This window comes from Amycolatopsis coloradensis (genome assembly GCF_037997115.1).
GTDB classification, from domain to species: Bacteria; Actinomycetota; Actinomycetes; order Mycobacteriales; family Pseudonocardiaceae; genus Amycolatopsis; species Amycolatopsis coloradensis_A.
On sequence record NZ_CP150484.1, the window covers coordinates 68265 to 125935 of the forward strand.

52 protein-coding genes and 1 pseudogene (1 of these 53 only partly in view) are annotated in these 57671 nt (G+C 68.8%); 40 read left to right on the top strand and 13 right to left on the bottom strand.

Annotation, left to right across the window (positions count from 1 at the left end; all coding sequences use genetic code 11):
• Positions 1–166: 166 nt before the first annotated feature.
• From LCL61_RS00195 to LCL61_RS00235, 9 genes are all read left to right on the top strand, one after another.
• Entirely contained in the window at positions 167–1408 is a 1242-nt protein-coding gene (locus LCL61_RS00195; RefSeq protein ID WP_340684949.1) for a cytochrome P450, read from the top strand.
• A 12-nt stretch (positions 1409–1420) separates the two neighbouring features.
• Positions 1421–2578, top strand: coding sequence for a glycosyltransferase (locus LCL61_RS00200; RefSeq protein ID WP_340684950.1), 1158 nt, complete (start codon positions 1421–1423; stop codon positions 2576–2578).
• Between the two features lie 32 nt (positions 2579–2610).
• Complete coding sequence (locus tag LCL61_RS00205; RefSeq protein ID WP_340684951.1) at positions 2611–3828, top strand: glycosyltransferase; 1218 nt, start codon at positions 2611–2613, stop codon at positions 3826–3828.
• Between the two features lie 16 nt (positions 3829–3844).
• Entirely contained in the window at positions 3845–5059 is a 1215-nt protein-coding gene (locus tag LCL61_RS00210; protein WP_340684952.1) for a glycosyltransferase, read from the top strand.
• Positions 5060–5127: 68 nt separating this feature from the next.
• The gene (locus tag LCL61_RS00215) at positions 5128–5907 is read left to right on the top strand and encodes a class I SAM-dependent methyltransferase (RefSeq protein WP_425342020.1); all 780 of its coding nucleotides are present in this window, start codon (positions 5128–5130) and stop codon (positions 5905–5907) included.
• 20 nt (positions 5908–5927) lie between these two features.
• Entirely contained in the window at positions 5928–7055 is a 1128-nt protein-coding gene (locus LCL61_RS00220; RefSeq protein WP_340684954.1) for a glycosyltransferase, read from the top strand.
• 158 nt (positions 7056–7213) lie between these two features.
• Complete coding sequence (locus LCL61_RS00225; RefSeq protein ID WP_340684955.1) at positions 7214–8035, top strand: PIG-L family deacetylase; 822 nt, start codon at positions 7214–7216, stop codon at positions 8033–8035.
• A 13-nt stretch (positions 8036–8048) separates the two neighbouring features.
• Entirely contained in the window at positions 8049–9845 is a 1797-nt protein-coding gene (locus LCL61_RS00230) for a glycosyltransferase family 39 protein (protein ID WP_340684956.1), read from the top strand.
• 63 nt (positions 9846–9908) lie between these two features.
• Complete coding sequence (locus LCL61_RS00235) at positions 9909–10949, top strand: methyltransferase (protein WP_340684957.1); 1041 nt, start codon at positions 9909–9911, stop codon at positions 10947–10949.
• Positions 10950–11190: 241 nt separating this feature from the next.
• On the opposite strand, the gene LCL61_RS00240 is transcribed toward LCL61_RS00235, so the two are convergent.
• Positions 11191–12477 (bottom strand): PLP-dependent aminotransferase family protein, encoded by a 1287-nt coding sequence (locus tag LCL61_RS00240; RefSeq protein WP_340684958.1) that lies wholly within the window; start codon positions 12475–12477, stop codon positions 11191–11193.
• Positions 12478–12648: 171 nt separating this feature from the next.
• Between LCL61_RS00240 and LCL61_RS00245 the strand changes: the two genes are divergently transcribed.
• The 15 genes from LCL61_RS00245 to LCL61_RS00315 all read left to right on the top strand — a co-directional run bounded on the left by LCL61_RS00245 (position 12649) and on the right by LCL61_RS00315 (position 30357).
• A complete protein-coding gene (locus LCL61_RS00245) occupies positions 12649–13479 on the top strand; it encodes an alpha/beta hydrolase (RefSeq protein ID WP_340684959.1) in 831 nt (276 codons plus the stop codon).
• Positions 13476–15212, top strand: coding sequence for an amino acid adenylation domain-containing protein (locus LCL61_RS00250; protein ID WP_340684960.1), 1737 nt, complete (start codon positions 13476–13478; stop codon positions 15210–15212). Before LCL61_RS00245 ends, LCL61_RS00250 begins: the two co-directional genes overlap by 4 nt.
• A 14-nt stretch (positions 15213–15226) precedes the next feature.
• Positions 15227–16417, top strand: coding sequence for a cytochrome P450 (locus LCL61_RS00255; protein ID WP_340684961.1), 1191 nt, complete (start codon positions 15227–15229; stop codon positions 16415–16417).
• A 102-nt stretch (positions 16418–16519) separates the two neighbouring features.
• Positions 16520–17581, top strand: a complete 1062-nt coding sequence (hppD, locus tag LCL61_RS00260; RefSeq protein WP_340684962.1) for a 4-hydroxyphenylpyruvate dioxygenase — start codon at positions 16520–16522, stop codon at positions 17579–17581.
• Entirely contained in the window at positions 17578–18651 is a 1074-nt protein-coding gene (locus tag LCL61_RS00265; protein ID WP_340684963.1) for an alpha-hydroxy acid oxidase, read from the top strand. The genes hppD and LCL61_RS00265 overlap by 4 nt, the downstream gene beginning before the upstream one ends.
• 357 nt (positions 18652–19008) lie before the next feature.
• Positions 19009–20418, top strand: coding sequence for an NDP-hexose 2,3-dehydratase family protein (locus tag LCL61_RS00270; protein ID WP_340684964.1), 1410 nt, complete (start codon positions 19009–19011; stop codon positions 20416–20418).
• 1 nt (position 20419) lies between these two features.
• Positions 20420–21385 carry an NAD-dependent epimerase/dehydratase family protein gene (locus LCL61_RS00275; protein WP_340684965.1) on the top strand — a complete coding sequence of 322 codons (966 nt, stop codon included), beginning with the start codon at positions 20420–20422 and terminating at the stop codon, positions 21383–21385.
• Positions 21382–22491 carry a DegT/DnrJ/EryC1/StrS family aminotransferase gene (locus LCL61_RS00280; RefSeq protein WP_340684966.1) on the top strand — a complete coding sequence of 370 codons (1110 nt, stop codon included), beginning with the start codon at positions 21382–21384 and terminating at the stop codon, positions 22489–22491. Before LCL61_RS00275 ends, LCL61_RS00280 begins: the two co-directional genes overlap by 4 nt.
• Positions 22492–22507: 16 nt before the next feature.
• Positions 22508–23125 carry a dTDP-4-dehydrorhamnose 3,5-epimerase gene (locus LCL61_RS00285; protein ID WP_340684967.1) on the top strand — a complete coding sequence of 206 codons (618 nt, stop codon included), beginning with the start codon at positions 22508–22510 and terminating at the stop codon, positions 23123–23125.
• A gap of 198 nt (positions 23126–23323) precedes the next feature.
• Positions 23324–25039, top strand: coding sequence for an ArnT family glycosyltransferase (locus LCL61_RS00290; protein ID WP_340684968.1), 1716 nt, complete (start codon positions 23324–23326; stop codon positions 25037–25039).
• 305 nt (positions 25040–25344) lie between these two features.
• Positions 25345–26445, top strand: a complete 1101-nt coding sequence (dpgA, locus tag LCL61_RS00295) for a 3,5-dihydroxyphenylacetyl-CoA synthase DpgA (RefSeq protein ID WP_340684969.1) — start codon at positions 25345–25347, stop codon at positions 26443–26445.
• A complete protein-coding gene (gene dpgB / locus LCL61_RS00300; protein WP_340684970.1) occupies positions 26439–27101 on the top strand; it encodes an enoyl-CoA-hydratase DpgB in 663 nt (220 codons plus the stop codon). Before dpgA ends, dpgB begins: the two co-directional genes overlap by 7 nt.
• Complete coding sequence (gene dpgC / locus LCL61_RS00305; RefSeq protein ID WP_340684971.1) at positions 27098–28315, top strand: (3,5-dihydroxyphenyl)acetyl-CoA 1,2-dioxygenase DpgC; 1218 nt, start codon at positions 27098–27100, stop codon at positions 28313–28315. The genes dpgB and dpgC overlap by 4 nt, the downstream gene beginning before the upstream one ends.
• Positions 28312–29109, top strand: coding sequence for an enoyl-CoA-hydratase DpgD (gene dpgD / locus LCL61_RS00310; RefSeq protein ID WP_340684972.1), 798 nt, complete (start codon positions 28312–28314; stop codon positions 29107–29109). Before dpgC ends, dpgD begins: the two co-directional genes overlap by 4 nt.
• A gap of 171 nt (positions 29110–29280) precedes the next feature.
• Complete coding sequence (locus LCL61_RS00315; protein WP_340684973.1) at positions 29281–30357, top strand: 3-deoxy-7-phosphoheptulonate synthase; 1077 nt, start codon at positions 29281–29283, stop codon at positions 30355–30357.
• Between the two features lie 60 nt (positions 30358–30417).
• Here the strand turns inward: LCL61_RS00315 and LCL61_RS00320 are convergent, their stop codons facing one another.
• Positions 30418–30819, bottom strand: a complete 402-nt coding sequence (locus tag LCL61_RS00320) for a helix-turn-helix domain-containing protein (RefSeq protein ID WP_340684974.1) — start codon at positions 30817–30819, stop codon at positions 30418–30420.
• A gap of 28 nt (positions 30820–30847) precedes the next feature.
• On the opposite strand from LCL61_RS00320, the gene LCL61_RS00325 reads away from it, so the two are divergent.
• Positions 30848–31411: a hypothetical protein gene (locus LCL61_RS00325; RefSeq protein WP_340684975.1), complete on the top strand. Its 564-nt coding sequence runs from the start codon at positions 30848–30850 to the stop codon at positions 31409–31411.
• Between the two features lie 503 nt (positions 31412–31914).
• On the opposite strand, the gene LCL61_RS00330 is transcribed toward LCL61_RS00325, so the two are convergent.
• On the bottom strand, positions 31915–32826 hold the full coding sequence (locus tag LCL61_RS00330; RefSeq protein ID WP_340684976.1) for an oxidoreductase: 912 nt from the start codon (positions 32824–32826) through the stop codon (positions 31915–31917).
• A gap of 86 nt (positions 32827–32912) precedes the next feature.
• Between LCL61_RS00330 and LCL61_RS00335 the strand changes: the two genes are divergently transcribed.
• The 3 genes from LCL61_RS00335 to LCL61_RS00345 all read left to right on the top strand — a co-directional run bounded on the left by LCL61_RS00335 (position 32913) and on the right by LCL61_RS00345 (position 35426).
• Entirely contained in the window at positions 32913–33590 is a 678-nt protein-coding gene (locus LCL61_RS00335) for a DNA-binding response regulator (protein WP_340684977.1), read from the top strand.
• Between the two features lie 275 nt (positions 33591–33865).
• Positions 33866–34180: a hypothetical protein gene (locus LCL61_RS00340; protein ID WP_034313468.1), complete on the top strand. Its 315-nt coding sequence runs from the start codon at positions 33866–33868 to the stop codon at positions 34178–34180.
• Positions 34181–34214: 34 nt separating this feature from the next.
• On the top strand, positions 34215–35426 hold the full coding sequence (locus LCL61_RS00345; RefSeq protein WP_340684978.1) for a peptidoglycan-binding protein: 1212 nt from the start codon (positions 34215–34217) through the stop codon (positions 35424–35426).
• Here the strand turns inward: LCL61_RS00345 and LCL61_RS00350 are convergent.
• Positions 35410–36498: a CsgG/HfaB family protein gene (locus LCL61_RS00350; protein WP_425342021.1), complete on the bottom strand. Its 1089-nt coding sequence runs from the start codon at positions 36496–36498 to the stop codon at positions 35410–35412. The genes LCL61_RS00345 and LCL61_RS00350 overlap by 17 nt on opposite strands.
• Positions 36499–36678: 180 nt before the next feature.
• Between LCL61_RS00350 and LCL61_RS00355 the strand changes: the two genes are divergently transcribed.
• Positions 36679–37089 carry a hypothetical protein gene (locus tag LCL61_RS00355; protein ID WP_340684980.1) on the top strand — a complete coding sequence of 137 codons (411 nt, stop codon included), beginning with the start codon at positions 36679–36681 and terminating at the stop codon, positions 37087–37089.
• A gap of 9 nt (positions 37090–37098) precedes the next feature.
• Here the strand turns inward: LCL61_RS00355 and LCL61_RS00360 are convergent, their stop codons facing one another.
• Positions 37099–38085, bottom strand: coding sequence for a glycosyltransferase (locus tag LCL61_RS00360; protein WP_340684981.1), 987 nt, complete (start codon positions 38083–38085; stop codon positions 37099–37101).
• 52 nt (positions 38086–38137) lie between these two features.
• The gene (locus LCL61_RS00365; RefSeq protein ID WP_340684982.1) at positions 38138–38764 is read right to left on the bottom strand and encodes a TetR/AcrR family transcriptional regulator; all 627 of its coding nucleotides are present in this window, start codon (positions 38762–38764) and stop codon (positions 38138–38140) included.
• 112 nt (positions 38765–38876) lie between these two features.
• Here LCL61_RS00365 and LCL61_RS00370 point away from each other — a divergent pair, with 112 nt between their 5' ends.
• The 3 genes and pseudogenes from LCL61_RS00370 to LCL61_RS00380 all read left to right on the top strand — a co-directional run.
• Positions 38877–40229, top strand: a complete 1353-nt coding sequence (locus LCL61_RS00370; RefSeq protein ID WP_340684983.1) for a flavin monoamine oxidase family protein — start codon at positions 38877–38879, stop codon at positions 40227–40229.
• Between the two features lie 54 nt (positions 40230–40283).
• Positions 40284–40880 carry a VOC family protein gene (locus tag LCL61_RS00375; protein ID WP_340688451.1) on the top strand — a complete coding sequence of 199 codons (597 nt, stop codon included), beginning with the start codon at positions 40284–40286 and terminating at the stop codon, positions 40878–40880.
• A gap of 94 nt (positions 40881–40974) precedes the next feature.
• Positions 40975–41622, top strand: a pseudogene (locus LCL61_RS00380) (ACT domain-containing protein); the annotation flags it as partial.
• Positions 41623–41644: 22 nt separating this feature from the next.
• Here LCL61_RS00380 and LCL61_RS00385 read toward each other — a convergent pair.
• Both LCL61_RS00385 and LCL61_RS00390 read right to left on the bottom strand, forming a co-directional pair.
• The gene (locus LCL61_RS00385) at positions 41645–41926 is read right to left on the bottom strand and encodes a hypothetical protein (RefSeq protein ID WP_340684984.1); all 282 of its coding nucleotides are present in this window, start codon (positions 41924–41926) and stop codon (positions 41645–41647) included.
• Positions 41927–41943: 17 nt separating this feature from the next.
• Positions 41944–42210, bottom strand: coding sequence for a hypothetical protein (locus LCL61_RS00390; RefSeq protein ID WP_340684985.1), 267 nt, complete (start codon positions 42208–42210; stop codon positions 41944–41946).
• A gap of 155 nt (positions 42211–42365) precedes the next feature.
• Here LCL61_RS00390 and LCL61_RS00395 point away from each other — a divergent pair, with 155 nt between their 5' ends.
• The 3 genes from LCL61_RS00395 to LCL61_RS00405 are packed head-to-tail and all read left to right on the top strand — an operon-like array spanning position 42366 to position 44358.
• Positions 42366–42788, top strand: coding sequence for an XRE family transcriptional regulator (locus LCL61_RS00395; protein ID WP_340684986.1), 423 nt, complete (start codon positions 42366–42368; stop codon positions 42786–42788).
• A 2-nt stretch (positions 42789–42790) separates the two neighbouring features.
• Positions 42791–43273, top strand: a complete 483-nt coding sequence (locus tag LCL61_RS00400) for an ImmA/IrrE family metallo-endopeptidase (RefSeq protein ID WP_340684987.1) — start codon at positions 42791–42793, stop codon at positions 43271–43273.
• The gene (locus LCL61_RS00405; protein ID WP_340684988.1) at positions 43270–44358 is read left to right on the top strand and encodes an MAB_1171c family putative transporter; all 1089 of its coding nucleotides are present in this window, start codon (positions 43270–43272) and stop codon (positions 44356–44358) included. Before LCL61_RS00400 ends, LCL61_RS00405 begins: the two co-directional genes overlap by 4 nt.
• Positions 44359–44361: 3 nt before the next feature.
• Here LCL61_RS00405 and LCL61_RS00410 read toward each other — a convergent pair whose 3' ends face one another.
• From LCL61_RS00410 to LCL61_RS00420, 3 genes are all read right to left on the bottom strand, one after another.
• Positions 44362–45063: a hypothetical protein gene (locus LCL61_RS00410; protein WP_340684989.1), complete on the bottom strand. Its 702-nt coding sequence runs from the start codon at positions 45061–45063 to the stop codon at positions 44362–44364.
• A 238-nt stretch (positions 45064–45301) separates the two neighbouring features.
• Entirely contained in the window at positions 45302–47023 is a 1722-nt protein-coding gene (locus tag LCL61_RS00415; RefSeq protein WP_340684990.1) for a tetratricopeptide repeat protein, read from the bottom strand.
• A complete protein-coding gene (locus LCL61_RS00420) occupies positions 47020–48192 on the bottom strand; it encodes an ATP-binding protein (RefSeq protein WP_340684991.1) in 1173 nt (390 codons plus the stop codon). The genes LCL61_RS00415 and LCL61_RS00420 overlap by 4 nt, the downstream gene beginning before the upstream one ends.
• A gap of 285 nt (positions 48193–48477) precedes the next feature.
• On the opposite strand from LCL61_RS00420, the gene LCL61_RS00425 reads away from it, so the two are divergent.
• Positions 48478–49542: a DUF5925 domain-containing protein gene (locus tag LCL61_RS00425; RefSeq protein ID WP_340684992.1), complete on the top strand. Its 1065-nt coding sequence runs from the start codon at positions 48478–48480 to the stop codon at positions 49540–49542.
• 150 nt (positions 49543–49692) lie between these two features.
• On the opposite strand, the gene LCL61_RS00430 is transcribed toward LCL61_RS00425, so the two are convergent.
• Positions 49693–49824 carry a hypothetical protein gene (locus LCL61_RS00430; protein ID WP_340684993.1) on the bottom strand — a complete coding sequence of 44 codons (132 nt, stop codon included), beginning with the start codon at positions 49822–49824 and terminating at the stop codon, positions 49693–49695.
• A gap of 110 nt (positions 49825–49934) precedes the next feature.
• Here LCL61_RS00430 and LCL61_RS00435 point away from each other — a divergent pair, with 110 nt between their 5' ends.
• Positions 49935–51056, top strand: a complete 1122-nt coding sequence (locus tag LCL61_RS00435) for a hypothetical protein (protein ID WP_340684994.1) — start codon at positions 49935–49937, stop codon at positions 51054–51056.
• A gap of 103 nt (positions 51057–51159) precedes the next feature.
• Here the strand turns inward: LCL61_RS00435 and LCL61_RS00440 are convergent, their stop codons facing one another.
• On the bottom strand, positions 51160–51621 hold the full coding sequence (locus LCL61_RS00440; protein ID WP_340684995.1) for a YciI family protein: 462 nt from the start codon (positions 51619–51621) through the stop codon (positions 51160–51162).
• Between the two features lie 449 nt (positions 51622–52070).
• On the opposite strand from LCL61_RS00440, the gene LCL61_RS00445 reads away from it, so the two are divergent.
• The 3 genes from LCL61_RS00445 to LCL61_RS00455 form a co-directional block, all read left to right on the top strand.
• Positions 52071–53000 carry a VCBS repeat-containing protein gene (locus tag LCL61_RS00445; protein WP_340684996.1) on the top strand — a complete coding sequence of 310 codons (930 nt, stop codon included), beginning with the start codon at positions 52071–52073 and terminating at the stop codon, positions 52998–53000.
• Positions 53001–54225: 1225 nt separating this feature from the next.
• Positions 54226–55947, top strand: a complete 1722-nt coding sequence (locus LCL61_RS00450) for a GAF domain-containing protein (protein WP_340684997.1) — start codon at positions 54226–54228, stop codon at positions 55945–55947.
• Between the two features lie 658 nt (positions 55948–56605).
• Positions 56606–57671 carry the 5' portion of an amidase gene (locus tag LCL61_RS00455; RefSeq protein ID WP_340684998.1) on the top strand. It continues 551 nt past the right edge of the window, so only the first 1066 of its 1617 coding nucleotides appear in the window; it begins with the start codon at positions 56606–56608; the stop codon falls past the right edge of the window.

The following is a 57671-nucleotide window of genomic DNA, read 5'->3' on the forward strand; positions in this document are numbered from 1 at the left end:
AAGTGACGTTCTAACGACACTTACCACTCACGACCACCTTGACCCATCGCCCACGCGCCCGACGTCCATGGCGGCGCTGGACGTCCCGCCCGATCGCGGATGAAGATTGCGGCGCGGCATACGGCCGGACCGCATTTCCTGGTCACCGAAGGAGCTTCCACTCGGTATGGAGCACGCAATCGACGAGGTCGCGCCGGCCGTGGAGCCGACGGCGAACTACATGATGAGGACGCACTGCGATCCGCACGAGGACATGTTCACGTTGCGGGAGAGGGGCCCGCTGGTCCGGATTCTCGGGGACGCGTCCACCCAGCTCGGCAAGGGCTACGTCTGGCAGGCGCTCGGCTACGACGTCGTGCGCAAGATCCTCGGCGACCACGAGAACTTCACGACGCGGCCCCGGCTCACCGAGGCGGAGGCGGAACGGACGACCAACGGCGAAGACGTGCCCATGGCGCCGCAGTTCGTCGGCCAGATCTCGACCTACGACCCGCCCGAGCACACGCGGTTGCGGCGGATGCTGACCCCGGAGTTCACCGTCCGGCGGATCCGGCGGCTGGAACCCGCGATCCAGGAACTCATCGACGAACGTCTCGACGAGGTCGAGGCCGAAGGCCCACCCGCTGACGTACAAGGACTTTTCGCCGACCCGGTGGGCGGCGGTGTCCTTTGTGAACTGCTCGGCATCCCGCGCGACGACCGCAACGAGTTCATCCGTCGCATCCGGCGCAACGTCGACCTCAGCCGGGGATTCAAGGCGAGGGCGGCCGACAGCGCGGCGTTCAACCGGTATCTGCTCGGTCTCATCACCCGTCAGCGCGAGGATCCCGACGACGGCTTCCTCGGCATGCTCGTACGTGAGCACGGGGACAACGTCACCGACGACGAGCTGAAGGGCCTGTGCACGGCGCTGCTCCTCGGTGGCGTCGAGACCGTCGCGGGAATGCTGGGGTTCGGCGTGCTCGCGCTCCTGGATCACCCCGACCAGAAGCAGATGCTCTTCGAAGGCCGTGAAGAGGCGGATCGCGTCGTCAACGAATTGCTGCGTTATCTCTCTCCCGTGCAGCAGCCGAATCCGCGGATGGCGCTCAGGGACGTCGTCGTCGGCGGACAGCTGATCAAGGCGGGGGATTACGTCCTCTGCTCGATCCTGATGGCCAACCGGGACGAAGCGCTGACGCCGAACCCGAACGTCCTCGACGCGAGGCGCCCTCCGGTTTCGGACGTCGGATTCGGGCACGGCATCCATTACTGCATCGGCGCCGCAGTGGCGAGGTCGGTGCTGCGCATGGCTTATCAGTCCCTGTGGCAGCGATTCCCCGGGCTGCGCCTGGCGGTGTCCAACGATGAGGTCACCCTCCGGAACGCGTTCATCGACTGCCCGGATCAGTTGCCGGTCGCCTGGTAGAAGGGAAGCGAAATGCGCGTGTTGTTGTGGGCGTGTGGATCACGCGGGGACGTCGAACCGCTGGTGGCGTTGGCCGCGCGGCTGAAGGAATCCGGCGCCCAGGTGCGGGTGTGCGCGCCGCCGGACAGCGCGGAGCGGCTGGCCGAGATCGACGTGCCGCTGGTACCGGTCGCCCGGCCGGACCGCGGGATGAACGACGACGGAGGCCGGGATCCCGAACTCGCCGCCGCCGGGATCGCCGACCAGTTCGACCAGATGCCCGCCGTCGCCGAAGGCTGCGACGTCGTGGTCGCGACCGGTCTGCTGTCCGGCGCCGTCGCCGTGCGGTCGGTGGCCGAGAAGCTCGGAATTCCTTACTACTACGTCGCTTTGTGCCCGATTCACCTGCCGAGCCACCTCGATGCGCCGCAGCGGGAGATGTACAACCAGGGTGCCGACGGCCTGTTCGGTGACGCGCTCAACGCCAAGCGGGCCGAGATCGGCCTGGCGCCGGTGAAGGACCTCTTCGACTACTGCTCCACCGAAAAGCCTTTGCTGGCAGCGGATCCGATCCTCGCGCCGCTGGAGCCGCGGCACGAGGCCGTGCAGACCGGCGCGTGGATCCTTCCCGACGAGCGGCCTCTTCCCACCGACCTGGAAGCGTTTCTCGCCGCCGGCCCGCCGCCGGTGTACGTCGGTTTCGGCAGCTCGTCCGGCACCGCCGACGCGGCGAAGGTGGCCATCGAGGCCATCCGCGCGAAGGGACACCGGGTGATCCTTTCCCGTGGCTGGGCCGGTTTGGATCTGCCCGAGGACGAGGACGACTGCTTCGCCGTCGACGAGGTGAACCTCCAGGAGCTGTTCCGGAGGGTCGCCGTCTCCATCCACCACGACGGCACGGGCACGACCCACATCGCCACCCGTGCGGGTTCCCCGCAGATCATCGTGCGGTCGATCGTCGGCCAGCAGTACTACTCCGACCGGGTCGCCGAGCTGGGGATCGGGGTCGCCCTCGAAGGGCCGGCCCCGACCTTCGAAGCCATGTCCGCCGCGCTCACCACGGCGCTGGCCCCGGAGACCAAGGCCAAGGCGACCGCCGTGGCCGACACGATCCGCGCCGACGGGACCACGGTCGCCGTGGACCTGCTGCGTGCCGCGGTCAGCCGGGAAAAGCCGTCGGTTCCCGCCTGAACCGGCCGGAATCGCAGAGAACGGGGAACTACGTGAAGCGCGTGTTGCTGGCGACGTCCGGAAGCCGAGGGGACGTCGAACCACTGGTGGCCTTGGCGGTGCGGCTGCGGGAGGCGGGCGCCGAGGTGCGGATGTGCGCGCCACCGGACTCCTCCGAGCGGCTGGCCGAGGTCGGTGTCCCGCTGGTGCCGGTCGGACAGTCGACCAGGACCGCGATCAAGGGGACCAAGCCGCCGTCTCCCGAGGACGGGCCGCGGCTTTCGGCCGAGGCGATGGCCGTCCAGTTCGCCGAGGTCCCGGCGGCCGCCGAGGGCTGTGACGTCGTGGTGACGACCGGGATGCTGGCCACCGCGGTCGCCGTCCGGTCGGTGGCGGAGAAGCTGGGCATCCCGTACTTCTACGGCTTCTACTGCCCGCGCTTCATCCCGTCGCCGCATTACGCGCCGCCACCTCCGCTCGGCGAACCTCCCGCGCCGGAAGGGGCCGACAACCGGGCGCTGTGGGAGCGCAACAGCCGGAGCGCGCTCAAACGCTTCGGCGAGCCGCTGAACAGCCAGCGGGTCGCGATCGGTCTGCCGCCGGTCGAGGACGTCTTCGGCTACGGCTTCACCGATCACCCCCTGTTGGCGGCCGACGCGTCCCTCGCCCCGCTCCAGCCGACGGATCTCGACGTCGTCCAGACCGGCGCTTGGACACTGCCCGACGAGCGGCCGCTTTCCCCGGAGCTGGAGGCGTTCCTCGCCGCCGGTCCGCCGCCGGTGTACGTCGGTTTCGGCAGCATGCGCGCCCCCGACGAGGCCGCCAAGGTCGCCATCGAGGCGGTGCGGGCCCACAGCCGCCGGGTGATCATTTCCCGTGGCTGGGCCGACCTCGCGCTGATCGACGACCGGAGCGACTGCTTCGCCGCGGGAGAGGGCAACCAGCAGCTCCTGTTCGGCCGGGTGGCCGCCGCCGTCCATCACGGCGGCGCGGGCACGACGACCACGGCCACCCGGGCGGGTGTCCCGCAGGTCGTGGTCCCGCAGATCGCGGACCAGCCGTACTTCGCCGGCCGGGTGGCCGAATTGGGCATCGGCGTGGCGCACGACGGCCCGACCCCGACCTTTGAATCCCTTTCGGCCGCGCTCGAGACGGCACTCGCCCCCGAAACCCGGGAACGGGCGACGGCCGTGGCGGGCACGGTCCGCACCGACGGGGCCGCCGTGGCCGCGAAATTCCTCCTCGACGCGGTCGACCGCGTTTCCGTCTGAACCCCTGGGAGACGAAATGCGTGTGTTGTTGTCGACGACCGGACTCCGTGGAGACGTCGAACCGGTGGTCGCGCTGGCGGTGCGGTTGCGGGAACTCGGCACCGAGGTGCGCGTGTGCGCGCCGCCGGACACCGGGGAACGGCTGGCCGAGTTCGCCGTTCCGTTCGTCCCGGTCGGTCAGTCGTTGCGCGCCATGATGGCGGGGATGACGGAAGGGCCGGAACCGAGGCGCCCCGCCGACGAGCTCGCCGAGCAGTTCGACGCGGTCCCGGCGGCCGCCGAGGGCTGTGACGTGGTGCTGGCGACCGGCGTCCTGTCCGCCGCCATCGGTGTGCGGTCGGTGGCCGAAAGCCTGGGCATCCCGTACTTCTACGCCGCCTACTGCCCGATCTATCTGCCGTCGCCGTACTACCCGCCGCCCCTGTCGCGGGGCGACGGACGGCCGCCCGAGGAGGCCATGGACGACAACCGGGCGCTGTGGGACTTCTACAACGATGTCTTCTCCCGGCGATACGCGGACGCGCTCAACGGCCGTCGCTCGGCGCTCGGCCTGCCGCCGGTGGAGAACCTCGTCGAGTACGGCTTCACCGAGCAGCCTTGGATGGCGGCGGATCCGGTGCTGGCCCCGCCCCGGCCCGAACTCGGCGCCGTGCAGACCGGCGCGTGGATCCTGCCCGATGAGCGCCCGCTTCCCGCCGGCCTGGAGGCCTTCCTGGCCGCCGGTCCGCCGCCGGTGTACGTCGGTTTCGGCAGCACGCCCGAAATCGCGGACACGGTGAAGCTGGCTGTGGAGGCGATCCGCGCGCAGGGGCACCGGGTGGTCCTCTCGCGGGGCTGGGCGGACATGGCCCTCCCCGACGACGGAGCCGACTGTTTCGCCGTCGGCGAGGTGAATCTCCAGGCGCTGTTCGGCCGCGTCGCCGCCGTCGTCCACCACGCCGGCGGAGGCACGACGACCGCGGCCGCGCGGGCGGGTATCCCGCAGGTCGTGCTGCCCCAGATCACCGACCAGCCGTACTTCGCCGAACAGGTGGCCGCGCTGGGCATCGGCGTGGCGTTCGAGGAGTTCGGCCCGGCCCCGACGTTCGATTCGCTGTCCGCCGCGCTCGCGACGGCGCTGTCCCCGGAGACCCGGGCGCGCGCCGCGGCCGTCGCGGGCTCGATCCGCACCGACGGGACGACCGTGGCCGCCGACCGGCTGCGCGCCGCGGTCGGCCGCGTTTCCGTCTGACCATCCCGAAATCGACCAGGGTGAGGAAAATGTCCGATCTGGCTGCAGAACCGCACGAGAACCGGCAGATGGCGCAGTGGTTCGGCGCCGACGCCGAACGGTACGACCGCGCCCGGCCCACCTATCCCGACGCACTGGTCGACCGGATCGTCTCGATGAGCCCCGGCAAGAACTTCGTCGACGTCGGCTGCGGCACCGGACTTTCCTCCCGCCCGTTCCAGGCGGCGGGCTGCACGGTGCTCGGCGTCGAGCCGGACGCGCGGATGGCGGAGGTCGCCCGCAGGCGGGGGCTGGACGTCGAGGTCGCCAAGTTCGAGGACTGGGACCCGGCGGGCCGCACCTTCGACGCGGTCACCTCGGGGACCGCCTGGCACTGGGTGGACCCGTTCGCGGGCGCGGCCAAGGTGGCGGAGGTGCTCGCCCCCCACGGGCTGATCGCGTTGTTCGACAACGGTTTCGAACTCCCGGAGGCCGTCATGGCGGCGCAGGGGGAGGCCTACCGGCACGCCATGCCGGACGTGAAGTTCGAGCCACCGTCCAAAGAGGACGAAGAGGAAGACGTCGAAGAGTACGTCGAGCGGATCTACGCCAAGCAGTACGTGAAGGCCGCCGAAGGCATCCTCCGGACCGGCGTGTTCAGCGACCCGGAGGAACTGCGCTTCGAGTGGTCGCGGGTCTGCACGCGTGACGAATGGCTGGACCAGATCCCGACGCAGGGCGGGCTCAACCACCTCGCGGAGGACGCGCGCGCCCGGTTCCTGGCGTATCTCGGCTCGGCCATCGACGAAATCGGTGGGTCGTTCACCATCAACTACGCCACGGTCGGCATCGCCGCGGTCCGGCGCTGAAGTACACCAGGGGATACGAAATGCGCGTGTTGTTTTGGTCGTACGGAACCCGCGGCGAGGTCGAACCGCTGGTGGCACTGGCATTGCGGTTGCGCGAGCAAGGTGACGAGGTGCGGATGTGCGCGCCTCCCGACTACACCGGACGGCTGGCCGAGGTCGGCGTGCCGCACGTCGTCGTCGGCAAGCCCGTGCTCGAAGAGGCGGGCAAGCTGGGCGGGCCGCCCGAATCGCCCGAGGCCGCGATCGCGGGGATCGCCGAGCAGTTCGACAAGATCCCGGCGGCCGCCGAAGGCTGTGACGCGGTGGTGGCGACCGGCCTGCTGTCGGGCGCGATCGGTGTCCGTTCGGTGGCCGAGAAGCTGGGTATCCCGTACTTCTACGTCGTTCCCTCGCCGGTGCTCGTGCCGTCGCCCGAACACCGGGGCATGTACAACAACGGCGCCGACGGGATGTTCGGCGGCGCGCTCAACGAGCTGCGTGCCGCGATCGGTCTCCCGCCGGTGAAGAACCTGTACGACTTCAGCACCACCGACAAGCCCTTCCTGGCGGCGGACCCGCTGCTGGCACCGGCGGACGGCGGTGTCCAGACCGGCGCTTGGGTCGAGCCCGACGATCGTCCGCTTTCCGTGGAGCTGGAGGCATTCCTCGCGGCCGGCACGCCGCCCGTGTACGTCGGTTTCGGCTGCTCGCCTGCCCCCGTCGACATCGCGAAGGTGGCCGTCGAGGCGATCCGCGCCCAGGGGCGCCGGGTGATCCTTTCCCACGGCTGGGCCGGTTTGACGCTGCCCGACGACGGCGCCGACTGCCTGGCCGTCGGCGAGGAGAACCTGCGCGCGCTGTTCGGCCGGGTGGCCGCCGCCGTCCATCACGGAGGCACCGGTACGACGCATGTGGCGGCGCTGGCGGGGGTCCCGCAGATCGTGGTCCCGCAGATCGCGGATCACCCGCATTTCGCCGCCAAGGTGGCCGAACGGGGCATCGGGGTGGCACACGACGGCCCGAACCCGACGGTCGATTCGCTTTCCGCCGCGCTCGTCACGGCGCTGGCCCCGGAAACGTCGGCGCGCGCGAAAACCGTCGCCGGCACGATCCGCACCGACGGGACGACGATGGCCGCGGAACTCGTGCGCGCCGCGGTTACGTGTTGAGCTCGTGAGTGGTGAGGACGGTTCCATTGATCACCGTCAGCCGTTCCGGGCGTGCCTCCAGCGCGNTCGGTTCCAACCGTCCTCACCACTCACGAGCCGCAGGCTCTGTCCAGGCTCACCAGTTGAAGCGCGACAAGGCGGTAACCAAAATCGGCACCATGCTTCCAGGCCCCGGCGCGACCCGGCTGCTGGCGATATCCCCCCATTTGGACGACGCGGTCCTTTCTCTCGGCGCGAGCCTCGCCCAAGCGGCGCGGGACGGCGCGGAGGTACTCGTCAACACGGTCTTCGCCGGAACGGCTCCGCCTCCCTATTCCGCGGCGGCGGAGCGAATGCACGCGGTCTGGGGTCTTTCCCCGGAGGACGACGCGCCGCTTCATCGCCGGAACGAGGACATCGCCGCGCTCGCCCACTTGGGGCTGGCGTACCGGCACGGCCGGTTCCTCGACTCAATCTACCGGAGGCTGCCGGACGGCCGGTGGCTCACGGATCACGTGGAGGGCGGGCAAAAGCTCGCGGTGGCCCAGGATTCACCGGCCGATGACGGTCTCGTCGATGAGATCAGGGAAGACATCGAGGCGATCGTCGCGGAGTTCGAGCCGACGCTGATCGTCACGTGCGCGGCCGTCGTCGACCATCCCGACAACCTGGCCACCCGTGAGGCCGCCTTGTCCGCCGCGCGCGCGAAGAACGTTCCGATACGGCTGTGGGAAGACCTTCCCTATTCGATGTTCAAACCGGGAACGATCGAACTCCCCGCCGGTTTCCGGCTCGGCACTTCCGAATTCGAGTCCGCCACCACGGAGACTTGGAAACGGAAACAAGAAGCGGTCGAGTGCTATTCTTCCCAGCTGACGATGCTCAACGGCAGGAACAAGAATCTGTTCGCAAGGCTGGACGAGCACGCGCGGAAGAACTCGCCGCGGGGCGGATTCGGCGAAACCACCTGGCCCGTTCTCCTCGACGACAACAACGGTTAAGCGAGGTACCGGAGTGTCCGCAACACTCACCCATCTGCCGTCACCGTCATTGGACCCCGCGCCCGAGGGGGTGCGCGGCCGCTGGGCGTTCTGGCGCTCACCCGCCGATCAGCCGCGGTGGGCCCGGCCGGCGCTGCTGGGCATCGCCTTCGTGGCCTTGGTGCTCTACGCCTGGAACCTGCCGAGGGTCGACTTCGCGCCGCTGTACTCGGACACGGCCAAGAGCATGTCCGAGAGCTGGAAGGCGTTCTTCTACGGCACCGTCGACCCGGGGGCGACGTACACGCTCGACAAACTCGCCGGATCGTTCGCGCCGCAGGCCATCTCGGCCAAGATCTTCGGCTACCACGAATGGTCGCTGGCGCTGCCGCAGGTGATCGAGGGCGTGATCTCGGTACTGGTGCTGTACCGGGTCGTGCGGCGCTGGGCGGGCGTGGTGCCCGGCCTGCTCGCCGCGGGCATCTTCACCCTCACCCCCGTCCTCGCGTCCATGTTCGGGCACAGCATGCAGGACGGCCTGCTCACCCTGTGCCTGGTGCTGGCCGTCGACGCCTATCAGCGCGCCGTTCTCGAGGCGCGGCTCCGGTCGCTGGTCTGGGCCGGTGTCTGGGTCGGTATCGGCTTCCAGGCGAAAATGGTGCAGGCGTGGATGATCCTGCCCGCGCTGGCGATCGGCTACCTGTTGACCGCCCCGGTCGAGCTGCGCCGCCGGGCGAAGCACCTGGCGCTCGCCGGTGTGGTGACGCTGGCGGTGTCGCTGTCGTGGATCGCGCTCTACACCTTCACTCCGGACAGCTCGCGGCCGCATATCAGCGGCACCACGAACAACAGCGCGTTCGCCATGGTGTTCGGCTACAACGGTCTCGGCCGCGTCGGCATCCACCTGCCCGGCGCCGAGGACCCCAACGGCCGCGGTGGCCTTCCGTCGCTCGGCCCGGGTGGTCCCGGTGGCGGACCTGGCGACTTCCCTGGTGGTCCCGGTGGTCCCCAGGGTGGTCCGGGTGACGGCCCCGGCGGGCCGGAGGGTGGTCCCGGGGATCCGCAAGGCCCCGGCGGTGGCCAGGGGCTGGACGAGAACGGGAACTTCGGGACCAAGCACCAGGACGAACAGAACGGGGACTTCGGCCCGAAGGCCGAAGGCGGCCAGCCTCTCGGTCCTGGCGGTCCGCAGCCGGACGAGTCCAAAATGGAGACACGGGCGGATCCGATGGGGGCGACCAAACTGCTCGACGGTCACCTCGGCGTCGCGATCGCCTGGTTGTTCCCGCTCGCTTTGTTGTCCCTGCTGTGCGGGCTCTGGTGGTGGCGCCGCGCCGAGCGCACCGATCCGGTGCGCGGCGGGCTGGTGATGTGGGGCGTCTGGCTGGTGACCTTCCTCTTCGTGTTCAGCGCGAGCGCCGTCGCGCACACCGCGTACGTGGCCTCTCTCGCCCCTGCGATCGCGGCGCTTTCCGCGCTCGGCGTCGTCACCTTCTGGCGGGCGTACCACAACGGTGGCAGGCAGGGCTGGATCCTTCCGATCGCCATCGCGGCGGAGCTGGCTTGGGGCGCCTGGCTGTGGTCCCATTACCCGAACTTCCTGCCGTGGGCGAAATGGGGCACGCTCGTGATCGGGGTGGCCGCCCTCGTCGTACTGATCGTGGCCCGAATGCGTGGGAACGCGTCGAAATCCTTGGTCACCGCCGCTCTCGTCCTCGGTGTCGCGGCGATGATCGCCGCGCCCGCCACCTATGCCTTCTCCGTACTCCATCCCGATTACTCCGGCAGCTCTTTCGACGCCAATGCCGGACCGGCGTCCGGCTCCTTCTGAGGCGGGCCGGTGTCGTTCTCAACGTCTGCGGAAGTCTCCGCCGGCCGGAAAGGAAATCTGCCGATGCAGGAATCGCTCGACTCCACCGAGGTTCACCGTCGTTTCCAGCTGATCGCCAACGGTCCCGCCCTGTTCAACGCGGTGGTGTCCGGTATCGAGCTGGACATCTTCGACTTCCTGGAAGAGCGCGGCGGCGCCGACGCGGCGGCACTCGGTGAGTTCACCGGGCTGGAGCCGCACAAGCTCCGGGTGCTGATGCTCGCCCTGACCACCACGGGCCTGATCGAGAAGCGGGGCGTCGACTATGTGAACCACCCGGTCGCTACCGAACTGCTCGCCACGAGCGGACCGGAGAGCTGGCAGCACATCCTGCTCAGCTGGAAGACCATCTACTACCCGGCGTTCGCCCGGATGACCTCCGCGCTGCGCGCCGGCACCAACGAGGCCCTCGACGCCCTCGACGGCCCGGGGGACACGCTGTACGCGCGGCTCGGCAACGACCCGGAGAAGGCGCGGATCTTCTACACGGCGATGTCGGCGTTCTCGCTGCAGACGATGCCGGGGCTGCTGGAGCACATCGACGTGAAGTCGTCGCGGCACCTGCTCGACGTCGGCGGCGGCGACGGCACCACGGCGGCGGCCCTGCTGAAGGCCAACCCCGGCCTCAAGGCCACGCTGCTCGACCTGCCGAGCAGCGTGGAGCTGGCCGAACAGCGCGTGCCCGCCGAGGTCACCGACAGGCTCACCCTGCACCCGGCCGACCTGCTGACCGACGCGTTCCCCGACGGCCCCGACCACGCCCTGTTCAGTCATGTGCTCGACACCTTCACGGCCGAGCAGTCCGTCATGCTGCTGGCCAAGGCCTACGAGGTGCTGCCGTCCGGCGGGAAGATCTCGATCTACGGCTTCGCGGCCGCGGACGACGAGACCGGCGGGCCGCTTTCCGCGCGGCTTTCTTTGTACCTCAACATCCTCGCCACTGGACGCGGGATGGCCTGGCCGCAGGCCGAGGCCTCGGCGTGGCTCAAGTCGGTGGGTTGCGTCGACGTCCGCTCGGTGGAACTGCCGTTCGAGCACGCGCTGGTGACCGGTACTAAGCCGTGACCGGGTAAGGGCGGCGGTGTGGGGGCATAGGGACACGCAACCTGGCCCCCGATCGGGGTCCCCTGCGCGCCATGGCAGCTCATTTCGAAGTACGTGAAGGCCCCCTTCACTGCGCTAGACGCAATGAAGGGGGCCTTCACGTACTTCTGAGGCCGGTCGCAACACCCGCCGCCTCCCCGAAAAGCAAGAAAGGCCCCCATCCCGAACCGAGGGATGGGGGCCTTCACCTACCAGCGCGACCTCAGGGAAGCCGCGGCCTGATGAGCGCGGCGAGCCGCGCGACGCCTTCTTCGATCAGTTCCGGAGTGAGCAGGCTGATCGACAACCGGAGCTGGTGGAATCCGCCCTTGCCACCGTAGAAGTGGTGCATCGGGGTGAACAGCACGCCGTGGTCGCGAGCGGCGATTTCCAGCAGTTCGTCGTCGACGACGAACGGGACCGTGACGGTGACGAAGAATCCTCCGGTCGGGGTGTTCCAGCTGACGCCGGCGCACGATCCGAGCCTGCGGTCGAGTTCGCCCAGCGTCAGCTGCAGATTGCGCTGGTAGATGGCGATTTCCCGCGCGTTGGCCTTGGTGAGGCTGAAGTCGTTGAGCAGCAGTTTCCCGGCGATCACGGCTTGGGCGATCGGCGAGGTGTTCACCGTGAGCATGCCCTTGAGCTTCGAAAGCTGATCGGCGTACAGGCCGCCGTCGGCCATCCGCTGATCCGCCACCGCGAAGCCGACGCGGGCGCCGGGCATGCCGGTCTTGGCGAAGGAACCGATGTAGACCACGGAGCCCGACCGGTCGAGGGACTTCAACGACGGCAGCCGCTCGGACCCGAAAAGCCCGTACGCGTTGTCCTCCAGGAGCAGGATCCCGTTCTGCTCGGCGACGTCGAGGAGACGGTGGCGCGAAGGCAGATCCATGCTGGTGCCGGTGGGATTGGCGAAGTTGGGGGTCACGTAGCAGGCCCGCACCCGCTTGCCCTGCTCGTCGGCGCGCTTCAGCTGGAGGACGAGGTCGTCCGGGTCGATGCCGTTTTCGGTCGAGCGCACCGGCCATACCGGGGTGTCGGTGAGCAGCGCGGCCCCGGTCAGCCCGACGTAGGTGGGGGCGGGCGCGAGCAGCACGTCCCGGTCGCCCGCGCGCAGGGTACGCAGGACCAGGAACATGGCCTCCTGCGCGCCGACGGTGACGACGACGGATTCCGGGGCGGCGTCGATGTTCTCGTCTTCGGCGATGTTCCTGGCGATGAGATCGGCGATGACGCCCTTGGTGGTGCCGTATTGGAAGAGCGTGCGGGTCACCCCCGCCTCGTCCAGTTTTCGATCTTCGCGCAGATGCGCGCAATAGGCGTCGATGTACTCATGAATGAGGCGGATGTCGAAGAACTCTTCGTACGGCCGTCCTGCCGCCATGGAAATGGCCACAGGGTATTCGTCGATCAGTTCGTTGAGCAGATTCATCGACGAGATGGCCGGATCGGTGAGCGATCCATGCAGCGTTTCCACGTTCAAGTGAGTGGACAGACCGTTTGAATCCATGAATACTAGGATTTCCATACGCCGTTGAGGTGTCAAGAACGGGCCGTGGACGCCATTTCCGGAGAATGTCCATCGCCGAATCCTCCAGACACTCGATCCCCGAAGGTACGGTCGTATCCGCGTCCCACCATCTCATCGCGGCGCAGCAGTCATTTTCCCTCAAGGAGCATCATGCTGATGACAACCGAGAACGGGATCCGGTTGTCCTACAACGACTGTGGTGACGGCCCGCCGGTCCTTCTGCTGACCGGCACCGGTGCGCCGAGTTCGGTGTGGGACCTGCATCAGGTTCCCGCGCTCCGTGCCGCCGGTTTCCGGGTGATCACCATGGACAACCGCGGGATCCCGCCGAGCGACGACGGCGCGGGCGGATTCACGATCGCGGACCTCGTCGACGACGTGGCCTCCCTGATCGAGTACCTCGACGCGGTGCCCTGCCGGGTGATCGGCACGTCGATGGGCTCGTACATCGCGCAGGAACTCGCGCTCGCCCAACCGGAACTGCTGGATTCGGTCGTGCTGATGGCCGCCTGTGGCAAGAGCAGTCTCGTCCAGCGGGAGCTCGCCGAGGGCGAGGCGAAGCTGATCGAGCAGGGCATCGAGTTGCCGCCGGGTTTCCTCGCCGCCGTCCGTGCCATGCACAACCTGGGGCCCGCGACCCTCGCCGACGACGACGTCGCGGCCGACTGGCTCGACCTGTTCGCGGCGTCTGGTGCTTGGGGGCCCGGTGTCCGGGCGCAGCTGTTGGTGAGCGCGCTGCCGGACCGCCTCGACGCCTACAAGGCGATCAAGGTGCCCTGTCACGTCATCTCGTTCGAGCACGATCTCGTGGCGCCCCCGGCCGGCGGACTGGAGCTGGCCTCCGCGATCCCCGGCGCGACGTACCGCACGATTCCCGAGTGCGGGCATTTCGGTTACCTGGAGAACCCGGAAGCGGTGAACCGCGAGCTGATCCGGTTCCTCCGCGCCGGATCGCGCGAGACACTGGGAGAGACCGTATGACCGTCCTTTCGGCGGCCACGACACCCGATCTGTTCGAAGCGACCGCGGCCGTGCTGCCGGATCGGCAGGCGGTGGCGATGGACACCACCACCCTCACCTACGCCGAGCTGAACGGGGAGGCCAATCGGCTCGCCCGGCGGCTCGTCGCGCACGGTGCCGGCCCGGAGCGGCTTGTCGCGCTGGCGATGCCGAGGTCGATCGAGTTCGTCATCGCGATCCTGGCCGTGCACAAGGCCGGCGCCGCGTACGTGCCGGTCGACCCGGACTATCCGGAGGACCGCAAGCGGCAGATGCTGGACGACGCGGCGGCGCACTGCCTGCTGTGCCTGCCGGGGCAGGACGTGGCCGGCGCCCCAGTCGTCCTGAGCGTCGAACGGGAACCCGGACTGTCCGAGCCGAACCTGGACGACCAGGACCGCCTCGGCCCGTTGCGCCCGGACCACCCGGCGTACGTCATCTACACCTCCGGTTCGACGGGGCGGCCCAAGGGCGTGCTGGTCACGCACCGCGGGATCCCGAACCTGGCCGACGACTACGTGCGCCGTCAGGAACTGGGGCCCGAGAGCAGGTTGCTGGCCTTCGCCTCGCCCAGTTTCGACGCCGCGGTCGCCGAGTTCTGGCCGATCTGGCAGGCGGGTGGCTGCCTGGTGCTGGCTTCCGCGCCGGACCTGGTCCCCGGCGAGCCGCTTTCCCGGCTGGTGCGCGACCAGCGCATCACCCATGTCACGTTGCCGCCGTCCGCGCTGGCGCCGCTGGAGGAGTCGGGCGGCCTGCCCGCCGGGCTGACCCTCCTGGTCGCCGGCGAGGCGTGCCCGGCCCCGGTCGCGAAACGCTGGGCGGTGGACCGCGTGATGATCAACGCCTACGGCCCCACCGAGACCACGGTCGCGGTCACCGCGAGCGAGCCGTTGACCGGTGAGGAGACGCCGCCGATCGGCAGGCCGATCACCGGTGTCCGCACCTACGTCCTGGACGACCGGCTGTGCCCCGTCGAGGACGGGGACGTCGGCGAGCTGTACACGGTGGGCCCCGGCCTGGCCCGCGGTTACCTCCGAAGAGCGGCCGCCACGGCGGAACGGTTCCTGCCGGATCCCTTCGGTGAGCCGGGCGGGCGCATGTACCGCACCGGGGACCGGGTCCGCACGCGTCCGGACGGCCAGTACGTCTTCGTCGGCCGGGTCGACGACCAGTTGAAGGTGCGTGGCCACCGGATCGAACCGGGCGAGGTCGAGGCCGCGCTGCTGGCGGTGGACGGGGTGGCCCAGGCGGTGGTGACCGAGCACGAGAACAGGCTCGTCGCCTATGTGGTCGGCGCCGGTGGCGAGCGCGTCCCCGCCGAGCGGCTCCTGACGCCGCTTCGCGCGCGACTGCCCGGATATCTGGTGCCCGACGTGATCGTCGGCTTGCCGAGCCTGCCGGTCTCGCCCAACGGCAAGATCGACCGGGTCGCCCTGCCCACTCCCGAAGAGGAGCACGCCGGGCGCGCGGCGGCGGGACGGGAACCGCTCACCCCGACGGAGATCATCCTGGTCGAGCTGTTCGCCGAAGTGCTCGGCGTCAGCAGTGTCGGCGTGGACGACAGCTTCTTCGAGATCGGCGGCCACTCGCTGCTCGCCACCCGGCTCGTGAGCCGGATCCGGGAACGCCTGAAGATCCGGCTGAGGGTGCAGGCGTTCTTCGACTCGCCGACAGTGGCCCGGCTGGCCAAGGTGCTCGACGGCGCACACACCTGACCTGGAGACCATTCATGCAGACGACGACAGCCGTCGACCTCGGAAATCCCGACCTCTACACGACTTTGGACCGGCACGACCGGTGGCGTGAATACGCGGCGGAAGACGCGATGGTGTGGAGCGAGCCGGGCAGCTCACCCGGCGGGTTCTGGTCCGTGTTCTCGCATCGGGCGTGCGCCGCGGTGCTCGGGCCGTCGGCGCCGTTCACCTCCGAATACGGGATGATGATCGGCTTCGACCGCGACCACCCCGACAACTCGGGTGGCCAGATGATGGTGGTCTCCGAACAGGACCAGCACCGGAAATTGCGCAAGCTGGTCGGGCCGCTGCTTTCGAGGGCGGCGGCGCGCAAGCTCTCGGAGCGGGTGCGGGCCGAGGTGACCGGCGTCCTGGACCGGGTGCTCGACGGCGACGTGTGCGACGTGGCGGCGGCGATCGGCCCGCGGATCCCCGCCGCCGTCGTCTGCGAAATCCTCGGTGTGCCCGCCGAGGACCAGGACATGCTCATCGACCTGACCAACCACGCGTTCGGCGGCGAAGACGAGCTGTTCGACGGGATGACCCCGCGTCAGGCGCATACCGAGATCCTCGTCTATTTCGACGAGCTGATCTCCGCGCGCCGCGCGAGCCCCGGTGAAGACCTCGTCAGCACCCTGCTTTCCGACGACGAGCTGTCGATCGACGACGTCTTGCTCAACTGCGACAACGTGTTGATCGGCGGCAACGAGACGACACGGCACGCGATCACCGGCGCGGTACACGCTTTCGCCACCGTGCCGGGGCTCCTGGCGCAGGTGCGGGCCGGGGACGTGGACGTCGACACCGTCGTGGACGAGGTCTTGCGCTGGTCTTCGCCCGCGATGCACGTCCTGCGCGTGACGACCGGGGAGGTCGCCATCAACGGCCGTGACCTCGGACCGGGTACGCCGGTGGTGGCGTGGCTGCCCGCGGCGAACCGGGATCCCGCCGTGTTCGACGACCCCGACACATTCCGGCCGGGGCGGAAACCCAATCGGCACATCGCTTTCGGGCACGGTATGCACCACTGTCTCGGGTCCGCGCTCGCGCGGATCGAGCTGGCGGTCGTGCTGCGGGAGGTCGCCGAGCGAGTGTCGCGAGTGGAGCTGACGAAGGAGCCGTCCTGGCTGCGGGCGGTCGTCGTGCAGGGCTATCGGGAACTCCCGGTGCGGTTCACCGGACACTGACAGTCCTATTTGGACTGAGCTGTCAAGCGGACACCATTGATGCGGATTTGGCTTCGCGTCATCCTGTTCCTGAGGATCACATCTATTCCACGGAGGAATGTCTTGTCTTCTCACGAAAGCACGCAGAATTTCGAGATCGACTATGTGGAAATGTACGTGGCCGACCTCGAGGCCGCCGCGTCCGGCTGGATGGACAAGTACGACTTCTCCGTCGCCGCCACGGATCGGTCGGAGGACCACCGGAGCGTGACGCTGCGGCACGCCGCGATCGCACTGGTTCTCACCGAGCCGCTGTCCGACCGGCACCCGGGGGCGACCTACCTGCAGACCCACGGTGAAGGCGTGGCGGACATCGCGCTGCGCACTCCCGACGTGGCGGCGGCCTTCGAGACCGCGGTGAAGGCGGGCGCGCAGCCCATCCGCGAGCCGGAGAAGCGCGCGGACTCGGTCGTCACGGCCACCGTCAGCGGTTTCGGCGATGTGGTGCACACCCTGATCCAGAGCGACGACACCGAGGAATCGCCGGAAGCCTTCCGTGGCAAGGGCGGCGTGGACCTGAACGAGATCGACCACTTCGCGGTCTGCCTGAACGCGGGCGACCTCGCCTCCACGGTGGCGTTCTACGAGCGCGCCCTCGGGTTCAAACAGATCTTCGAAGAGCACATCGTGGTCGGTGCCCAGGCGATGAACTCCACCGTCGTGCAGAGCACGTCGGGTGCGGTCACCCTCACCCTGATCGAGCCCGACAAGACCGCCGACCCCGGCCAGATCGACGACTTCATCAAGGAGCACCACGGCTCCGGCGTCCAGCACATCGCGTTCACCAGCCCCGACGCGGTCCGCGCGGTCAAGGAGCTTTCCGCGCGTGGCGTGGAGTTCCTGAAGACCCCGGACGCCTACTACGACCTGCTCGGCGAGCGGATCGAGCTGGAGACGCACTCGCTGGACGACCTGCGCGAGACGAAGCTGCTCGCCGACGAGGACCACGGCGGCCAGCTGTTCCAGATCTTCACCGCCTCCACCCACCCGCGCAAGACGATCTTCTTCGAGATCATCGAACGTCAGGGCGCGGGCACGTTCGGCAGCTCCAACATCAAGGCCCTGTACGAAGCCGTGGAGCTGGAGCGCACCGGGCAGAGCAAGCTCGGCCCCGCCCAGCGATGACCCACCTCTGCCTGGACGACCTCGAACGTGCCGCCCGGGCGGTCCTCCCCGGCGAGATCTGGGATTTCCTCGCCGGGGGCAGCGGGGCCGAGTCTTCGCTGGAGGCCAATCGCACCGCACTGGAGCGGATCTTCGTGATCCCCCGGATGCTGCGCGAGCTCTCCGGCGGCACCACCGAGGCCGAGGTTCTCGGCCGGCGCGCCGCGCTCCCCGTGGCGGTCGCGCCGGTCGCGTACCAGCGGTTGTTCCATCCCGAAGGCGAACTCGCGGCGGCACGGGCGGCGCGGGACGCCGGCGTGCCGTACACCATCTGCACGCTCAGCAGTGTGCCGCTGGAGGAGGTCGCGGCCGTCGGTGGACGGCCGTGGTTCCAGCTTTACTGGCTGCGCGACGAAAAACGGTCACTGGAGCTCGTGCGCCGCGCGGAGGACGCCGGCTGCGAGGCGATCGTGTTCACCGTCGACGTGCCGTGGATGGGACGGCGGCTGCGGGACATGCGGAACGGCTTCGCGTTGCCGGAATCGGTGACGGCGGCCAACTTCGACGCCGGTGCGGCCGCGCATCGCCGTACCGAAGGGCTTTCGGCCGTCGCCGACCACACCGCGCGTGAATTCGCCCCGGCCACTTGGGACTCCGTCGAGGCCGTCCGTGCGCACACGGACCTTCCGGTGGTGCTCAAGGGGATCCTCGCGGTCGAGGACGCCGTGCGGGCCGTCGACGCGGGTGCCGCCGGGATCGTGGTGTCCAACCACGGAGGCCGTCAGTTGGACGGCGCCGTACCGGGGATCGCGATGCTGGGCGAGATCGCGGACGCGGTCTCCGGTGGCTGCGAACTACTGCTGGACGGCGGGATCCGGAACGGTGGGGACGTGCTCAAGGTGATCGCCCTCGGCGCGTCCGGTGTCCTGGTCGGACGGCCGTTCATGTGGGGGCTGGCCGCGGACGGCCAGGAGGGCGTCCGGCAGGTGCTCGACCTGCTCGCCGTCGAACTCCGGAACGCGATGGGCCTGGCCGGCTGCGATTCGGTGGCCGCGGTCCGGCGGTTGAGCACTCGGTACAGGGGGTTGTGAGTGGCGATTCGGGTTCTAACGAGAGGTGAGGCAACGTGTCATGTCCCGAGAGCCTCGAGCGGCCCCGGCGGTACAAGCGATCGACGCGGTTACGACTGTCCATAAGGGACTTGACATCGGCCTTCGGTGCCCGATTTGAGAACCTTGCGCATTCTCGTGCCCCCGAGTAAAGCGCCCAAACCGGACATGGCGTGAGGTCTTGATGTCCTTTATGGACGATCGGCGTGCACCGCGAAGACACTGCCTTGGCGGTCGGCAGGGAACGGCCTGCGTGGCAGGGCTCGCGCCACGACACGTTCGCCCTGCTCCTCGATGACCCGAATCGCCACTCACGACCGCCTACGAAAGGTGAGGTCCATGCTGCCCCTTCTCGCACCCGTGACGGTGCGCCCTCGCGCCGACCGCGACCACGCCGACCGCATCGCGTTGTCGGCCGCGACGACCGACGGCGTCCACATGCCGACCAAGGACGTCCGCCTGTGGATCGACGAACGCCGTGAGGCCAACATCTTCCACGTCGAACGCATTCCGTTCGCCGAGCTCGACCAGTGGCGGTTCGAGGACGTGACCGGGAACCTCGTCCACAGCAGCGGACGGTTCTTCGCCATCGAGGGGCTGCACGTGGTCGAGGCCGACGGCCCCCACGGCGACGGCCCGTACCGCGAATGGCGGCAGCCGGTCATCAAACAGCCCGAGGTGGGGATTCTCGGCATCCTGGCCAAGGAGTTCGGCGGCGTCCTGCATTTCCTCATGCAGGCCAAGATGGAGCCGGGGAACCCGAACCTGGTGCAGCTCTCGCCGACCGTGCAGGCCACCCGCAGCAACTACACCAAGGCGCACGGCGGCACGAACGTCAAACTGATCGAGTACTTCGCCCCGCCCGACCCGGAACGGATCATCGTCGACGTCCTCCAGGCCGAGCAGGGCTCGTGGTTCTTCCGCAAGTCCAATCGCAACATGATCGTCGAGACCGTCGACGACGTGCCGATGTGGGACGATTTCTGCTGGCTCACCCTCGGCCAGATCGCGGAGCTGATGCACGAAGACGAGACGATCAACATGAACGCCAGGAGCGTCTTGTCCTGTCTGCCGTACCACGACGAGACTCCCGGCGCGCTGCTGTCCGACGTCCAGCTCCTGTCCTGGTTCACGAACGAGCGTTCGCGCCACGACGTGCGCGCGCGGCGCATCCCGCTCACGGACGTATGCGGCTGGAAGCAGGGTGTCGAAGCGATCGAGCACGAGGACGGCCGGTACTTCAAGGTCCTCGCGGTCGCGGTGAAAGGCAGCAACCGCGAGAAGATCAGCTGGACCCAGCCGCTGCTGGAATCCGTCGGCACGGGTGTGGTCGCGTTCCTCGTCCGCGAGATCGACGGTGTGCCGCACGTGCTGGTCCACGCCCGCGCCGACGGCGGGTTCCTGGACACCGTCGAACTGGCGCCGACCGTCCAGTGCACGCCCCGGAACTACGCGCATCTGCCCGCGGAGAGCCGTCCGCCCTTCCTGGACTTCGTGCTGAACGCGCCGCGATGGCGGATCCGTTACGAGGCCATGCATTCCGAGGAGGGCGGCCGCTTCCTCAACGTCCGGGCCCGGTATCTCGCCATCGAGGCGGACGACACCGTCGAGGCCCCGCCCGGCTACGCCTGGGTCACCCCCGGCCAGCTCACCGCGCTCACCCGGCACGGGCACTACGTCAACGTCGAAGCCCGCACCCTCCTCGCCTGTATCAACGCCGCGTCAGCACAGCCGCAACGAGAGGCATGAAATGAAGCAGATCACCGTCCTCGGGGCGTCGGGCTTCGTCGGCTCGGCCGTCACGCGCGCGCTGGCGCGGCAACCGATCCGGTTGCGAGCGGTGTCGCGCAGGCGGCTCACGCCGCCCGAAGGCCAGGCCGAGACGACCGTCGTCGCCGCCGATCTCACCGACCGCGCCGCGCTGGCCGAAGCGATCGCGGGTTCGGACGCGATCGTGTACCTGCTCCTCGCGGACGGCGGCTGGCGGGTCGCCGAGACCGAAGAGGCCGAACGCGTGAACCTGGGCGTGATGCGGGATCTCGTGGACGTGGTCGGCGGAAAGCCGCTCGTGGTCTACGGCGGTGCCGCGTCGCAGGTCGGTGTCCCGCCCCGCGAGCCGATCGACGGGAGCGAGACCGACGAGCCAGGGACCCCGTACGACCGGCAGAAGCTGGCGGCGGAACAGGTCCTCAAGAAGGCCACGGCCGACGGCCGGGTGCGCGGGATCAGCCTGCGGCTGCCCACGGTGTTCGGCGAGACGATGACCGAGGGAGCGAACCAGGACCGCGGTGTCGTGTCCGCGATGGCGCGGCGCGCGCTCGACGGGCAGGACCTCACCATCTGGGGCGACGGCACCGTGCGCCGCGACCTGGTCCACGTCGAGGACATCGCGGCCGCGTTCACCGCGGCACTGGCCGCCCCGGACGCGCTGGTCGGCGGCCATTGGCTGCTCGGCGTCGGCCGGGGAGACCAGCTGGCCGACGTCTTCCGGCTCGTGGCGAAGGAAACGGCCGAGCACACCGGACGAGGCCCGGTCGACGTGGTCTGTGTCGAACCTCCGTCGCACGCGCCGTCGACGGATCTTCGCAGCGTCACCATCGATTCCACGCCGTTCCGGGCGGTCACCGGCTGGCGTCCGGAGATCTCACTGCCCGAAGGAGTGCGTCGCACCGTCGCCGCGCTGACCAACCCAGTTCACGGAAAGGCTCGCACATGACCACGCGCGTATGGGACTACCTCGCCGAATACGAGACCGAACGCGGCGACCTGCTGGACGCGGTCGAGACGGTGTTCAACTCGGGGCAGCTCGTGCTCGGCGCGAGCCTTCGCGGGTTCGAATCGGAATTCGCCGCGTACCACGGCGTCGGGCACTGCGTCGGCCTCGACAACGGGACGAACGCGATCAAGCTCGGCCTGCAGGCGCTGGGCGTCGGTCCGGGCGACGAGGTGATCACGGTGTCGAACACCGCCGCCCCGACCGTCGTCGCCATCGACGGCACGGGCGCGACCCCCGTCTTCGTCGACGTCCGCGAGGACGACTTCCTGATGGACACCGGCCAGGTCGAGGCCGCGATCACCGAACGCACCAAATGCCTGATGCCCGTGCACCTGTACGGCCAGTGCGTGGACATGGCGCCGCTGACGGCACTCGCCGAGAAGCACGGACTGGCCCTTTTGGAGGATTGTGCCCAGGCGCACGGCGCCCGGCAGAACGGCACGATCGCGGGCTCGACCGGCGACGCGGCCGCGTTCTCCTTCTATCCCACCAAGGTGCTCGGCGCGTACGGCGACGGCGGCGCGACCCTCGCCTCCGACGAGACCGTGGCCGCGAAGCTGCGCCGCTTGCGGTACTACGGCATGGAGGAGCGCTACTACACGGTCGAGACCCCTGCCCACAACAGCCGGTTGGACGAGGTCCAGGCCGAGATCCTGCGGCGCAAGCTCAAGCGGCTCGACGCCTACACGGCGGGCCGCCGGGCCGTCGCCCAGCGCTATGTCGACGCCCTCGGCGACACCGAGCTGAAGCTGCCGAAGACCGTCCCCGGCAACGAGCACGTCTACTACGTGTACGTCGTGCGGCACCCGCGGCGCGACGAGATCCTCGAACGCCTCAAGACGTACGACATCCACCTGAACATCAGCTACCCGTGGCCGGTGCACACCATGACCGGGTTCGCCCACCTCGGTTACGAGAAGGGTTCGCTCCCGGTCACCGAGAAGCTGGCGGGCGAGATCTTCTCGCTGCCGATGTACCCCGCGCTCTCGCCCGACCTCCAGGACAAGGTCATCCACGCGGTCCGCGAAGTTCTGTCCACCCTCTGACCACAGGAGCAAAACCGTGCAAGCACGCAAACTCGCCGTCGAAGGCGCGCTCGAGTTCACCCCGCGGGTCTTCCCCGACGACCGGGGCCTGTTCGTTTCGCCGTACCAAGAAGAGGCGTTCATCGAGGCGCACGGCGGCCCGCTCTTCCCGGTGGCGCAGACGAACCACAGCAGGTCGAAACGCGGTGTGGTGCGGGGTATCCACTACACCGTGACCCCGCCGGGCACCGCGAAGTACGTCTACTGCCCCCGCGGCAAGGCCTTGGACATCGTGGTCGACATCCGGGTCGGCTCGCCGACGTTCGGCAAATGGGACGCGGTCCTGATGGACCAGGAGAACTTCCGGACGATGTATTTCCCGGTCGGTGTCGGCCACGCCTTCGTGGCGCTCGAAGACGACACCGTGATGTCGTACATGATCTCCTCGCCCTACGTGGCGGAGAACGAACTCGCCCTCTCGCCCCTGGACCCCGCGCTCGGCCTGCCGATCGACACCGACGTCGTGCCGATCCTGTCCGAACGGGACACGGCGGCCCTCACGCTCGCCGAGGCGGAGGGGCAGGGAATGCTGCCCGACTACAACGCCAGCCTGGAAATCGAACGGCGACTGTCGGTTCTTCCGCTCTCCGTCTGACTTTCTCTTCCATTCAGCGCCCAGCCGACGAGGGCCATCACGGACCCGACTCGGTGCCGCCGAAACGGCGGCGCCGACCGTGATGGCCCTCGAAGGCGCGGGCGCCCGACCGGGTAATCGATATCCAGGGCGGTCCGGGCGCACCGGTCCGCCGGGGGAAGGACGCCGAACTTGACGACCGATGGCCTTCAGCCGTCAATGGACACTCCGGACCGGAAAGAACCGTTCATCGCCTGGGCGCGACGCCACCAGCGCTGGTTGCTGGCTGCCGCCGTGATCGCCCTGCTCGGCCAGATGGCGTTCGCGATGATCACGACCGCCGTGGAACAGTCCCCGACCATCGATGAGCCGGTCTACGTCGGCACCGCGGTGGTCTACCTCGAAGAGCACAGCCTGCGGTACAACCCCGAGCATCCACCGATGGGCAAGCTCATCATCGCGACCGGGGTGGCCCTCACCGATCCGAAGGTCGCCCCCGGCTTCACCGGCCACGAGTGGGAACTCGGCAAGCACGTCGTCTACGAGGCGGGCAACGACCCGGAACGGCTGATGCTGTTCGCGCGGCTGCCGGTGATCCTGCTGACGTTGCTGTTCGGACTGGTCGTCTTCGCGTTCGCGTCCGATCTGGCCGGCCGCGCCGGCGGGCTGCTGGCGCTCACCCTGTTCACCTTCTCACCCGACGTCATCGCGCACGGATCGCTCGCGACGCTCGACGTGCCGGTGGCCGGTTTCCTGCTGACGTCGGTGTGGCTGGTGTGGCGCGCCCGGCGCCGCCCCGGTCTCTACCTTCCGCTCGCCGGGCTCGCCCTCGGCGCGGCCACGGCCACGAAAGTGCTTTCCCTGGTGGCGGTTCCGGTGCTGATCCCGCTGGCCGTGCTGTCCGTCTGGCACGCCCGCCGTGCCCGCGGACTCGACCTGAAGACCCCGGCGCTGCTGATCGGGCGCGGCCTGCTGGCGGCCGCCGGGATGGCGCTGATCGCGATCGCCATCGTGTGGGCCTCCTACCTCGTCGTGGATCCGCGGCTGCGCTGGGAGACGCCGGAGGGAATGCAACCGCTGCACGGAATGCGCACCCTCGTCGACTGGCTGCCGTTCCCACAGCCGTTGAAGGACGGGATGCGGTTCCAGTTCGAACTCGAAGACCACGTGTGGCACAACTTCCTGTTCGGCAGGCACTACACGGGATCGCTCTGGTACTACGGTCCCGCCGCGTTGCTGGTGAAGACGCCGCTGGGCGCGCTGGCGATCTGGCCGGCGGGCGCCGCCGTGCTGCTGTCGGTCCGGCGGCTGCGCCCGGCCGCGCCGTACGTGCTCCTCCCGACGGCCCTGCTGATGGCCACGGCCATGGTCATCGTCCGCGACAACGGCGTGCGGTACCTGGCCTTCGCGCCGATGTTCCTGGCCGTCGCGGCGGCCGCGGTGGTCGTCGTCCGCGGACGGTGGGTGAAGGCGGCCGCGGTACTCGTGGTGGCCTTCGCCGCGGTCAGTTCGCTGATGACGTTCCCGTACTACCTCCCGTACTCCAACGAGGCGTTCGGCGGCCCGGAGAACACCCATCGGTACCTGCTGGATTCGAACGTCGACTGGGGGCAGGACCTGGGCCGCCTGGCGGACCGCCTGAAGAAGGACTACGCGGGTGAGCGCACCTGGCTCGTCTACCAGGGGAGCGGTTTGCCGTCCCACTACGGCATCGACGCCGCCGACCCGCTCACGGTCCCCGCGGACCAGGTGCACGGGGTGCTCGCCGTGTCGGATTCCGCGGTCCTGGGCGCCTTCGACGACCCCATGGGCGGGGGCGGCACCGGCGGAGGTGGCCAGACGGGCGGCGCGACCGGTGATCTGGCGGCGCTGATCGCCGGCAGCACGCCGGTCGAGAGAGTGGGCCACTCGATGACGATCTACCGGCGCCCGTGAGTGCTTGGTCTCGCCGTCCCGTTCCGTGAAGGCCTCCTTCCCTACCCTGAAGGTAGGCAAGGAGGCCTTCACGGCCGGGCAACGCCGAAATATCGCGCGGCCGGTCTACTTGAGACAGTCGCCACCGCATGTCTCGAATCGCGAGCCTGTACCGATTTCCGGCCTTGGACGCGTTGACCATCGAGATCCGCGAAGCCTAATTTCGGAATTGTCCACTGAGATCCGCGAAAGGTGAGACCAATGCCCGCTGCGCAGGTCAAGCAGCTGCTTCGGAGCAAGCTCAGAACATGGGGGTGGATGTACCGATGACTGCCATCATCGAACCGGCCGAGGACCTTTCCGTCCTCACCGGACTCACCGAGATCACCCGGTTCGCCGGCGTGGGGACCGCGGTCTCCTCGGCGTCCTACTCGCAAGCCGAACTTCTCGAGATCCTCGGCATCGAGGACCCCAAGATCCGCTCGGTCTTCCTGAACAGCGCCATCGAGCGGCGTTTCCTCACCCTGCCGCCGGAGGAGCCCGGCGGCGCACGCGCGGCCGAGCCGCAGGGCGATCTGCTCGACAAGCACAAGAAGATCGCCGTCGACATGGGCTGCCGCGCGCTCGAAGCCTGCCTGAAGTCGGCGGGAGCGACGCTTTCGGACCTGCGTCACCTCTGCTGTGTCACCTCGACCGGATTCCTGACCCCCGGCCTCAGCGCGCTGATCATCCGCGAGCTGGGCATCGACCCGCACTGCAGCCGGTCGGACATCGTGGGCATGGGCTGCAACGCCGGTCTCAACGCGCTCAACGTGGTCGCGGGCTGGTCCGCGGCGCACCCTGGCGAACTCGGCGTCGTCCTGTGCAGCGAAGCGTGCTCCGCCGCCTACGCCCTGGACGGCACGATGCGGACCGCGGTGGTCAACAGTCTTTTCGGCGACGGATCCGCGGCGCTCGCGCTCATTTCCGGCGACGGGCGCGTGCCGGGTCCGCGCGTCCTGAAATTCGCCAGCTACATCATCACCGACGCGGTCGACGCGATGCGCTACGACTGGGACCGTGACCAGGACCGGTTCAGTTTCTTCCTCGACCCGCAGATTCCCTACGTGGTCGGGGCGCACGCCGAAATCGTCATCGACCGGCTCCTGTCCGGGACGGGTCTGCGCCGCAGCGACATCGGCCACTGGCTGGTGCATTCCGGTGGGAAGAAGGTGATCGACGCGGTCGTCGTCAACCTCGGCCTGAGCCGGTACGACGTCCGCCACACCACCGGTGTGCTCCGCGACTACGGGAACCTCTCCAGCGGCTCCTTCCTCTTCTCCTACGAGCGGCTCGCCGACGAAGACGTCGCCCGCCCGGGGGACTACGGCGTGCTCATGACCATGGGGCCTGGCTCCACAATCGAAATGGCGCTTATTCAATGGTGACGCGTAACGAAAACAAGGGCGACCTGGTGCTGCGTTTCGACGGCTCCCGTCCGCTGTCCGCCGCGGCCGTCGAGGAGATCGCCGCGCTCTGCGACCGTGCCGAGGACCAGCGTGAACCGGGACCGGTGACCGTCCACGTCACGGGCGCCCCGCCCGCTGATTGGGCGAAGGGACTCGAGGTCGGCTTGGTGTCCAAATGGGAGCGGGCGGTGCGCCGCTTCGAACGCCTCGGCAGGCTCACGGCCGTGGTGGCGTCGGGCGAATGCGCCGGTATGGCACTGGATCTCCTGCTCGCCGCCGACGTCCGGATCGCCGAGCCGGGCACCACGTTGCGGCTCGCCTGGGCGGGTGGCGGCACCTGGCCGGGGATGACCGTGTACCGGCTCACCAAGCAGGCGGGCGCGGCGGGCATCCGGCGGGCCGTGCTGCTCGGCACGCCGATCGGGACGGACCGGGCACTCGCCCTCAACCTGATCGACGAGGTGTCCGGCGAACCGGCCGCCACACTGTCCTCTTTGGACGGTAGCCTGGACGGCGCCGAGGCGGCGATCCGGCGCCAGCTGATCTTCGAAGCGGGCTCGACCACCTTCGAGGAGGCACTCGGTTCCCACCTGGCCGCGGCGGATCGCGCCCTGCGGCGGGAAGCCAAGTCGTGACGACGGACAGCGTGCCAGGGCTCGATCTCCGGGCCCTGGCGGGGGAGGCCCATCGGGTCGACGACGAGATCCGGGCGGCGCGCACGGCCTTCGTCGAGGCGCACGCCGAAGAGATCTACGCCGAACTCACCGACGGCCGGACCCGGTACCTGCGCATCGACGAACTCGTCCGGGCCGCCGCGCTCGCCTTCCCCGGTCTGGTGCCCTCGGAGCAGCAGATGGCGGCCGAGCGTTCGCGTCCGCAGGTGGAGAAGGAAGGACGCGAGATCGACCAGGGCATCTTCCTGCGTGGGATCCTGCGCGCGCCGAAGGCCGGCCCGCATCTGCTCGACGCCATGCTCCGGCCCACCGCCAGGGCACAGCGGCTGCTGCCCGAGTTCCTCGAGACCGGTGTCGTGGAGATGGAGGCCGTCCGGCTGGAACGCCGTGACGGCGTCGCGCACCTGACCCTGTGCCGCGACGACTGCCTGAACGCCGAGGACGCCCAGCAGGTCGACGACATGGAGACGGCGGTCGATCTGACGCTGCTCGATCCGTCCGTCCGGGCAGGACTGTTGCGGGGCGGGGTGATGAGCCATCCCCGGTACCTGGGGCGCCGGGTGTTCTGCGCGGGGATCAACCTCAAGAAGCTCAGCGCCGGCGAGATCCCGCTCGTCGATTTCCTCCTGCGGCGGGAAACGGGCTACATCCAGAAGATCTTCCGCGGCCTGCTGACGGACGATTCCTGGCACTCCAGGTTCACCGGCAAGCCCTGGATGGCGGCCGTCGATTCCTTCGCCATCGGCGGCGGGACCCAGCTGCTGCTGGTCTTCGACCACGTGCTGGCGGCGTCCGACGCGTACCTCAGCCTTCCGGCGGCGAAGGAGGGGATCATCCCCGGGGTGTCCAACTTCCGGCTTTCCCGCATCGCCGGGCCTCGCGTGGCCCGGCAGGTGATCCTCAGCGGCCGCAAGCTCCGGGCGGACGAGCCGGACGCCCGGTCGATCGTCGACGAGGTCGTCGCGCCGGAGAAGATGGACGCGGCGATCGACGGCGCGCTGGCCCGGCTCGACGGGGAGGCCGTGGCCGCCAACCGGCGCATGCTGAACCTTGCCGAGGAACCACCTGAGGAATTTCGCCGGTACATCGCGGAATTCGCACTGCAGCAGGCTTTGCGCATCTACGGCGCGGACGTGATCGGCAAGGTGGACGGATTCGCGGTGGGCTCGCGATGAGCGAAAGCCGGGTGCGGTACGAAAAGAAGGACCACGTCGCGTACGTGACGCTGAACCGGCCCGAAGTGCTGAACGCGATGGACCGGCTGATGCACGCGGAACTCGCCGGCATCTGGGACGACGTCGAAGCCGACGAAGACGTCCGGGTGGTGGTCCTGACCGGTGCGGGAGATCGCGCGTTCTCGGTCGGGCAGGACCTCAAGGAACGCGCGCGGCTGACCGAGGAAGGCGTCGAGGCTTCGACGTTCGGCAGCAGCGGTCAGCCGGGGCATCCCCGGCTGACCGACCGGTTCACCCTGTCCAAACCGGTGGTCGGCCGGGTGCACGGCTACGCACTGGGCGGTGGCTTCGAACTGGCGCTCGCGTGCGACATCGTCATCGCCTCCGACGAGGCGGTCTTCGCGTTGCCGGAGGTCCGGCTCGGCCTGATCGCCGGGGCGGGTGGCGTGTTCCGGTTGCCGCGGCAGCTGCCGCTGAAGGTGGCGATGGGCTATCTGCTGACCGGGCGCAGAATGGACGCGGCTATGGCCCTTCACCATGGGCTGGTCAACGAAGTCGTGCCGTTTTCCGAATTGGACCGATGCGTCGCCGAATGGACCGACAGTCTGGTGCGCGCCGCTCCGCTTTCGGTCCGCGCGATCAAGGAGGCCGCGCTGCGCTCGCTCGACCTTCCGCTCGAGGAAGCGTTCAAAACCTCGTATCCGTGGGAAGAACGGCGACGGACCAGTGTGGACGCGAGCGAAGGCGCCCGTGCCTTCGCCGAGAAACGGGATCCGATCTGGACCGGTCGCTGAATTCGGGTTGGACCATTGTTCCGCGTGGCGAATGGTGGAAGATTCCGGGGTGGAAGAGTTCTCGCTCGAATAATGCCGGGCTTGCTTCTTCGTTCACCCGAGACCGCCGTCCGGGCCGGAAATCCCGGCTTTCCTCCCACCCGGTACCGGCAGAAATCCTGGATATCTGTGATGACAACCCTCGCCACGGTCGAACTCGACAACCAGCGCATCGACCGGATGGTCCCGCTGGTCACGCCCGCCCTGCTGCACCACGAGCTGCCGCTCGGCGCCAACGCGGCCGACACGGTGCGGCAGGGCAGGGAAAACGTCCTGCGCGTCCTCGACGGCACGGACGACCGGCTGCTCGTGATCGCCGGTCCCTGCTCCATCCACGATCCCGCGGCGGCACTCGAATACGCCGACCGACTCGCCGCCCTCGCCGGCCGGTTCGCCGACGATCTCCTGGTCGTCATGCGCGTGTACTTCGAAAAGCCCCGTACGGTCGGCGGCTGGAAAGGGCTCATCAACGACCCGCACCTCGACGGCACCGGCGATGTCAACCGCGGTCTGCGCATCGCCAGGGATCTGCTCCTCGAACTCGCCGAGGGCGGTCTGCCCGCCGCGTGCGAATGGCTGGACACCACCATCCCGGCGTACCTCGCCGACACCGTCTCGTGGGGCGCGATCGGCGCCCGCACGGTGGAAAGCCAGAACCACCGCATGCTGGCCAGCGGGCTGTCCATGCCGGTCGGCTTCAAGAACCGCCGCGACGGCGATGTCACCGTCGCCGTCGACGCCATCCGTGCCGCCGAAGCGCGCCACGTCGTCCCCGGCGTCGACCCCAGTGGCCTGCCGGCGATCCTGCACACGGTCGGCAATCCGGACTGCCATCTCGTGCTGCGCGGCGGAAACAGCACGCCCAACCACAACCCGGCGTCCGTCCGCGCGGCACTCACCACCCTGCAGAACGCGGGACTGCCCCGGCGCGTGGTGATCGACGCCAGTCACGACAACAGCCGCAAGGACCATCTGCGGCAGGCCATCGTCGCCGGCCAGATCGCCGAACAGGTCAAGAACGGTCAGCGCGGCATCGTCGGCGTCATGCTCGAATCCAACCTCAAGGCGGGCCGCCAGGACCTCCACCCCGACCGGCCGCTCACCTACGGCCAGTCCATCACGGACGCCTGCATCGACATCGCGGCCACCCAGGAGGTGCTCCAGACCCTCGCGACGGCGACCGCCGCCCGCCGATCCGGAGTGCGGTGACCGGGCCTCTCGCGTGTTCGCCGCCTGATCACGCGAGTTCGCCGTTCAATCACGCGTGCGCTATCCGATCGACTCGGCGCAGCTCATCGCCGGGTTCGGCGCGGCGTCGCCCCGGGTGCGCTCGAGATGCGTCTCGCCCCAGACCCTGACCTCCTCGACCACCGGCAGGACCGTGGCCCCGTAAGGCGTGAGCCGGTAGATGACGCGCGCCGGGACGGGCCCGGTCACCACGCGTTCGACCAGCCCGTCGGCCTCGAGTTCGCGCAACTGCTCGGCCAGCACCTTGGGCGTGATGGGGGCGCCCCGGCGGCGGAGGCCGGCGAAATGGGACTCGCCGTGGGCCAGCCAGTACACCAGGGTCAGCTTCCATTTCCCGCCGATCGCGGCGAACGCCGCGGCCATCGGGCAGCCGGGCAGCGGGTTGGGACGCGGAAGGTTACCCGCAGGTGCCTTCTTGTCCATGGTCGTCCTCCGCTCGGATAGTCGGACCATGACCGTGCCATACAAACGAATCCTCACAGTGGGCCTTTCGGCCCTGATGCTGATCGCCACGGCCGCGTCGGGCGCCGCTTCGGCTTCGCCCGATGGGCAACGCGCGTTCGACTGGGAGATCGGCACCTGGCGCTCCACGGTGCGGGTGCTCGCCGAGCCGCTTTCGGAGTCCGCCGACCAATGGCTCCTCTTCGCGGGCACCAGCACCGTCCGCCCACTCATGGACCGGCGGGCGAACGTCCTCGAATTCGAGGTCTCGGGCCCGAACGGGCGCATCGACGCGCTCAACCTGCGGTTGTACGAACCGCAGGCGGGGCGGTGGAGCCTGACCTTCGTCAACATGCGCGACGGTCTGCTCACCCCCTCGGTCCACGGCGGGTTCCGCGACGGTGTCGGCGAGTTCCACGGCGACGACCAGCTCGGCGGCCGTCCGATCAAGGTGCGCTTCCTCGTCTTCCGGCAAGGCCCGGACGAGGCGCGTTTCGAGCAGGCGTTCTCGGCCGACGGCGGGACGACCTGGGAGACGAACTGGGTCGCCGTGGATCACCGGATACGCCGGTGAGCGTCCGTGTTGGGGATTTCGCGTGTCTGGACGGACGACACGCGTGGTGCTTCTGGTGCGGCCGTGGCGACCTGGAGGTAGTGAAGGCCTCCTTCACTACCTCCAGGGGCAGGGTCCCGGCGAAGTCGGCTATCCGCTGGCTAAGCGGGTCACAGTGGTCGGATACCTTCTCGACTGTCCACAAGGGACACCGCTTCCGCTCAAAGTGTCCAGTTTGAGCGCTTTGTGCAGATTCAGACTGGGGTCGCGACTGGTAAGGGTCGTTAGAACCCTCTTTGCCACTCACGACCCCTTTTGTAAAACCGACATATAGTCATCAAACGGACATTCTCTCGTCGTCCGGCGTCCTTTGTGGACATCTCCGTGCGGAGGTCCAGTTCGAATCACCAAGAGCGACACCGGCCAGCGTTCAGGTGACTTTGCCGGGACCCTGACCTTCAGGGTCCCGGCAAGGAGGCCTTCGCGGACCGGGCAAAGCCCACGACCGCGAAAGCCCACCCGCGCTAGCTCCCGACGGAGCCGCCGCCGACACCGTCGAGCAGCGCCAGTTCCTCCTCGCTCAACCGGATGCCGCCCGCCGCGACGTTCTCCTCCAGATGCCTGGGGTCACCGGTCCCGGGGATGGCGAGAACGTGCGCGCCGCGGTGCAGCGTCCAGGCGAGCCGGATCTGCGCCGGGGTCGCGTCGTGTGCCGCGGCGACTTTCGCGACCTCGGCCTGCCCCGGAACGGTGTCGGGAGTGGCGGCGCCGGGAAGCGAAGTGGTGACGGCGAAGAAGGGCACGAACGCGATGCCGTGCTCGCCGCACAGGTCCAGGAGTGCGTCGTCCTCCCGGTCTGCCAGGCCGTAGCGGTTCTGCACGCAGACCACCGGAGCGATCGACAGGGCCTCCGTCAGCTGGTCCGCCACGACGTTGGAGACACCCAGATGGCGGATCAAGCCGGCCTCGCGCAGCTCCGCCAGCGCGCCGAAGTGTTCGGCCACCGAGCCGGGCTCCTTGCCCATCGCGGCGCCCCAGCGCAGATTGACGACGTCGAGGTGGTCGAGACCGAGCTGCCGGATGTTCTCTTCGACCTGACCGCGGAGCTGATCCGGGCGTGCGAAAGAGAATTCGCCGTCGCGGGAGCGGCCCGCGCCGACCTTCGTGGTGATCACGAGGTTCTCGGAATAGGGCTGGAGCGCCGTGCTGATCAACTCGTTCGCCGAGCGCGTGGGCGTGAAGTAGAACGAAGCGGTGTCGATGTGGTCGACGCCGAGTTCGATCGCACGGCGCAGGACGGCGATCGCGGACTCACGGCTCTTGGGCTTTTCGTCCCACGGCATCCCGGTCAACCGCATCGCGCCGAGGCCGAGCCGGTTGACGGTCAGGTCGCCGAGCCGCCAGGTACCGGCGGCGTTGTCGTGAAAATTCGTCATGACCACCAGCATCGCGACGGGTCCGTCCGTAGTCAGGAAATGGCAACAAGCTGCCACCCGGTCGCGGGTGGGGCAGTATCGATGCCATGCGGACGAGCGACGGGCTCACCAGGGCGGGCGATGCGGTCACCGTCGTGCGCGGCGAAGAGGAGCTGTTCCGCCGGATCGGGCACCTGTTCTCGACCGTGACCGACCTGGCGTGCGCCGCCAACGACCTCGCGACCTGGGTGGCCGAGCGCAGATCGGACGAACTCACCGCGGCCGCCGAGCGCCGGGCCGGCGAGATCTGGGTGCGCAAGATCTACCGGGCCGGACTGCTGCTCGACCCGGGAACCGCGCAGGAGCTCGCGAGGATCCGCGACCGGTTCGGAGCCCAGATCCGGATTTCGACCGAGGACGTCAACGAGACGATCGTGATGGACGGCAGGCTTGTCATCCTGGCAGGCGACCGCGTCGCCGGGCAGCGCGGCTACAGCGTCATCACCCAGCCCGAAACCGTGCAGGGCGTGATTTCGCTGTTCGAGGCGACCTGGCGAGCGGCGACCGATCTCGACGTCTTCGACGCGCAGGTGTCCGAGATCCGGAGGCTCGCGCCCGCGGTGCTGGATCTGCTCGGCAGCGGCGTCAAGGACGAAGCCGCCGCCCGGAGCCTCGGCCTCGGCGTGCGCACCTATCGGCGACGGGTGGCCGAGCTGATGGCGGCGCTGGGTGCCGAGTCCCGTTTCCAGGCCGGCGTCCGGGCCCGCGAACTGGGTCTGGTCTAGCCCACCCGACCGGGTGAGAATCGGCTACGGAAAGTAGCTCTTGGAGCCCGGTGTCCCGCTGTCCACAGGCGCCGAGAGGGTAGGATCTTGCCGCCGAGGAAGCCGGTGAAATCTTCCGGGAACCAATGCGCGGCCGGATGCGTCGGTGTACACGAACGGCGTCATCGCGTTTCGGGAAACGGTGCGCACGCGTGGGTGTGAACTCATAGGGTGCGCGGTAGAGCAGTGTGGGTCAGGCAAGCGCGCGCGCAGGCGCCGGACTGGAGGGATCATTCATGACTCGCCGATTCGATCCAGAGCAGATCGCCGCGTTGGCCAAGAAGGTCGGCGGGCTCAAGGACGGCTACAGCGGCGCGGGCAAGGACCTGGGCGACGGCGATCCCGGTGGCGCGTTCGGCGACCTGAAGAACGCGGCCAGCACGGGGACCACGATGAAGGGTTTCCACCGCGGTGTGAACGCCGAACTGGCGGCCGCCGCGAAGCTCGTCGACGCCGCGTCGAACGCGTTGGCCAACGCCGCCCAGCGGATGCGGAACGACGAAGCCGCGGGTGTCGACACCCTCCGCGGCGGCGCCCGCGAGCGGGACTGATCGGACTGAAGACGGGAACCAGGGGGATTTACCGATGACCACCGCGGAGCGGAATCCGAGCACGCTCGACGACCCGTCGCACGACCGCCCGAAGTCGTTGGACGCCATCGACAAACACGCCCAGCAGGCGCAGAAGCTCAATTCGAGCGCGGTCAACGACCAGGCGAGGAAGGTCGGCGGCGCGGCGACGAGGGCGAACGATCTCGGCGACGACCTCAAGGTCTTCCGCGACGACGTCCTGCGTAACTGGGAGGGCAAGGACGCCGACGCCGTCGCCGAACACCTCGAAAAGCTCGGCAAGGCCAGCTACAAGGTGAGCGACAAGGCCGAGGCCGCCAAGAACATCCTCCAGCGGGTGTCCGAGATTCTCGACGAGGTCAAGAAGAAGGTCGCACAGCTCGCCCAGGAAGCTAACGACAAGGACGCGGACAACCGCAAGCTGATCGACGCGGCCCGCCGCCGGAAGAACAGCTCGAAGGACGACAACGAGATCGCCGCCGCCGCGACGGACATCGAGCGGCTCCGGCAGCTCAACGAAAAAGACTCGAACGGCAAGAAGGACGAGATCGAGAAAGCGCTGGACGACGCCGAGAAGCAGATCGACGATCTCCTCAAGCCACTCGGCCTGGAGATCGAAGGCGGTTTCATCGAGCTCATCCCCGCCGACGACGGCCAGACCACGGCGTCGAGCGTCAACGCGAAGCCCGTCAACTCCAACCTGAGCAGCACACCCAGCTACGGCGGGGGAGACGGCGGCGGTGGTGGCGGAGGCGGCGGCGGTGGCGGCGGCCCCGCCGGGGTGCCGGGCGACGGCAGGCCCGCCAAGCCGATCGACGCGCGGGGCGACAACCCGGCGAAGATCGCCGAGCAGTTCCTCGGCCGCAACGCCGGCGACCTCAAGGGCAGCGGCGAGCTGCCCGCCATGCAGTCGTGGGTGCCCAACAACGTCAACTGCGCGAACTTCGTTTCCGGCTGTCTCGAGGCGGCGGGCCTGATCGACAAGGGGCAGGCCAGTGCCTCGGTCGCGGGCCTGACGGCCAACCTCGAAGCGGACGGCTGGAAGTCGGTGCCGCTTTCGGAAGCGAAACCGGGCGACGTGGTGATCTCGAACAACGGCGGGCACGTCGTGCTGTACGCGGGCGATGGCCAGTTCATCGGCTCGAACAACGTCAACCCCGACGGTTCGCAGAAGATCAGCATGGGCGGCGGTGGCGGCCTCGTGAAGATCCTCACCCCGCCGACCTGATCCGACAGAACGCCATAGCAGCACCGGGCCCGGCGACGCGGTCGTCCGCGTCGCCGCCCGCCAGTGGGAGGNATTTCGGATCTTCGGCCGGCGCGGCAGCGGGCTTGGGCTTCGGCTTGGCGGCCGGGCGTGCGGCAGCTGCGGGAGCGGCCGAGGCAGTCGCTCCTGCGGCGGCGGCCGCCGGCTTGCTGCCCAGCTTCTGGCGCAGTTCGATCTGGCCCGGACGGAAACCGCCGCGCATCGCGTCGACGCCGTCTTCGATGGTGCCGTATGAGGTCTGTGCAGCGACGCGGTCGATGCGGATGGTGCAGCACGGGTGTTCGCTGCGGCCCAGCGAGCGGCCGGTCTGCGGGTCCTTCAGTTCTTCGCCCAGGCGCACGGCCTGCCAGCGCTGGCCGGCCTGCACGGTGTCACCGCCCTGGCTCAGCACCACCTGGTCACCGTCCACCGACACCACCGATACCGGGAACAGCGTGGTGACGATGCTGGTGCCGATCTGGCCGGACAGCGATTCCATCATCGCCGCGGCCATGTTGCGGCCGTTGACCACACGCGGCAGGGTGCTGGGGCCGGTCGAGGCCAGCTGGTGGTCGAAGCTGTCGGACATCACCACCTGGCCGGTGGTGGCGTTGACCAGGCGCAGGGTGATGCGGCCGCCACCGGAGTACGAGGTCACCTGGCGGTCGGACATGCGCAGGTTGCGCACGCTGCGCGGGTACTCGAAGCGTTCGATGGTCGGTATCAGGATCAGATCGGTCGCCAGCTGCTGGCCCACGCGCGCGGTGTCCTGCAGGCGCACGTTGCCGCTGTTGATGTGGTCGATCTCGGCCTGCAGTTCGTCGCCGAACTCACGGTCCAGCACGATGAAGCGCTGGGTCTGGGTCAGCGTGTCGGACAGGCGTGCGCGGATCGCGTCGGCCACTTCATCGGCATCCACGCGGCCATCGCCTACGGCGTAGCTGCCGGCCTTGGTGCGCGGCAGTGCAACCACGATCTTCGGCTTGCCCTGCTCGTCCGGTGCGCGGTACTGGGCGATCTGGGCACGTACGCGTACTTTCCAGTAGCTGCGCATGCTGCGGTGGGTCACGTCGGAATCGAACGAGCTGGCGCCACGCTTGGCATCGACGTTGACCTTCTCGTCGTAGCTCTGCTTGACACTGGCCGAAGCCGAACCGCTCTTGGCCGAGGCTTCGCCGGACGCACTGGCCGACGCGGTCGTCCGCGTCGCCGCCCGCCAGTGGGAGGTAGCTCGATGTACACCCCGTCCGCACGACCCGTCCCGGTGGCGCTGAACCCCGGCGACCCGGTCCGGGAAGCGGTACTCCAGGCCGCCACCGCCCGGCTCGACCAGGAATTCGGCGATCGGGTCCAGGTGGCCGTGGAACAGCTCGACCGGCTCGGTCCCTGGGTGTTCCTGCAGGGGACGATGCGCGGCACCGAAGCCGGCCGGTCGTACTACGCCGGCACCATCTACGAGAACAAGCGGGCCGACGGCGTCATGTCCGACGTCTACGTCGCCCTGCTCAAGAAGCGGAGCGAGACGAACGTCGATGACGACGCCCGGTCCTGGCGGGTGGCCAACTGCGCCATCGGCCCGACGGACGTCGCCTGGCTGACCTGGCCGGACGAGCACGAGGTGCCGCAGGAGCTCTTCGGCTTCTGAGCCGATCGCTCACGAGGCCCAGTCCGGCAGTGCCCGGGCGATCTCGGCGGGGGAGGGCATCCGGGCGATCTCCTCGGCGATCGCCCTGGCCGCGTCGCGATGGGCGTTCCGGCCCAGCAGGCTCCCGGTGTGTTCGGCGACGGCTTCCGCGTTCGGTTCGCCGGGGTGAAGACTCAGCGCGGCACCCGCCGCACACAGGGCTTCGGCGTTGGCGAACTGGTCGGCTCCCTGCGGGAGGATCAGCTGCGGGACGCCGACCGAGAGCGCGCCGAGGGTCGTGCCGCTGCCGCCGTGGTGCACGACCACGTCGACGTGCGGCAGCAGGTCGGCTTGCGGGATCCATGCCCGCACCGTCACGTTGTCCGGTACGGCGCCGAGTTCCTCCGGGCGGACCCGTCCCGAGGCGACCACCACGTGCGCGCCGAGCGGAGCCAGCCCCCGGAGCACGGTGGTGAGCACTTCCGGCGTGCCGAAGGCGGTGCCGAGCGTCAGATAGATCAGCGGACGAGCGGACTTTTCGACGCGCCACGGGGGCACCGCCGGTTCGGAGTAGGGCACGGGTCGCAGTGCGACGCGTTCGGCCGTCGCGAGGAAGTTCCTGTCCTGCAAGGACTGTGGGCAGATGTCGAGATGGGGGCGGTCGGGCCGCGTCGGCGGCTCGAACCCGATTCCGTCCGGGAACAGGCGGCCGAACCCGTGCCAGAGGCCGGGGATCCCGGCGCGCTCCGCGGCGACGGCCACCCCGGGCTGTCCCCATTCGTGCACGACGAGGTCGGGCCGGAGTCGTGCCAGTTCCGGTTCGAGATCCTCGGCGTAGATCTCGTAGAACGCGTCCGCCGGGCGAAAAGGCCTGAGACCGTTCCTCAGCAGCGGCGGGTGGACGTTCTCTCCGGCGGCGAAATGCACTTCGTGCCCGGCGTCCCTGGCGGCGATCGCGAGCGGGATCAGCGGATAGGTATGGCCGACCGACGCAAGGCTGGCGAAGAGGACTCGCATGCGCACCAGTTTCATTCAGATGTTCAACCCAGATGGTGAAAACATCTGAATGTTAGCGCGGATTTCCGGTGCGCGCCGCGACAGGCTGCGGATCCGCCAGTAACACGATCATGTCCAGTGCCCGTTCGAGATCCCCGTGCGCGCGTACCGGGTCCGGGTGGGCCACGTACTGCAGGATCAGGCCGTCGACCGAGGCGAGCGCGAGTCGTCCCAGCGTGTCGAAGCCGACGGCGCAGCGTTCGCCGGCGGCGATGGCGGCCTGTTCGCAGAGCCTGGTCACGAGCGAGATGTAGGCGTCGTACTGGGATCGGGCGAGGTTCGGTGCCTCGCTCCGCAACGAGTAGTTGGAGAGCTCGTACTGCATGATCTGCAATCCGACGTCACCCTCGACGAGTTTGTCCCAGAACGTCGTGATGCCCGTCCGGAGCGCGTGCTCGAAGCCCCGGTCCGGTTCGAGGCCGCTGCGCAGCGCGTCGGAGATGTCGTCGACGACCGTGCCGATGACCGCGCGCAACAGCTGGTCCTTGCTCGGGAAGACGTAGTGCAGGGTGCCCAGTGAGATCCCCGCTTCGGCGGCCACCGCGCGGAGAGTGGTCCCGGGTACGCCGACGGTGCTGAGCACCCGGATCGCCGCGGCGACGATCTGCCCCTCGCGTTCCGCCGCCTTCACGTAGGCCATCCGGCTTCTCCTTCGTCGGTCGTGTCCGAGTTTCGCATATCGGCTCTTGTGCCGGGTGGAGGCCTGTCCTACTTTGAGTCGGACAACCGACCGACAATTTGGGGAGTCTGCCGTGCACACTGTCGATGTCGTGGTTATCGGAGCGGGCCTCGCGGGGTTGACCGCCGCTCGCGCGCTGACCGGCGCGGGACGCACGGTCGCCGTGCTGGAGGCGAGGGACCGGGTGGCGGGCCGCAACCTCGGTCATGAGCTGGTCAACGGGGTCGCGGTCGAGCTGGGCGGTCAGTGGATCGGCCGGACGCAGACCGAGGTCCTGAAACTCGTCGCCGAGCTCGGCCTCGAGACGTTCCCGACTTACGACGACGGGGCGGCGGTGACGGTCTACAACGGCAGGCGCACCATCTACGCGGACGAAACGTTCGGGCTGTCGGATCAGGCGGCGCTCGAAGTCGGCCGGATGAAGTTCGAACTCGAGGCTTTGGCCGAGACGGTGTCGCTCTCCTCGCCGTGGATGTCACCCGAAGCCGCGGAGCTGGACCGCAAAACCCTGGACGAATGGCTTCGCGCCGCCACGGACGACGTCGAGGCCCTCGCGTTCTGGGGAGCCGTCGTCCCCGCGGTGTTCTCCGCGGAACCGGCGGAGATGTCGTTGCTGCACTTCCTGTTCTACGTCAAATCCGCGGGCACGCTGGACGTTCTCGTCGCCACCACCGGCGGTGCGCAGGAGCTGCGCGTCGTGGGCGGCACCCACCTGATCTCCGAGCGGCTCGCCGATCGGCTGGGTGACGTCATCACGCTCGGCGCGCCGGTTCGCGGTATCGCCCACCACGCGGACGGGGTCGAGGTGTGCCACGACGGCGGGCGGATCGCCGCCCAGCGGGTGATCGTGGCGATCCCGCCCACGCTGGCGGGACGGCTGCACTACGAGCCGGCGCTCCCGGCGGCGCGTGACGGGCTGACCCAGCAGATCCCGATGGGCAGCGTGATCAAGGTGCAGGTGGCCTATCCGGCGCCGTTCTGGCGCGACGCCGGGCTCAACGGGTTCGCGTTCAACCTGGACGACCCGCTGTGCGTCACCCTGGACAACTCGCCGCCGGACGGCTCTTGCGGCGTCCTCGTCGGCTTCTTCGAGGGCGCCCACGCCCGCGAGGTCGCCCGCCTGTCACCCCGGGAACGCCGCGAGGCGGCGGTCGCCACGCTGGTGAAGCAATTCGGGCCGGAAGCGGCGGAACCGATGGATTACGTCGAACAGAACTGGATGGAGGAGGAGTACACCCGCGGCTGTTACGGCGGCCGCCTCGGCGCGGGCGGGTGGACCCAGTACGGCGCCGCGCTGGCCGAACCGGTCGGGCGGATCCATTGGGCGGGTGCGGAGACCTCCGACATCTGGAACGGCTACATGGACGGCGCCGTCCGTTCCGGGCATCGCGCCGCCGCCGAAGTGCTCGCGCGGTTGGAGCGGTGAACGCAGAAAACCGGCGGGTCCGCCTCGACCACGCACGCGCGGAACTCAAGGCGNCTGTTCAGCTGGGACGCCCCGTTCCAACCGGCGTTCCGCTCCGAGGCGGGCCCCAAACGGGGCAAGAACCGCCTGCACCTGGATCTGGCGAGCCGTTCGCCCGAGCACCAGGCCGAGCTGGTGGACCGTGCGCTGTCCCTCGGCGCACGGCATATCGACATCGGCCAGGGCCCGCCGGAGGAGAAACGGGTGCCGTGGGTGGTGCTCGCGGACCCCGAGGGCAACGAGTTCTGCGTCCTCGAGCCGCGCGAACAGTACGAGGGCACCGGCGCGATCGCTTCGGTCGTCACCGACGCCCTCGACCCGGAGCGGCTGGCGCGGTTCTGGGCGGCCTCCCTGGGCTGGGAGGTCGGCGTCCGGGAAGAGGCGATCGTCGGCCTGCGGCCACCGGACGGCCGCGGCCCGTGGATCGAGTTCCTCGCCACGCGGGAGGAGAAACGGCACAGGAACAGGCTGCGGTTCGAGATCGCGCCACGGCGAGGCAAGAGCCGGGCGGCCGAAGTCCGGCGCCTGCGGGAGCTGGGCGCGTCAGGGCAGCGTGGCGATGCGATGGTGGATCCGGAGGGCAACGAGTTCAGCGTGCTTTCTCCCCGCTGAGTGTTTCGCCGGGGTTGCGCGGTGGCGTCGAACGCTGACCTGAGCGAAACACCCGCGCCGTGGGCAGGCAACAACCGGCCGGGACCGTGGAGTCATGGAGACCTATCGAGCCCGGCCCACCCTGGTCCATCCCGGCGAAGAGACCGCGGCCGCGTCGGCATGGCGTGTCCGGATCCGCGTGGACGACCGGCCCGGCACCCTGGCCAGGATCGCGATCCGGCTCGCCGACCTCGAATGCAACATCCTCGGACTGTCGGTGCTCCCGGTCCCCGGAGGCGTGCTCGACGAGATCGTCCTGCGGCCGGCCACCGGTCTGCCGCGCCAACTGCTCATCGACGCGATCCGCGACGAAGGATGCGAATGCTCCGCCGTCATCGACGCGGATCTGGCCGAACTGGTCGACCCTGCCACCGCGACGCTCACCGCGGCCAAGAGGGCTGTCGAGGAGCCCGGTGGCCTCGCGGAAGTGCTCCGCGGCGTCCTCGCGGCCGACGTAGTCACCAAGGTCCCGTCGATCGAGGCGAACCCGGCCCGCACGGAAGGCGGGCACCGCGCGGTGTTCCCGGCAGGGGACGGCGCCGCGTTCGTCGCGCGCCGCCGGTGGTCACCGTTCGTCGAACTGGAACTGAGCCGCGCCGTCGCACTGGTCGGCCTGACCACCGCCGTCCGCGACAACGTGACCGGTCCGATCGTGCTCGACCGGGCCGACGGCACCGCGATCGTCCTGCGCAAGGGCGTCCCGAAAGTGGCTTTCGCGGCACCGCCTACTTCGTGCAGTGGATCCCGGCTTCACCCCGGTACATCACGAAGCTGATCTTCACCGAGTACAGGTGGATGGTCACGCACTGGTCGGGCGTGTACCCGTAGGCGGAGGCGTGGTCGTAGGCCTGCTGCAACGCCGTCCGCTTGGCCGAGGCCGACGTCTTCTCCACGGTGGTCCCGAGGAACGCCCGGGTCTCCGCGGCGCTCGCCACCCCCGGTGCGAGTGTCATGAGTCCCGCGAGGACCACGGCGGCCCCCGTCGTGCGGGCGATCGTTCTGTTCATCGTTTCCCCTCCTGGTGTCAGCGCTGGCAGTAGAGCCGGACGGTGGCGCTGTAGTAGTACGTCTGCGACCGGACGTCGGAGGCTAGGACGTAGCACTGTGAGTCCAGCCAGCCCGTGTTGCGGGCGAAGGTGCGGGCGACCTTTTCCGCCGAGCCGATGGCGTCCGTCGGATACGGCCCGATGCCGCTGCCGTAGAAATCTCCGGTCTCCACGGCGAGAGCCGGCGTCGCCGACACGGTCATGGCGGCCACTGCCAGTGCCGCCGCGGTCAACAACTTCTTCATGGGAACTCCCCCTCCAGGGTGTCAGCCAGAATCGACTGACTCCCTTCAGTCATTCATCTCAGCTAACGTGATGACCGTAAGGGGCCGTCGGATCGGCTGTCAACTCACATGAACGATAATCTCTCTGAGATTCATCTCAGCTTACGGAGGTGAAGATGACCGAACCACGGGCGACCACGCTCACCGACCGGATCGACCGCCTCTTCCAAGTGGTCCGGCGGCCCAACGGCGAGCAGTACAGCCACGAGGAAGTGGCGCGGGCCTGCCGGGAGAGCACCGGCGAGTCGTTTTCCGCCGCCTACCTCTGGCAACTGCGGACGGGCCGCCGGGACAACCCGACCAAACGGCATCTCGAAGCGCTCGCGGCGTTCTTCCAGGTGCCGCCCGCGTACTTCTTCGACGACGAACAGGGAAGGGCTCTTGCCGAAGAGGTCGAGTTGCTGGGAGCGTTGCGCAACACCGCGGTGCGCAACCTGGCGTTGCGCGCGGTGACGCTGTCCGAGGAGGGGCTCGGCACCGTGACCGACATCGTCGAGGCGATCAGGCGGCGCGAGTCCAAGCGTGACCAGGGGGAGTAGCCATGTTCGGCAGGAAGAGCGCGCTCTGGCGCAGATGTGAGCGGATCGCGTCCGCGGTGCGGCTACCGGAACCGTTCGACGTCACCACGTTGTTCGGCGAGGTCGCGGCGATGCGCGGGCGCCCCATCGAACTGGTGGCGCTCGAGGCGCGGCCTGGGGCGCCGTGCGGGGTGCTCGCGGCCACCGACCGGGCGGACTACGTGTTCTACACGCGGGACACGTCTCCGTTGCACCAGCGGCACATCCTGCTGCATGAACTCGGCCATCTGCTGTGCGGGCACGTCGAAGGCGAGGTGCGGCCGGAGGCGATCGCCGCGATGGTCGCGCCCTCGCTTTCGGCGGATCTGGTCCGCCGGGTCCTCGGCCGCACGACGTACGCGCAGGAGCAGGAGAAGGAAGCCGAACTCTTCGCGTCGTTGCTCATGCGCCGAGCCGTGAGCGCCGGACCGGAATCCGATCGGCTGCGCCACGCCCTCGGTTCGTGATCAGCTATCTGTCCGCCACGATGCTGGCGTTGATCGGCGTCACCCGGCTGATGACGGTGCGTGCCGGGCCGAGGCATCTGGCCACGTTCTTCCTCAGCATGGCGGCGGGCCTCGCCGTCTCCGCCGACGCCACGGTCCGGCTCCTCGGCGACGACCTGCTCCCTCGGCTGGTCACCAACGCGCTGCAACTGCTCGCGATGCGCGCGCTGGTCCAGGTGGTCCGCAGTACCCGGTCACCGGAAAAGCCGACGCCGTTCTGGCCCATCGTGCTGTGCTGGGCGTTGATGTTCCTGTGCTACCTGGACATCGTTCCGCATCGGCTCGAAGTGGGCACGCCCGCGTTCCAGTGGCGCTGGAGCGTCGTCGCGTACCAAGTGGTCCTCACGGCGTACGGGGTCACCTGCCTGGTGCTGTTCACGCGCATGCTGGCCCGCAGTGCCGCGAGCCGTCCACAAGGGACATTCCGGACCGGCCTGCGGATCCTGGTCTGCGCCGCCGTCACGACCATCGCGTGGGTGCTGTTCTCCGGGCTTCCCTCGCTGTGGCTGGAGATCACCGACCTCGCGGACCTCGATTTCCTGCCACGCGCCCGCCTGGTCGGCCTCGGCGCGATGGTGCTGTGGGTCCTCGGCGGACTGTTCACCACCTGGGACGGCGCGCTCCGGCTGGCGCGCGCGTGGCGAGGGATCCGGGCGGTGACACCGCTGTGGAAGGAACTCGTCGCCGCGCATCCGCAGATCGCGCTGCCCGTGCGCCACGACCTCGAATTCACGTTGTACCGCAGGGTGATCGAGATCCGTGACGGTCTACTCGCGTTGCGGGCACACGTTCCGCCGCAGCTCGGGGACTGGCTGCGCACCCCGGTCGACGAACCCACGCGCGCCGCCGCCGAACTCGCGGCGGCGCTGGTGATGCGTGCGGCGGGGCGCAGCTGGCCGCACCCGCCGGCCGGGCCGGAGGACGCGCATCCCGGCGTGCGGGAGGAAAGCGCCTGGCTGAGCGCCGTGTCGTCCGCCTTCACGAACTCCCGCGTCGTGCGGGAGGTGCGGGAACGCGCGCTGGCCGAGGCCGGGCACCTTTCCTGACGGTCAAGGCCTGCCGAGTTCCAGTGTGGCGTTGTGCAGCGACGAGTACATCGGGTCGGAAGTGAAGTCCGGCCCGGTCTCCTCGCCGAGGTAGACGTCGATGTGCCGGTCGCCGCCGAGACCGGGCGTGAACTCGTCCATGATCCGCCAGGAGGCGGACCGTAGCCGGTCGCAGACTCCCGCGTCGATCGCCGTGCCGTCCTCCGCGGTGCCGCAGCCGGTGATCCGCAGTTCGCGGCCGGCGCCGAGGACGTTCGGATCCGCGGCGGCGGACACGAACGGCTCCAGCGGGCGGCCATGGCTGTCACGAGGCGCGTTGTCCAGCCAGAAACCGATGTCGTGCGACCAGTTCAGGTAGCGGCCGGCATGCCGTCCGCTGACGATCCGGCCGGTTCCCTCGGCTTCGACGGCCTGCACGAACCCTCCGGGGTAGCGCCCCAGGTGATCGTCGCCGCGTTCGCAGTCGATCACCAGGCAGCCGGTGACCGGCACGGGGTCTTCGTCGTGATGCGCTTCGACGGCGGTGTAGTACACGGTCACGTACCACCCGGCCGACGACTCCTTACCGGAGCCACCGCGGTCGATGGCGGAGGCCGCGGCGAGGGCCAGCACGGCGGCCGCGAGGACGAAAACGAGCTTGTTCCGTCCGCTGGAGCACCTGAGCACGGTCGTCCTCGGCCTGCGGGCGCAGGGATACGAGTTCACCACCGCCAGCGATGTCGCCAGGGGCTGACCTCGGCGGCGAACGTATCGGATGCGATGGCCGTCCGCGGTCGTGTCGCGAAAGTGGCCTTCGCGACACATGCCCGGCCCGTGGGTCTCACCGCCCCTGGGCCGGGCACTCGTCCTGCCTCCGCTGACGTCGCGAAAGCCACTCGGGGTGACCCCGCGCTTCGGTCCCGGCCGCCGCCGTCGTGCGTGCGTGGTTTTCGCTCACCGCCGCTCAGATATCGGTGGTGGACACCAAGATCTGGGCGAGTCTCCCGTCCCCCCACACCAAGCCGAGCCGATGCCCGGCGAAGTCGTAGTTGACCCAGGTCTCGCCGGTGGCGCGGTTCTGCCAGCTGTCGTGCGCAACGGCCCCGTGCGCCAGCACGAAGGCGTCGACCGACCCACGATGCCCGCCGAGGTCGAGCCCGGAGATCACGCGGTCCGCGTTCGGGCAGCGCGCGACCTCGACACTGACCCTCTTCACCAGCCCGTCGAGCACCGTGATGTCGACGCCGTCGACACTCGGTTCCTTGCGGCCCACCAAAAACCGCCGGACGGCCGAGTCCGGGAAGAGCCCGCGCAGTTCCGCGTACGCCGCGGAGTCCTCGGGCGCACCCAGCGCCGCGCATATCGTCACGATGACGCCGGTCAGCGGCGTCCCGGGGGCAGGGGGCGGATCGGCCGCGGGCTTCTCGGTCTTCCTGGGTGCCGGCCGCGGGTCCCGGCCGCCGAAGCCTGCCACGCGGTCCCAGATCCAGTCGGCCATCGAGTCGGCGACGGGCTCGTCGGGCTGTCCTGGCCGGCGCCGGACCAGCGCCCCGAACGCGACGACGACCAGGTACGCCCCGGCGTCGTCGGTCATCACCTGTTCCCAGAGTTCGTTCTCGGGCCAGTCGGGGTGCGCCGCCCGGTCGGCCTCGATCTCGGCGTCCATGGCGACGATCTCGGCCGCGGACATCAGGCGGAACGGCTCTGCCTGCCCCCAGGTGGCACCCGAGCCGGGCTGCTGGCCGTCGTGCCAGGCCACCAGCGGCTTCGCGACTATCGAGCCGACCTTCTTGTCCGCCAGATCGGCGGCCGTGGCGCCCGGCCGAAGGGTGGCACGCAGGTCGGCGGGCAGCACGGCGTCCAGCGCCGCCAGCGCGGAAGGCAGGTCGGTGCCGAGCCGCTGGTCGCGGATCTGCTGCCAAGCCATCTCGAGCGCGCCAGTGCCCTGGAGGTCCGCCAGGGTGATGTCGTCGCCGCTCGCTTTCTCGAGGATCCGCAGCATCGCCCGAGCGGCACCCACCAGGCTCTGCAGCAGGTCGTCGGTCGGATCCTCACGCAGCAGCCGAAGACCGAGTTGTTCGGCGTCATCGAACCGGTACTGCGCCAGGTAGGCGTAGCCGAGCAGCATGGCGACCCAGGAGTCCGCCGCGTTGGCCCGGATGGCCTCCTCGGCCGCGGGAGCGAACCGTTCGGGTGGTGCGAAGCTCTCCAGCAGGTACTCCGCGCGTTTCGCCAGCGCCTTGGGGAGGTCATCCGGCGCCGTCCGCGCGCACAGTGCCACCGCCTCGTCGAGTTGCCGCCACCCTTCCTCGTGCGCCCCGGAGAGTGCCTGGGCGGAGCCCAGCTTCATCCAGTCGTCCCAGTCCTCGTGGCTCTCGCCCAGCACGGTGCGCGCCCATCGCAGCGCCTCGTCATGGTTGTGCTCCGCCGATTCCAGATGCCGAAGCGCACGAGCCGCCATCGTGAACCAAGTGTCGCGCCGGCCGGCCACCCGGAGGAACAGCCGCCGCGCCTCGTCGACTTCGCCGCACACCTGGCGGTGATCGCCGAGCAGCATCAACGCGCTGCTCCGCTCCGGCTGGGCCGCGAGCACCCGCAGCGCCAACTCGGCGACCTTGGGATGCGTCGGCTGGGCTCCGATGAGTTCCCAGGCCAGGTCGAGGTCGCGCTCCAGGTCGTCGCTCATCGCATGCCTCGCTTCACCCGGTATGCCCGGAGCTGATCGAAGGTGCCGTCGTCGACGCCGTACTCCAGTACCGGCGCGACCTGGTCGAACCAGGACGTCGTCGACGGGGTGATGCCGCCGACCGCGGCCAGCAGCGCGTCGGTGGTGACGGGTATCAGCTCGCCCCTGCTCATCGACTCGACCATCGCCTTCTGCAGCACGGTGGTCGTCAAGTGGCTGAGGTCGGCGCCGGAGAACCCTTCGGTCGCCGCCGCGACGGCCACGACGTCGACATCGTCGGCGGGTTTGCCCGCCAGCGCGCCCTGGACGATCGCCGCCCTGGCGACCGCGTCCGGTGGCAGCACCAGCACCGTCTTGTCGATCCGGCCCGGACGGCGCAGGGCGGAGTCGATGTCCCACGGCCGGTTCGTCGCGGCAAGGAAGTAGACCCCGTCGTTCTTGCCCGCCATGCCGTCTAGCTCTTCGAGCAGCTGAGTGACGAGCATCCGCATCGCGTGCGATCCGCCGCCACCGGAGGTACGCCGTCCACCGAGCGCGTCGAACTCGTCGAAGAAGATCACGCACGGCGTCGCCGCGCGGGCGTGGCGGAACACGCTCTGGATCGCCTTCTCGCTCTCCCCGATCCACTTGCTGAGCAGGTCCGCGAGGGTCACGTGGAGGAAGGAGGCGCCGAGATCGCCGGCGATCGCCCTGGCGATGAAGGTCTTGCCGCAGCCGGGCGGGCCGTACATCAGCAGCGACCCGCCGGGCGTCTGCCCGAACGCCGCCGCCAGCTCGGGATTGCGCAGCGGAGCGAGGAACGCGGTGTCCAGGTGCTGCTTGACCTCGGCGAGACCCGCGACGTCGGCCAGCGTCACCGCCGGGCGCTCGGCGTCCCACAGCGACGCCGACACGGCGGCGCCGCTTTCCTGACGGTCTTCGTCGGCCGGGGCCGGAACCGGGGTCGAGGTGCGCAACCGCGCCGCCATCAGCCGGGCGCGCAGCAGCCGGACCCGCGCCGGATCACCGCCGTGGGCCTCGAACGCCGCCAGCTCGGTGGCGGCGCGGGCCGGCTCCCGCTCCAGCAGAAGCGTCACGAAGTCTTCGCGCAGCGCCAGATTGCCCGGGTCGGCCTCCACCTCGCGCGCGATCACCTCGACGAAGCCGTCGTCCGGATCTGCGTCGTTCACCGCGCGGCTCCTTCGCTCCTCGCCTCGCCGAGGCGGTCGAGTACGGCGACCAGCTCGGGGCTGTTGTCTCTGGTCATTCGGTTCTCTCTCGTCTGAGCCGCGTTCGTGTCCGTTTCACGACCAGAAAAGCATCCCTTCGATCATCGGGGTGCCGGGGGTGGGGCCGTGGACGGGCCAGCGGCGGGCGCCGGCGCCTTTCGACACGCCCGATCATGATCCCCTGTCAGGGGTGAATAGGGGACGGTCCCTGATGTGCGCCGGCTTCGCCGGATGGATCGTGGCGTGGTGACAGCATGGACAACCGAGTCATCCCGGCCCGCGGCCACCGAAACTCTCGATCGAGCGATGTTCTTCGGCGGCAACGCGCCGATGGAAGGCGTGCTGAATTCGCTGGCGATGGAGCCTTTCATCACCGGGTCGCAGCCGCACTCGAGGGCCGCCGACATCACCGAGGTCTCGCCGGACGCGACCTTGCTGCCGCCGGGGGTCAGCGCGGACCTGACGTATGAGCTCGACGGGCGGCATTCGCACCTCGCCTTCGGACCGGAATGGACACTCGTCGCGTTGCGGCGACGCGCCGGTGCCGCGACCGTATGCGTGTCCGCCACCTCCGGCGCACTGGCGGACGAGGTGCTCGCGGCCGCGGTCCGAACGGCACGGACGGGGACGCCGGGGGAGTCGGCCGTACCCGTCGGTTTCTGGCACGTGCAAGGGTGTGGTGGCGCCGGGGTGCGTGCGCCCAGGACCATGGACTTGCCGCCGTGGCAGGAGATCCGCGGCAACTACCCGCGGTCGGCGGTGACCGCGCTCGACACGCTCATGACGGTGCGGCCGCAGGACATCACCGGCAGGCTGGTGCTCCTCCATGGCCCCGCGGGCACCGGCAAGACGACCGCCGTGCGCGCACTCGCGCACGAATGGCGGGACTGGTGCCAGGTCGACAACGTCCTCGACCCCGAGGTCCTGTTCGCCGACCCGGGCTATCTGACGTCGGTGGTGCTCGGTGAGGAGCGAGCGGACAAGCGGAAATGGCGGCTGCTCATCCTCGAGGACTGCGACGAACTGGTCGGCGCCGACGCGAAACGCGACTCCGGACAGGCCCTGTCCCGGCTGCTCAATCTGACGGACGGCCTGCTCGGTCAAGGCCTGGACATCCTCGTCTGCCTGACCACCAACGAGAACGTCGCGCGGTTGCACCCCGCGGTGGTCCGGCCGGGCCGTTGCCTCGCCGAGATCGAGATCCCCCGGCTGCCCCAAGACGAGGCGGCCACCTGGCTGGGCACAGGCGCGGAGATCGGCGCGGAGGGCGCCACCCTGGCCGAGCTGTATCGCCTGCGAACCGCGGCCTAGTCGCGTCGGATGACCTGGCCGGCTTCGCCGTTCGCCGGATCCGCGGGGGCCGGACTGTTAGGGTCCGGCCATGCGGGTGTGGTGGTGTGGCCTGGTCATAGGCGCGGTCGCGCTGCTCGGCGCGTGTGCCGGGGGCGGGGCGGGGCGGGGTCAGGTGGTGCCTTCGACCACGGCGACGATCCCGACGACAGGCCTCGTGGAGACGACGACGCGGCCGCCGGCGACCACCACGACCCGGAGTACGACGACGGACACGACCCGCACGACGACGACCCATCGCACCACGACTCAGCGCAAGACGACGACCGCGAAGCGCCCGACGACCCCGCGCCGCACTCCACCCCGGACACGCTGACGGCTCACTTGGCCGGTGCCAATGGGATCCTTGGCGGGTGATGGAGAGTGCGCGGCGTGAGCTGGAGCGGATGCGGGGATCGTCCGGTGCGTGGCGGGAGTTGCGTTATGAGCGTGCGACGGATGCCGATGGCGAGGCCCGCGACGGGAACGCGGTGCGGCGGGCAAAGGTGTTGTGGGCGCTGCAATACGACCGCCGTCCCGAAGACCTCCCGCTGGTGCGGTGGTTGGCCGGGCAAGAGGCGTCGTGCCGTCACGAGGCGCCGTTCCAGGGACTGAGCGAGGAGACCGAGCTCGCCGGTTTCCTGCTCGCCGAATACCGGCAGGTGGAGGACGTGTGGCTGCACTGGGAAATCAAGGTGGCGAATTTCGACACCTGGTGTGGTTACGACCTTGAACACCTGTTCGCCGCTGGAGTACGGGCCACCACCGCCTTCGTCCGAGGCAGCGGCCATGCCGACCGTGACGCCGTGCTCGAGCGGCTGCTCGACGAGGCGGGCAGGCCCTGCGTATCCGAGGAGGGCCTGGCGAAGTGGTCGCAGCGCAAGCGCTCTCACTTCCCCGCGGATCCAGCCGCGGAGGACCCGGTCACCTGGGTCGAGCGCGCCCATCTGACCGGCGACCGTGAACTGACCCGCCGGGAGCTCGACCGCTGGGCGGCCGGTCGCGATCGGGACAAGGAAACACTGGGACGGCTCCGTTACTACCTGGCCGGCTTGGGGGCGTTCGCCGAGGCGGCTCGAGCGCAGCGCGCGAGCCTGGCGTTCGCCGTCGACGACCGGGATTCGGCGTCGGCCTGGCAGACCCTTGCCGGGCTGGAGCGCCAGGCCGGCGACCACCACGCCGCCTGGGAAGCGCTGTGCGAGTGCCGCCGAGCCCTGGAAGGCGTGTCCGGATGGTCGGAGGTGGGGCTGGGCCGGATGTACGTGGAGGAACTGTTCCTGCTGGCCGGCTCCGCGGAGGGCGAGTTCGCCGAGGCGGTGTTCGCCGAGGCGGACCGTCGGGCTCGCGACGTGCCCGGCCTTCCCCTGGTGGTGTTGCAAAGCGCCGCCGAAGCGGCCGACAAAGTCGGCGACCAGACCAAAGCCGGGTACTACCGGAAGCTCCGCGATGCCGAGCGACAGCGCATCGACACCGCGATGGGCCGAGCCCGCCATTGAGGCCGCCCAGGCTCGAGCCGGATCTTGTCGACGGAAGCCGATGTGTCGGCGCGGACGCGGGTACTGATCCGCGCCGACACATCAGGCCGCGACGACTTGCCGTTCAGTCCTGCGGTGCTTCCTGCAGTGCGCGGACCTCGACCCTGCTTCGCAGCGCACGCGAGGCCTGCTTGGTCCATTCGATCGCGACGTCGTCGTTCTCGGCCTCGATGATCCAGAAGCCGCCGAGGTACTCCTTGGCCTCGACGAACGGGCCTGGAGTGAGTACGGGGCTGTCACCGGTGTAGTCCACAGTGGTCGCGCTCGACGGCGGGTGCAGGCCGCCTGCGGTCACGAACGCGCCCGCCTCCTGAACGGCGGTGTTGAACGCACCGCGGCGCGCTCCGGATCGATGTCGCGCACCAACGCGGCGGCCTCGATCGTCAGCTCCGCATCGGCCCGGGGGAGGTGCGTTCGTACTCCACGGCGCCACGCGTATAGATGGCGTCGGTCCGGATGCCGGGATCGGTGGTGAGCGAGAGCGCCTCGGCCGCCAGCCGGGCGGCGCGGTCGGCCTTGCCGGCATCGAACGCGGCCTGGCTGGCCCGGGCGATCCGCCTGTCTGGTTGTCACGGCCTGGTTTCAGTCGGCAGGAGCCGCTTCGAGCAGATCGTGCACGTGACCAACCCGATCGCACGCCGACTTACGCGACGACGGGTGGCAGGTGCCTGTAGTAGTGGCCCCTTTGCTGGCCACTTGTGCGACCGTGAAAGTGGGAACAGTCTGGTATCGGAAGTCGATTTTCGTGCAATGAGGTGGTGGCGATGGTCTCTGTGTGTCGACCATTCGTCGCAGTGTCGTCTGCTGGTCCCGATTAGTATCCAGGTTCCTATGGTTTGGATGTCGCACCATGCTTCCTGGTGTCGTCTATTGCATTGACCCAACTGGTAAATGAATCTGATGGCGCTACATTTCGACAGGTCGAAGCCATCGGTGGAGTGCAGTTGATCGCCTTTGCTGCGATAAGGAGAATCTGTGCGTTTCAGGAAGAGTCTGTCGATAGTCATTGCAACGCTTGCCTCGACGCTATCAGGTTTGAGCTTTTCGTCCCATTCGGCCAATGCTGATTCGCCTTCTATTGTTGAGGCCGGAACACGCGCTGTGCAGAACGACTACGTCGTATGGAGGCCTGGCAACGGGGTTTGGTATGTGAGCAACTCTGCGACAGGATCGGTCACCACGAGGCAGTGGGGTATCTCCGGAGACATTCCGGTCGGGGGCGACTACACGGGGGACGGGCGAAGCGACTTCGTGGTTTGGCGGCCGAGCAATGGCGTTTGGTACGTCAATGATCGGATCACCGGAGCGGTCGTCACCAGGCAGTGGGGTACCGCGGGGGACGTCCCGGTTGGTGGTGACTACACCGGCGACAGCGCCTTCGACTTCGTGGTTTGGCGGCCAAGCAATGGATTCTGGTACGTCAATAACCGGATCAGTGGAGGGGTGACGACCCAGCAGTGGGGCACGGCGGGCGATGTCCCGGTGAGTGCCGATTTCACCGGGGATGGTCGTAAAGACTTCGTGGTCTGGCGGCCAAGCAACGGGGTCTGGTACGTCAACGACAGCGCAACCGGTGCGGTGACCACCAGGCAGTGGGGCACCGCCGGAGATGTCCCGGTCGGTGGTGACGTGACCGGGGACGCCCGTGCTGACTACACCATCTGGCGGCCGAGCAATGGCGTTTGGTACGTCGTCGATACCGCCACCGGAGCCGTGAGGAATCAGCAGTGGGGCACGGCGGGCGATGTCCCGGTGAGTGCCGATTTCACCGGGGATGGTCGTAATGATTTCGTGGTCTGGCGGCCAGGCAACGGGGTCTGGTATGTCATGGACAGCGCAACCGGTGCGGTGACTACCAGGCAGTGGGGTACCGCCGGAGATGTCCCGGTGGCATCCTTCCGCTGACGCTGTCGCTGCTCTCACCCGGTCACCCAGCCGTTGGTAGCCCGAGACTCGGCCGCAGCTTGCTATGGCCTTCCCTTCAGTGCCACAACGGATGGGTGCTCGACTCGGTGATGGGCGGCCGCGGTGATCCGACCGCGTCGGGCGTCCGGTCGAGCTGTTGATGACCGGTGGCCCGCGCAATTCTGTTCCGTAATGGTCAACGTAGCGTCAGTAGACGCCGGGGGTGCATCTCGCCACGACCCAGTCTCTCGCATTGTCGCCGGTGAAATGGACCCGCTTGAGGCAAAGCCCATCATGAGGGCGAGGTGCGGGCGACCTGCTCGGAAGCACGGCTCGCGCTGTCGTCACGGTATCCACGGCGTTTCCCTGGGGAGTCACGAGTGTCATGGTGAACACTTCCGGAATGTCGTCCACGATACTGAAGGTCTGGTCGGGCGCGGGACCTCCCGCGAACCGCGTACTCGCGATCAGGTAGACCGCGCCCGGTCGCAACAGGACGCCGTCCGGGATGCGGGCAAGTTCCACGGCGTGGGAATGAAGTACCACCAGCAACCGAGAGCCCCCGAGGGGCAGCGTACGGGATCCGCGGTTGGCGATCTCGACGAATTCAGCCCGAGAGTCCTGTGCGCCTCGAGTGCCGATCTCGTGCATAGTGGCCTCGAGAGTCCGCTGATGTCCCTGGGCTTGTCCATCGGCTCCGGCCGTACCGCACGCGCCGACCGTCAGCACGGCCACCGTGATAGCGGCGGTCACCGCGCACGCTCTTCTCATGACTGAACCTCCCTGGATTTCCCGGGGCCATCGCTTGCTCACCCCGGTGCCGTAGCCTGCGGACGGCACCGGCTGGCCAGTACCGCCGCAGTGGACGTGGACATCGTGGATCCTCCTGCCAAAGCGAGGTTCTGGGTCAATGATTCGCCCGTCTCGTGCGGTCTGGTTAGGGACGAACGTCCCACTTCGGGTCTGCCAAGGACCCTCCATGTCTGGTCACGAGACTCTGACTGGGACGGCCTGTCCCGGAGAGGCCGGACACCCCACGCACCACACGGCCGTTTCGCGCTGGGAAGTGCGGGGCACGTCCGTCCGGTCAGTGAGCTGTCGCGACGTCCGGAGGACCGTCGCCGGGCGCGATCGTGGCCTCTTGGCAGGGCAGGCTCGCGGTGGAAGGCTGAGCACGTTGGAGGCGACAGAGGCTGTCATCGAGATGTCGGGAAAGGATCCCTCGATGTCGTCCGAGCCGGAAGCGACCGGAGTTGTTCCGCAGCCGAGTGCGGCGGTTCTGACCGGGTTGCGGCTCGACGAGTTGCTGCGTGAGGTTCAGGAGCGGCTATCGGAGATCGTCAAGACCCGCGACAGGTTGCAGGGGCTGCTTGACGCGGTTGTCGCGGTGGCGACCGGTTTGGAGCTCGACGCCACCTTGCAACGCATCGTCCAGGCCGCGGCGAAGCTGGTCGACGCCCGATACGGCGCCCTCGGTGTCGTTGGCGACGAGGATGGCCTTTCCGAGTTCGTCCATGTGGGTATCGACCCGGAGACCCGCGCGATGATGGGGCACCTCCCTGAGGGACGTGGCCTGCTGGGTTTGCTGATCGACGAGCCGTATCCGGTGCGGGTCCCGGATCTGTCGGCGCATCCGGCGTCGGTCGGCTTCCCCGCGAACCATCCGCCGATGCGCAGTTTCCTCGGTGTACCCGTCCGGGTCCGGGACGAGGTCTTCGGCAACCTGTATCTGACAGAGAAGCGGAACGCGGCCGAGTTCACCGCCGATGACGAGGTGGTGATCCAGGCGTTGGCCGCCGCGGCGGGGGTGGCGATCGACAACGCCCGCCTGTTCGAGCGGTCCCGGATGCGGGAGCGGTGGCTGGGGGCGGTCGCCGAGGTCACCGGCAGGCTGCTCGGCGGGGCTTCGGTGACCGACACGCTTGACCTGATCGGCGAGTGTGTCCGGGAGCTTGCCGAAGCCGACGGGGTGACGATTCTTCTGGCAAAGGCGGGTGAGGCGCGGTCACTGACGGTGAGTTCGACGGTGGGTGACCGGATCGGCCCGCTGCTGAACACCTCGACGCCCCGCGCTCATCCGGTGCTCGACGAGGTCTTTTCCGAGGGGCGGGTGAGTCTCATCCCGGATCTTGGCGCCGTCTTCCCGGCGGAGGATGAGCCCTCACTCACCGGCCCTGGCGTGGTGGTGCCATTGACCGGCACGGCAGGGGACGGCGGGGTGCTGCTCGCCGGGCGTGGGAAAGGTGCCGCGCAGTTCGACTGGGAGCAGATCCCCCTGCTGTTCTCGTTCGCCGGCCAGGCGGCCGTCGCCCTTGAATTCGACGAGAAGCAGCGTAGCCGGCGTTTGCTGGACGTGTTCGCCGATCGGGACCGGATCGCGCAGGATCTGCATGATCACGTCATCCAGCGGATGTTCGCCATCGGGATGAGCCTGCAGAGCATTCTATCGAGGGTGCCGGACGAGTTCGCCCGGGACCGGATCGCGAATGGGGTGGAGCAACTGGATCGGACGGCCCGGAAGATCAGGACGTCCATCTTCGATCTGCACACGTCCGGCTCGGGCGAGCCGCGAACGCTGCGGCGGCGTTTGCTGGACGTGGTCACCGAGTTGACCGGTGAAGGCACGGTGACCACGTCGGTCCGTATCGACGGCGCCGTCGATACGCGCGTTTCGCCGGCGTTGTACGAACACGCGGAGGCGGTGGTGCGCGAAGCACTCAGCAACGCGGTCCGTCACTCCGGGGGCGACGAGATCGGCATCGGCGTCGAGGCCGATCGTGAACTGGTCATCGAGGTCACAGACAACGGGGTCGGTATTTCCGAAGCAGGGCGGCGCAGCGGACTGGCCAACCTCGTGCAGCGGGCGGAACGCTGCGGCGGCAGCGCGGGATTCGCGGCCCGGCCGGATGGCGGGACCAGAGTGACCTGGCGTGTCCCGTTGCCCTGAATCGGGCTATCCGCCGCCGAACATCGGGCGTGGGCTGCTTCGCGTGGTGGAAGTGTCCTGCGGTTCCTGCGAACGAGGCTTCAGCTTGATCATCTGGTTCTCGTTCGTGAAGGGATGGGTCATGTGCGGAGCGCGCCGAATGGTCTTCCAGACTCAGCCGGCCGAGGACCCGTTGCTGTTCGCGCCGGTGGCGACCTACCGAAGATCTGCTCCAGGAAATTGGTGTGAGAGGGCCCGGTGGCGGCAGCCATGGGTGGTAGTTGTCGTGTGGACGTGTCATCTCTTCGCGGGCGTACTCCGTTCCAGAGCCGGCGAACCATCATCGTATTTGCCTGACACTCGGCGGTAAGTGGGGCAGATCGGCTGGACGGCGCGTGATTCTGTCTTACGCCGCCGTTGGCGACGTATCGGGATCGGTGTGATCGCCCGGCCGGATGACCCAGCGCGCGTGCCGCCCTGGTGAACGGGTTCCATTGTGGACAAGGTGGGGTTGACCCCACCCCGAAAGGGCAGCAGGTGCCATCGCTTCACACCGTCGGGCGGCTTAAGGTTCAGCTATCCGGACTGGAGCCGGTACACGCGGCGGGAAATCGATCCACGCGTCAGAAAGTTCACCATTTCGGGGCGCCGTGAACGGTGCCCGAACAAGGAGGAAACGATGCGTTCGTCAGCTCGAACACGACGGCGTGGGATCGTGGCCGCATTGACAGGTGTCTGTCTTCTGCTGCCGGCGTCGGCGCACGCCGACGACCGCACGACCTCGCTCCAGGCCTCGGAGATGAGCACTGTTCTGGACCGGCTGACCATCCCGGATCTCCAGTGGGCCATGGACGGCCGGCTGCTGAGTTCCGAGCGGCTCACCCGCGGCTACCTCGATCGCATCAACGCTGTGAACCCACGATTGAAGGCGGTGGTGCAGACGAACCCGGACGCGCTCGCCCTCGCGCGCCAGAGCGACAGCCGTCGCCGCGCCCACCAGACGCGGGGGCCGCTGGAAGGTATCCCGATCCTGCTGAAGGAGAACATCGACACCGCGGACCGGCAGACCACCACCGCGGGTTCGACCGCGTTGCGCACGGCGAAGCCTGCCAAGGACGCGTTCCTGGTCCAGCGTCTGCGTGATGCGGGCGCGGTCATCCTCGGCAAGGCGAACATGTCCGAGTGGGCCAACTTCTACGGCTCCGGGCAGATCCCGGGCTGGAGCGCCGTCGGTGGGCAGACCCGCAACCCCTACGTCCTCGACCGGAGTCCGTGCGGTTCGTCCAGCGGCTCCGCCGCCGCGGCGGCGGCCGGGCTGGCGACGGTGACGATCGGTACGGAGACCGACTCGTCGATCGTGTGCCCGTCCGCCGCGACGTCGACGGTCGGTGTGAAGACCACGCTGGGGGTGGTCAGCCGTGGCGGTGTCGTGCCGATCACGAACCAGCACGACACCCCCGGCCCCATCGCCCGCACGGTGACCGACGCTGCGCTGACCCTCGCGGTGATGGCGGGAGCCGACGCGGGGGATCCGGCCACGGCACCGGTCGCGGGCGCCCTGCCCGCCGACTACCGCACGATGCTCACTCGCGATTCGTTGCGCGGCAAGCGAATTGGTGTGTGGCGCAAGGGGCATGAGGGAATCGACCGCGATGTCGACCGGGTTTTCGAGTCCGCTGTTCAGCGGCTCCGCGCCTTGGGCGCGACCGTCGTCGAAGGAGCGGATGTCCCCGACGTCATCGGAA

Bases quoted from the DNA above. Each gene is read 5' to 3' on its own strand.
- LCL61_RS00365 (WP_340684982.1), bottom strand. From the start codon at position 38,764: ATGGCCTACGTGAAGGCGGCGGAACGCGAGGGGCAGATCGTCGCCGCG.
- LCL61_RS00315 (WP_340684973.1), top strand. From the start codon at position 29,281: ATGACAACCCTCGCCACGGTCGAACTCGACAACCAGCGCATCGACCGG.
- LCL61_RS00330 (WP_340684976.1), bottom strand. From the start codon at position 32,826: ATGACGAATTTTCACGACAACGCCGCCGGTACCTGGCGGCTCGGCGAC.
- LCL61_RS00320 (WP_340684974.1), bottom strand. From the start codon at position 30,819: ATGGACAAGAAGGCACCTGCGGGTAACCTTCCGCGTCCCAACCCGCTG.
- LCL61_RS00355 (WP_340684980.1), top strand. From the start codon at position 36,679: ATGTACACCCCGTCCGCACGACCCGTCCCGGTGGCGCTGAACCCCGGC.
- LCL61_RS00255 (WP_340684961.1), top strand. From the start codon at position 15,227: ATGCAGACGACGACAGCCGTCGACCTCGGAAATCCCGACCTCTACACG.
- LCL61_RS00400 (WP_340684987.1), top strand. From the start codon at position 42,791: ATGTTCGGCAGGAAGAGCGCGCTCTGGCGCAGATGTGAGCGGATCGCG.
- LCL61_RS00225 (WP_340684955.1), top strand. From the start codon at position 7,214: ATGCTTCCAGGCCCCGGCGCGACCCGGCTGCTGGCGATATCCCCCCAT.
- LCL61_RS00240 (WP_340684958.1), bottom strand. From the start codon at position 12,477: ATGGATTCAAACGGTCTGTCCACTCACTTGAACGTGGAAACGCTGCAT.
- LCL61_RS00245 (WP_340684959.1), top strand. From the start codon at position 12,649: ATGCTGATGACAACCGAGAACGGGATCCGGTTGTCCTACAACGACTGT.
- LCL61_RS00195 (WP_340684949.1), top strand. From the start codon at position 167: ATGGAGCACGCAATCGACGAGGTCGCGCCGGCCGTGGAGCCGACGGCG.
- LCL61_RS00385 (WP_340684984.1), bottom strand. From the start codon at position 41,926: ATGAACAGAACGATCGCCCGCACGACGGGGGCCGCCGTGGTCCTCGCG.
- dpgA (WP_340684969.1), top strand. From the start codon at position 25,345: ATGACTGCCATCATCGAACCGGCCGAGGACCTTTCCGTCCTCACCGGA.
- LCL61_RS00270 (WP_340684964.1), top strand. From the start codon at position 19,009: ATGCTGCCCCTTCTCGCACCCGTGACGGTGCGCCCTCGCGCCGACCGC.
- LCL61_RS00215 (WP_425342020.1), top strand. From the start codon at position 5,128: ATGGCGCAGTGGTTCGGCGCCGACGCCGAACGGTACGACCGCGCCCGG.
- LCL61_RS00340 (WP_034313468.1), top strand. From the start codon at position 33,866: ATGACTCGCCGATTCGATCCAGAGCAGATCGCCGCGTTGGCCAAGAAG.
- LCL61_RS00280 (WP_340684966.1), top strand. From the start codon at position 21,382: ATGACCACGCGCGTATGGGACTACCTCGCCGAATACGAGACCGAACGC.
- LCL61_RS00390 (WP_340684985.1), bottom strand. From the start codon at position 42,210: ATGAAGAAGTTGTTGACCGCGGCGGCACTGGCAGTGGCCGCCATGACC.
- dpgB (WP_340684970.1), top strand. From the start codon at position 26,439: ATGGTGACGCGTAACGAAAACAAGGGCGACCTGGTGCTGCGTTTCGAC.
- LCL61_RS00200 (WP_340684950.1), top strand. From the start codon at position 1,421: ATGCGCGTGTTGTTGTGGGCGTGTGGATCACGCGGGGACGTCGAACCG.
- LCL61_RS00395 (WP_340684986.1), top strand. From the start codon at position 42,366: ATGACCGAACCACGGGCGACCACGCTCACCGACCGGATCGACCGCCTC.
- LCL61_RS00335 (WP_340684977.1), top strand. From the start codon at position 32,913: ATGCGGACGAGCGACGGGCTCACCAGGGCGGGCGATGCGGTCACCGTC.
- dpgD (WP_340684972.1), top strand. From the start codon at position 28,312: ATGAGCGAAAGCCGGGTGCGGTACGAAAAGAAGGACCACGTCGCGTAC.
- LCL61_RS00290 (WP_340684968.1), top strand. From the start codon at position 23,324: ATGGACACTCCGGACCGGAAAGAACCGTTCATCGCCTGGGCGCGACGC.
- LCL61_RS00275 (WP_340684965.1), top strand. From the start codon at position 20,420: ATGAAGCAGATCACCGTCCTCGGGGCGTCGGGCTTCGTCGGCTCGGCC.
- LCL61_RS00440 (WP_340684995.1), bottom strand. From the start codon at position 51,621: ATGCCGGCAAGGCCGACCGCGCCGCCCGGCTGGCGGCCGAGGCGCTCT.
- LCL61_RS00220 (WP_340684954.1), top strand. From the start codon at position 5,928: ATGCGCGTGTTGTTTTGGTCGTACGGAACCCGCGGCGAGGTCGAACCG.
- LCL61_RS00450 (WP_340684997.1), top strand. From the start codon at position 54,226: ATGTCGTCCGAGCCGGAAGCGACCGGAGTTGTTCCGCAGCCGAGTGCG.
- LCL61_RS00250 (WP_340684960.1), top strand. From the start codon at position 13,476: ATGACCGTCCTTTCGGCGGCCACGACACCCGATCTGTTCGAAGCGACC.
- LCL61_RS00325 (WP_340684975.1), top strand. From the start codon at position 30,848: ATGACCGTGCCATACAAACGAATCCTCACAGTGGGCCTTTCGGCCCTG.
- LCL61_RS00415 (WP_340684990.1), bottom strand. From the start codon at position 47,023: ATGAGCGACGACCTGGAGCGCGACCTCGACCTGGCCTGGGAACTCATC.
- LCL61_RS00265 (WP_340684963.1), top strand. From the start codon at position 17,578: ATGACCCACCTCTGCCTGGACGACCTCGAACGTGCCGCCCGGGCGGTC.
- LCL61_RS00235 (WP_340684957.1), top strand. From the start codon at position 9,909: ATGCAGGAATCGCTCGACTCCACCGAGGTTCACCGTCGTTTCCAGCTG.
- LCL61_RS00360 (WP_340684981.1), bottom strand. From the start codon at position 38,085: ATGCGAGTCCTCTTCGCCAGCCTTGCGTCGGTCGGCCATACCTATCCG.
- LCL61_RS00345 (WP_340684978.1), top strand. From the start codon at position 34,215: ATGACCACCGCGGAGCGGAATCCGAGCACGCTCGACGACCCGTCGCAC.
- LCL61_RS00210 (WP_340684952.1), top strand. From the start codon at position 3,845: ATGCGTGTGTTGTTGTCGACGACCGGACTCCGTGGAGACGTCGAACCG.